Source organism: Ignavibacteriales bacterium, assembly GCA_026390815.1.
In the GTDB taxonomy this organism is placed as follows: domain Bacteria; phylum Bacteroidota; class Ignavibacteria; order Ignavibacteriales; family SURF-24; genus JAPLFH01.
In genome coordinates, this window is sequence record JAPLFH010000005.1 from 57,672 (window position 1) to 115,342 (window position 57,671).

At 34.1% G+C, this 57,671-nt stretch carries 51 protein-coding genes and 3 tRNA genes (2 of these 54 cut by a window edge); 14 read left to right on the plus strand and 40 right to left on the minus strand.

Translation table 11 applies throughout. The features are described from left to right. From rny to NTX22_00845, 12 genes are all read right to left on the minus strand, one after another. Positions 1-112: the 5' portion of a ribonuclease Y gene (gene rny / locus NTX22_00790; GenBank protein MCX6149041.1), read on the minus strand. 1,466 nt of this gene lie to the left of the window's left edge; 112 of the gene's 1,578 nt are visible here — the first part of the coding sequence; the start codon lies at positions 110-112; its stop codon lies off the left edge, out of view. Between the two features lie 243 nt (positions 113-355). Continuing rightward, positions 356-652, minus strand: coding sequence for a cell division protein ZapA (locus NTX22_00795; GenBank protein MCX6149042.1), 297 nt, complete (start codon positions 650-652; stop codon positions 356-358). Between the two features lie 30 nt (positions 653-682). Then, positions 683-955: a hypothetical protein gene (locus NTX22_00800; protein MCX6149043.1), complete on the minus strand. Its 273-nt coding sequence runs from the start codon at positions 953-955 to the stop codon at positions 683-685. Next, complete coding sequence (pheT, locus tag NTX22_00805; GenBank protein ID MCX6149044.1) at positions 956-3,361, minus strand: phenylalanine--tRNA ligase subunit beta; 2,406 nt, start codon at positions 3,359-3,361, stop codon at positions 956-958. Positions 3,362-3,377: 16 nt separating this feature from the next. Then, entirely contained in the window at positions 3,378-4,388 is a 1,011-nt protein-coding gene (pheS, locus tag NTX22_00810) for a phenylalanine--tRNA ligase subunit alpha (GenBank protein MCX6149045.1), read from the minus strand. Between the two features lie 78 nt (positions 4,389-4,466). Next, positions 4,467-4,814, minus strand: a complete 348-nt coding sequence (gene rplT / locus NTX22_00815; protein ID MCX6149046.1) for a 50S ribosomal protein L20 — start codon at positions 4,812-4,814, stop codon at positions 4,467-4,469. 17 nt (positions 4,815-4,831) lie between these two features. Further along, positions 4,832-5,023, minus strand: coding sequence for a 50S ribosomal protein L35 (rpmI, locus tag NTX22_00820; GenBank protein ID MCX6149047.1), 192 nt, complete (start codon positions 5,021-5,023; stop codon positions 4,832-4,834). A 15-nt stretch (positions 5,024-5,038) separates the two neighbouring features. Continuing rightward, the gene (infC, locus tag NTX22_00825) at positions 5,039-5,575 is read right to left on the minus strand and encodes a translation initiation factor IF-3 (protein ID MCX6149048.1); all 537 of its coding nucleotides are present in this window, start codon (positions 5,573-5,575) and stop codon (positions 5,039-5,041) included. 18 nt (positions 5,576-5,593) lie between these two features. Continuing rightward, positions 5,594-7,516 (minus strand): threonine--tRNA ligase, encoded by a 1,923-nt coding sequence (gene thrS, locus NTX22_00830; GenBank protein MCX6149049.1) that lies wholly within the window; start codon positions 7,514-7,516, stop codon positions 5,594-5,596. A 122-nt stretch (positions 7,517-7,638) separates the two neighbouring features. After that, positions 7,639-7,712 (minus strand) — tRNA-Val (locus tag NTX22_00835). Positions 7,713-7,812: 100 nt separating this feature from the next. Beyond that, positions 7,813-7,898: transfer RNA gene (locus tag NTX22_00840), tRNA-Leu, on the minus strand. A gap of 20 nt (positions 7,899-7,918) precedes the next feature. Further along, positions 7,919-7,992: transfer RNA gene (locus NTX22_00845), tRNA-Ile, on the minus strand. A gap of 185 nt (positions 7,993-8,177) precedes the next feature. On the opposite strand from NTX22_00845, the gene NTX22_00850 reads away from it, so the two are divergent. Genes NTX22_00850 through ispE form a run of 5 tightly spaced genes read left to right on the plus strand, consistent with a single transcriptional unit; the run spans position 8,178 to position 13,224 of the window. Beyond that, complete coding sequence (locus NTX22_00850) at positions 8,178-9,293, plus strand: glycosyltransferase family 9 protein (protein MCX6149050.1); 1,116 nt, start codon at positions 8,178-8,180, stop codon at positions 9,291-9,293. Further along, positions 9,280-10,335, plus strand: a complete 1,056-nt coding sequence (locus NTX22_00855; protein ID MCX6149051.1) for a glycosyltransferase family 9 protein — start codon at positions 9,280-9,282, stop codon at positions 10,333-10,335. The genes NTX22_00850 and NTX22_00855 overlap by 14 nt, the downstream gene beginning before the upstream one ends. Beyond that, complete coding sequence (locus NTX22_00860) at positions 10,332-11,471, plus strand: lipopolysaccharide heptosyltransferase family protein (protein ID MCX6149052.1); 1,140 nt, start codon at positions 10,332-10,334, stop codon at positions 11,469-11,471. The genes NTX22_00855 and NTX22_00860 overlap by 4 nt, the downstream gene beginning before the upstream one ends. Before the next feature lie 39 nt (positions 11,472-11,510). Next, a complete protein-coding gene (locus NTX22_00865) occupies positions 11,511-12,404 on the plus strand; it encodes a homocysteine S-methyltransferase family protein (GenBank protein ID MCX6149053.1) in 894 nt (297 codons plus the stop codon). Beyond that, positions 12,385-13,224 carry a 4-(cytidine 5'-diphospho)-2-C-methyl-D-erythritol kinase gene (ispE, locus tag NTX22_00870; GenBank protein MCX6149054.1) on the plus strand — a complete coding sequence of 280 codons (840 nt, stop codon included), beginning with the start codon at positions 12,385-12,387 and terminating at the stop codon, positions 13,222-13,224. Before NTX22_00865 ends, ispE begins: the two co-directional genes overlap by 20 nt. 15 nt (positions 13,225-13,239) lie before the next feature. On the opposite strand, the gene NTX22_00875 is transcribed toward ispE, so the two are convergent. The 20 genes from NTX22_00875 to NTX22_00970 form a co-directional block, all read right to left on the minus strand. Then, positions 13,240-14,235 carry a N(4)-(beta-N-acetylglucosaminyl)-L-asparaginase gene (locus NTX22_00875; protein ID MCX6149055.1) on the minus strand — a complete coding sequence of 332 codons (996 nt, stop codon included), beginning with the start codon at positions 14,233-14,235 and terminating at the stop codon, positions 13,240-13,242. 13 nt (positions 14,236-14,248) lie between these two features. Next, the gene (locus NTX22_00880) at positions 14,249-16,828 is read right to left on the minus strand and encodes a DNA methyltransferase (protein MCX6149056.1); all 2,580 of its coding nucleotides are present in this window, start codon (positions 16,826-16,828) and stop codon (positions 14,249-14,251) included. Then, on the minus strand, positions 16,825-17,112 hold the full coding sequence (locus NTX22_00885; protein ID MCX6149057.1) for a hypothetical protein: 288 nt from the start codon (positions 17,110-17,112) through the stop codon (positions 16,825-16,827). Before NTX22_00885 ends, NTX22_00880 begins: the two co-directional genes overlap by 4 nt. A gap of 12 nt (positions 17,113-17,124) precedes the next feature. Beyond that, positions 17,125-18,624 carry an MBOAT family protein gene (locus tag NTX22_00890; protein ID MCX6149058.1) on the minus strand — a complete coding sequence of 500 codons (1,500 nt, stop codon included), beginning with the start codon at positions 18,622-18,624 and terminating at the stop codon, positions 17,125-17,127. A gap of 27 nt (positions 18,625-18,651) precedes the next feature. Further along, complete coding sequence (locus NTX22_00895; protein MCX6149059.1) at positions 18,652-18,885, minus strand: acyl carrier protein; 234 nt, start codon at positions 18,883-18,885, stop codon at positions 18,652-18,654. Position 18,886: 1 nt separating this feature from the next. After that, a complete protein-coding gene (locus tag NTX22_00900) occupies positions 18,887-20,611 on the minus strand; it encodes an AMP-binding protein (GenBank protein MCX6149060.1) in 1,725 nt (574 codons plus the stop codon). Between the two features lie 21 nt (positions 20,612-20,632). Beyond that, positions 20,633-20,788: a hypothetical protein gene (locus tag NTX22_00905; GenBank protein ID MCX6149061.1), complete on the minus strand. Its 156-nt coding sequence runs from the start codon at positions 20,786-20,788 to the stop codon at positions 20,633-20,635. Positions 20,789-20,813: 25 nt separating this feature from the next. After that, entirely contained in the window at positions 20,814-21,500 is a 687-nt protein-coding gene (locus NTX22_00910; protein MCX6149062.1) for a GDSL-type esterase/lipase family protein, read from the minus strand. A 202-nt stretch (positions 21,501-21,702) separates the two neighbouring features. After that, positions 21,703-22,749, minus strand: a complete 1,047-nt coding sequence (locus NTX22_00915) for an ATP-dependent 6-phosphofructokinase (GenBank protein ID MCX6149063.1) — start codon at positions 22,747-22,749, stop codon at positions 21,703-21,705. A 42-nt stretch (positions 22,750-22,791) separates the two neighbouring features. Next, complete coding sequence (locus tag NTX22_00920; GenBank protein ID MCX6149064.1) at positions 22,792-24,654, minus strand: family 10 glycosylhydrolase; 1,863 nt, start codon at positions 24,652-24,654, stop codon at positions 22,792-22,794. A gap of 7 nt (positions 24,655-24,661) precedes the next feature. Then, positions 24,662-26,842 (minus strand): UvrD-helicase domain-containing protein, encoded by a 2,181-nt coding sequence (locus tag NTX22_00925; GenBank protein ID MCX6149065.1) that lies wholly within the window; start codon positions 26,840-26,842, stop codon positions 24,662-24,664. Positions 26,843-27,113: 271 nt separating this feature from the next. Next, on the minus strand, positions 27,114-27,896 hold the full coding sequence (locus NTX22_00930; protein ID MCX6149066.1) for a hypothetical protein: 783 nt from the start codon (positions 27,894-27,896) through the stop codon (positions 27,114-27,116). A 114-nt stretch (positions 27,897-28,010) separates the two neighbouring features. After that, the gene (locus NTX22_00935) at positions 28,011-29,363 is read right to left on the minus strand and encodes an MFS transporter (GenBank protein ID MCX6149067.1); all 1,353 of its coding nucleotides are present in this window, start codon (positions 29,361-29,363) and stop codon (positions 28,011-28,013) included. Between the two features lie 104 nt (positions 29,364-29,467). Beyond that, positions 29,468-30,928 carry an aminoacyl-histidine dipeptidase gene (locus tag NTX22_00940; GenBank protein ID MCX6149068.1) on the minus strand — a complete coding sequence of 487 codons (1,461 nt, stop codon included), beginning with the start codon at positions 30,926-30,928 and terminating at the stop codon, positions 29,468-29,470. A gap of 1 nt (position 30,929) precedes the next feature. Then, on the minus strand, positions 30,930-31,310 hold the full coding sequence (locus tag NTX22_00945; protein ID MCX6149069.1) for a PqqD family protein: 381 nt from the start codon (positions 31,308-31,310) through the stop codon (positions 30,930-30,932). A gap of 118 nt (positions 31,311-31,428) precedes the next feature. Continuing rightward, positions 31,429-33,507, minus strand: coding sequence for an oligopeptide transporter, OPT family (locus NTX22_00950; GenBank protein MCX6149070.1), 2,079 nt, complete (start codon positions 33,505-33,507; stop codon positions 31,429-31,431). 105 nt (positions 33,508-33,612) lie between these two features. Next, positions 33,613-33,777 (minus strand): hypothetical protein, encoded by a 165-nt coding sequence (locus tag NTX22_00955; protein MCX6149071.1) that lies wholly within the window; start codon positions 33,775-33,777, stop codon positions 33,613-33,615. A gap of 55 nt (positions 33,778-33,832) precedes the next feature. Further along, positions 33,833-34,621, minus strand: coding sequence for a TIGR02757 family protein (locus tag NTX22_00960; protein MCX6149072.1), 789 nt, complete (start codon positions 34,619-34,621; stop codon positions 33,833-33,835). Then, a complete protein-coding gene (locus NTX22_00965; protein MCX6149073.1) occupies positions 34,618-35,334 on the minus strand; it encodes a pyridoxine 5'-phosphate synthase in 717 nt (238 codons plus the stop codon). The genes NTX22_00960 and NTX22_00965 overlap by 4 nt, the downstream gene beginning before the upstream one ends. A 15-nt stretch (positions 35,335-35,349) precedes the next feature. Next, positions 35,350-36,120, minus strand: coding sequence for a CPBP family intramembrane metalloprotease (locus NTX22_00970; protein MCX6149074.1), 771 nt, complete (start codon positions 36,118-36,120; stop codon positions 35,350-35,352). A gap of 220 nt (positions 36,121-36,340) precedes the next feature. Here NTX22_00970 and groES point away from each other — a divergent pair, with 220 nt between their 5' ends. From groES to NTX22_01005, 7 genes are all read left to right on the plus strand, one after another. Continuing rightward, complete coding sequence (gene groES, locus NTX22_00975; GenBank protein MCX6149075.1) at positions 36,341-36,640, plus strand: co-chaperone GroES; 300 nt, start codon at positions 36,341-36,343, stop codon at positions 36,638-36,640. 16 nt (positions 36,641-36,656) lie between these two features. Then, complete coding sequence (groL, locus tag NTX22_00980) at positions 36,657-38,297, plus strand: chaperonin GroEL (protein MCX6149076.1); 1,641 nt, start codon at positions 36,657-36,659, stop codon at positions 38,295-38,297. Between the two features lie 258 nt (positions 38,298-38,555). After that, complete coding sequence (locus tag NTX22_00985; GenBank protein MCX6149077.1) at positions 38,556-38,903, plus strand: hypothetical protein; 348 nt, start codon at positions 38,556-38,558, stop codon at positions 38,901-38,903. 48 nt (positions 38,904-38,951) lie between these two features. Further along, positions 38,952-40,241: an efflux RND transporter periplasmic adaptor subunit gene (locus NTX22_00990; GenBank protein ID MCX6149078.1), complete on the plus strand. Its 1,290-nt coding sequence runs from the start codon at positions 38,952-38,954 to the stop codon at positions 40,239-40,241. A gap of 20 nt (positions 40,242-40,261) precedes the next feature. Next, entirely contained in the window at positions 40,262-41,008 is a 747-nt protein-coding gene (locus tag NTX22_00995) for an ABC transporter ATP-binding protein (GenBank protein ID MCX6149079.1), read from the plus strand. A gap of 17 nt (positions 41,009-41,025) precedes the next feature. After that, positions 41,026-42,243: an ABC transporter permease gene (locus NTX22_01000; GenBank protein ID MCX6149080.1), complete on the plus strand. Its 1,218-nt coding sequence runs from the start codon at positions 41,026-41,028 to the stop codon at positions 42,241-42,243. A 63-nt stretch (positions 42,244-42,306) separates the two neighbouring features. Then, complete coding sequence (locus NTX22_01005; protein ID MCX6149081.1) at positions 42,307-43,641, plus strand: TolC family protein; 1,335 nt, start codon at positions 42,307-42,309, stop codon at positions 43,639-43,641. Between the two features lie 88 nt (positions 43,642-43,729). Here NTX22_01005 and NTX22_01010 read toward each other — a convergent pair whose 3' ends face one another. Both NTX22_01010 and NTX22_01015 read right to left on the minus strand, forming a co-directional pair. Further along, entirely contained in the window at positions 43,730-44,104 is a 375-nt protein-coding gene (locus NTX22_01010) for a hypothetical protein (protein ID MCX6149082.1), read from the minus strand. A gap of 403 nt (positions 44,105-44,507) precedes the next feature. After that, positions 44,508-45,551, minus strand: a complete 1,044-nt coding sequence (locus NTX22_01015; GenBank protein MCX6149083.1) for a T9SS type A sorting domain-containing protein — start codon at positions 45,549-45,551, stop codon at positions 44,508-44,510. Between the two features lie 334 nt (positions 45,552-45,885). Here NTX22_01015 and NTX22_01020 point away from each other — a divergent pair, with 334 nt between their 5' ends. Both NTX22_01020 and NTX22_01025 read left to right on the plus strand, forming a co-directional pair. Next, entirely contained in the window at positions 45,886-46,956 is a 1,071-nt protein-coding gene (locus NTX22_01020) for a histidine kinase (GenBank protein MCX6149084.1), read from the plus strand. Position 46,957: 1 nt separating this feature from the next. Next, on the plus strand, positions 46,958-47,680 hold the full coding sequence (locus NTX22_01025) for a response regulator transcription factor (protein ID MCX6149085.1): 723 nt from the start codon (positions 46,958-46,960) through the stop codon (positions 47,678-47,680). A 93-nt stretch (positions 47,681-47,773) separates the two neighbouring features. Here the strand turns inward: NTX22_01025 and NTX22_01030 are convergent, their stop codons facing one another. From NTX22_01030 to NTX22_01055, 6 genes are all read right to left on the minus strand, one after another. Next, positions 47,774-49,924: a right-handed parallel beta-helix repeat-containing protein gene (locus NTX22_01030; GenBank protein MCX6149086.1), complete on the minus strand. Its 2,151-nt coding sequence runs from the start codon at positions 49,922-49,924 to the stop codon at positions 47,774-47,776. A 337-nt stretch (positions 49,925-50,261) separates the two neighbouring features. Continuing rightward, complete coding sequence (locus NTX22_01035; protein ID MCX6149087.1) at positions 50,262-52,937, minus strand: T9SS type A sorting domain-containing protein; 2,676 nt, start codon at positions 52,935-52,937, stop codon at positions 50,262-50,264. Positions 52,938-53,001: 64 nt separating this feature from the next. Next, positions 53,002-53,235: a hypothetical protein gene (locus NTX22_01040; GenBank protein ID MCX6149088.1), complete on the minus strand. Its 234-nt coding sequence runs from the start codon at positions 53,233-53,235 to the stop codon at positions 53,002-53,004. 92 nt (positions 53,236-53,327) lie between these two features. After that, positions 53,328-54,680 (minus strand): helix-turn-helix domain-containing protein, encoded by a 1,353-nt coding sequence (locus NTX22_01045; GenBank protein ID MCX6149089.1) that lies wholly within the window; start codon positions 54,678-54,680, stop codon positions 53,328-53,330. Positions 54,681-54,998: 318 nt separating this feature from the next. After that, on the minus strand, positions 54,999-57,359 hold the full coding sequence (locus NTX22_01050) for a T9SS type A sorting domain-containing protein (GenBank protein MCX6149090.1): 2,361 nt from the start codon (positions 57,357-57,359) through the stop codon (positions 54,999-55,001). A 104-nt stretch (positions 57,360-57,463) separates the two neighbouring features. Next, positions 57,464-57,671 carry the 3' portion of an SBBP repeat-containing protein gene (locus tag NTX22_01055; GenBank protein ID MCX6149091.1) on the minus strand. It continues 4,019 nt past the right edge of the window, so 208 of the gene's 4,227 nt are visible here — the last part of the coding sequence; its start codon lies off the right edge, out of view; its stop codon occupies positions 57,464-57,466.

Genomic DNA, 57,671 nt, shown 5'->3' on the forward strand with positions numbered 1-57,671 from the left:
GGCTTTTTTTACCTACTTTAGAATTTAAAACCCATCCCAAGTAGAAAACAACAACAACGATTATGGCAATCATCGGTATTAAAAGCAACAAGTCCATCTTTAACAGATCCATAATACCTCCATAAATCAGAATTTATCAAAATAAGCCGCTCTGCCAGCCCAAATTAACAGGAAGAACCCTGATAATTTAATGCGGGAAATCGCCCGAACGTTTTTCGCTTCCACTGTTTCGATAATCGAAAGTCCCGACAAAGCCGGGATTGAGGCCTGCAATACACGCCGTGAGTCAATAACCCTATAATGAAAGAGTTAGTTCTTCATATAATTAAACTGACAGGCGGCAATTAAATAATTATTATGATGGGACTGATATATTAGATTCGTTTAGAAGAAGCTTGATCTTTTTTATCTTATCTAAAGCTAAATTACTGAATTCCTTATTTTTACTTTTTTCAACAAATAAATCGTATGCAATATTTAATGATGCAATGATAGCTATGGTTTGAATTGACTGATCTGGTAATTCTTCCTTAGTTTCATTCATAACTCTATTTACGTAACCTGCTAATTCAGTAGCAATATCTTCGTTATCTACTAATAGTGAATACTCTCTATCAAATATCGTTAATTTAAGCTTCTTCTTGTTGTTCATTATATCTTTTCCATCATACAAACAAAATGTTTAAGAGCGTAAATGATAATCAATTTTACTTACAAGCTCATTAATTTTCTGCTTTAACTCTTCTCTCTCCTTTAAGTTAAGTGAATTACTATTTACTAAAATATCATTTTCTTTATATAAGGATCGAATCTGTTCTTCCAGTTCATTTATTTTAACTGACAACCTTGAATTATCATAACTCAACTCTTTATTCTTTTGAGTAAGGCTAATAACCTGTCTCTCAAGTGAAGTGAGCTCATCTAATATAATATCAAATTTTAATAATTCGGTCAATCAGATTCCTCTAAATTCTGCATTAAATTCTTTTTGTACAAATTCTGTCATCTTAGAAAACTGGTTCTCAACTTCCTCATCCTTTAATGTTCTTAACTCATCAAAGTATTCCAGAGAAAAAGCCATGCTCTTTTTGTCGATACCAAAACTTTCGCTTTCAAAGATATCAAATAATTTAACGTTTTTAAGAAGTTTAGAACTTCCTTTATAAATTGCATCGATTACTTCTTTACAGGAAATTTGTTTACCTAAAATAAATGCACAATCACGGAATACTTTAGGATATTTAAGTAACTCAACAAAACTTTTCTGCTTAGCCGGAATATTTTTAAGCAGATTAATATCAAACTCAAACCAATATACTTCCTGTTCGATGTCAAATTTTTTAAGAAGTTCTTTTTTAATAGAACCGCCAGATCCAATAACCTTATTTTTATAGCTTTTGGTAAAATTGTACTCAAAAACTAAATTTTCATCAAGATAATAGGAATCCTCCAAAACATTGTCAAGACAAATTTTATTAAGGAAGCTATTAACAATCCCTTTCAAATCGAATAAATCAACATCCCGTTCTTTCTGAAACCACGTAGTCTCAGTTTCTTTCCCGGTAATAATAAAGGAAATTTTTTCCAATTCTGCAAAATCATTAAAACTTTTTATCTCTGCACTGGATATTTTAATAAAAATATTTCCAATTTCAAAAACTTTAAGATTACTTTCCCCAACATTAATATTCTTAGCAATGGATATTAACCCACCCTGTAGTAATGAAGTTCTTAAATTTGCCATATCCATACTATCAGGATTGAGTACTTCAACAGGATTGCCAACTATGGACGCAACTTCTATTGGCTGAAGTGAATTAGTAATTATTTCATTAAAGCCGAGAGAAATAGCGCTGTTTCTAAGAATGTCCTTGTAATCAGAAACATCTTCTTTTTGATCGAGTGTAACAGCAATTCTTTCAACTACAGGAATTTTATCGTATCCATAAATGCGGGCAACTTCTTCTATCAAATCTATTTCGCGTTCAATATCTGGTCGAAAAGTTGGGACCACTACTTTAATAGCATCTTCAGTTTCTTGAACAATGGTCAATCCTAAATTATTCAAATTCTGTTTTACATCTTCCTTAGAAATTGAAAAGCCAAGTACTTTTGTTATCCGGGAAAACCTTAATTCAATCTCTTTTTTACTAATTTCTTCAGAGTAAACATCTAATGCGCCGGATAAAATTTCTCCTCCACCAAGTTCAGAAATTAATTGAGCTGCACGGTTTGCGGCATACAAAGTAATATTGGGATCAGTCCCTCTTTCAAACCGGTATGATGCATCAGTTGAAAGTTGAAGTGATTTGGAAGTTTTTCTGATTGATGATGGATTGAAATAAGCGCTTTCAATTAAAACATTTTTTGTCTCAATTGTAACTTCAGAATTTTCACCACCCATAACACCGGCTATTGCTATTGAGCGCACTGCGTCACAAATCATGAGGTTGTTTGATTTAAGTTTGCGCTCTTTCGAATCAAGAGAAATGAATACTTCACCTTCTAAAGCATTTTTAACAACAATTTTTTTACCTGATAATTTATCCAGATCGAAAGCGTGAAGCGGTTGACCGATTTCGTGAAGAACAAAATTTGTTACATCAACAACGTTGTTTATCGGGCGGAGTCCGATGTTAGTTAATTTTTTCTTCAACCAGGTTGGAGATTCTTTTATTGTAATATTTTTAACAACTTTAGCAGTGTACCGAGGGCAATCTATTGTATTTAATATTTCGATTGAAGCAGCATCTTCAGTTTTCTCTAATGATTCTTTTATTTCAATAGTTGGAATTTTTAATTGACGGTTGAATATAGCAGCTAAATCTCTTGCAACTCCAATATGGTTTAACGCATCGGGGCGATTTGGTGTAACCCCAATTTCAAAAATCACATCATTCAATCCTAATGCTTCAGCTAAGGGCGAACCAATTTTTAAATCAGAATCAAGAACCAAAATTCCAGAATGATCATCATTTAAACCTAATTCTTTTGCAGAACAAATCATCCCAAAAGATACTTCACCACGGATTTTAGTCTTTTCTATTTTGAATTGTCCATCCGGAACAACGGCGCCAATTTTAGCGAAAACAATTTTTTGTCCAGCTTCAATATTTGGAGCACCACACACAACATTATATTCTTCATCACCAGTGGAAACTAAACAAACCGAAAGTTTATCTGCATTTGGATGTTTCTTTTTTTCTTTAACCAATCCGACTACAAAATTTTCAAATTGCTTTCCTTGACATTCAACGTCTTCTACTTCCAAACCCGAATTAGTTAATCGTTCAGCAATTTCATTTGCATGAATGTCATCCAAATCAATGTAATCTTTTAACCAGTTAAGTGAAATCTTCAATCTTAATTCTCCGGATTTAAAATTGTTTTAAGAACCTAAGATCGTTTTCAAAATAAACACGAATGTCGTTCAATCCATATTTAAGCATTCCTGTTCTTTCTATTCCCATTCCAAATGCATAGCCGGTATATTTTTCAGAATCGTAACCAACTGCTTTAAAAACATTTGGATCAACCATACCGCAACCAAGAATTTCCAGCCAGCCAGAATTTTTACAAACTCTGCATCCTTTCCCTTTACACAAAAAACAGGTAATATCCATTTCAGCGCTTGGCTCTGTAAATGGAAAGAAACTTGGACGGAAGCGATACTTCAGTCCTGCTCCATAGAATTGATGTGCGAAAGCTACAAGTGTTCCTTTTAATTCAGCAAAAGTAACGTCCTTATCAACATAAAGTCCTTCTACCTGATGAAACAGGCAATAACTACGCGTGCTAATAGCCTCATTCCGATAACATTTTCCTGGCATTATAGTACGTACTGGTGGCTGTTGATTATTCATCACTCTTATTTGAACGGGCGATGTATGAGTTCTTAATAAGAAATCCTTAGAAACAAAAAACGTGTCCTGCATATCTCTTGCCGGATGATCTGCAGGAAAATTTAATGCTCCAAAATTATTGTAATCAGATTCCAGTTCGGGACCTTCTGAAACGGAAAATCCTAATCCCTTAAAGATTGATTTAATTTCTTCAAGTGTTTGAGATAGTATATGCTTTGAACCAATTTTAATTTCACGACCAGGAAGAGTTAAATCAATAGCTTGTTTTTTTTGATTAGAAAGAGATTCGACTCTGTTCTTTATTTCTTCAAATTTAGATTGGACAGAATTGCGTAGAAGATTCAGTTCTTTTCCTACCAATGGTTTTTCTTCTTTAGAAACTTTTTTAAGGTTTTCAAAAAGTGTAGAAAGGATTCCTTTGCGGCTAAGGTATTTTAGCCGGATTTCCTCCAGCTTCTTAACATCATTTATTAAGGAAATATCAGCCAAGAAGTTTTTTTCAGTTTCACGAATTGTTTGTAGCATATCCATTGCTTTTACAAAAAATAAATTACCCTCTTAAATCCAGCAAAATGTCAAAATTCTTTAAGAGGGTAATAAAAATTAGTTGAGACTAAATTTTACAATTTCAGTGAATGCTGCTGGATTATCAACAGCAAGACTTGCTAAAACTTTTCTGTTAATTGCTACACCTTTATCTGCAAGTGCATGAATTAGTTTTGAATAATTAGTACCATTCAATCTTGCGGCAGCATTAATTCTAACAATCCAAAGCTGTCTGAATGTTCTCTTTTTAGTTTTTCTATCTCTGTAAGCATGCAAAAGGGCTTTTTCTACATGATGCTTTGCAACAGTATATACTTTACTGCGAGCACCCCAATAGCCTTTTGCCATGCCAAGAAGTTTTTTTCGTCTTGTACGCGAGGCTACTTTATTCTTAGCGCGTGGCATAATTTATCCTCTTATCATTATTGAATCATTATTAAAACATTTTTAGTTTCTACTTTAGAAACTAACGTGGATTTTCTTAATCCTCTTTTTCTCTTGCGAGATTTTGAAGTAAGTATGTGACTTTTATAAGCCTTACTTCTCTTTACTTTACCAGATGCGGTTTTGCGGAATGTTTTTGCTGCACCGCGATTGCTTTTCATCTTTGGCATTTTATTCTACCTGCTTTAGTTTTTCTTTTTCGTTTTAAATTTAGACGGAACTAATATTGTGTTCATCGCTTTTCCTTCGAACTTAATTTCAAATTCCATCTTTGCAACATCTTCGAGCTTGGCTACAAATTCTTTTAATAAATTTGCGCCCTGATCTGTATAGGCTAATTCTCTTCCTTTGAAAATTACCGATACTTTTACCTTATTTCCCTCTTCAATAAAATTTCTTGCGTGCCTGGCTTTAAATTCAAAATCGTGTGTATCGGTATTTGGATGCAATCTTATTTCCTTTAGTATTGATACTACCTGATTTTTTTTCTGAATTTTTTCTTTCTTCTGTAATTCGTAAACAAACTTTCCGTAATTGATTATTTTACACACAGGTGGGTCTGCTTGTGGTGCAATTTCTACTAAATCTGCACCGCGTTCTTCTGCAAGTCTAAGCGCATCTTTGATTAAAAATATTCCTCGCTGTGTTCCATCCGTATCAATTACTCTGGCTCTCGATACTTTTATTTCTTCATTAATTCGATGTTTAGGTTTTTGGGTAATGTTATCCTCTTTGTTGTTTTACAATTTATTCTTTATTTCTTCTTGCAGTTTACTTGTAAAATCTGCAAGCACTAAACTGCCAATATCACCTTTAGTATGCTGACGAACTGATACAGTATTGGAACTTAATTCCTTTTCTCCAACAATAAGCATATATGGAATTTTCTTTGTTTCCCAATCTCTAATTTTATATCCAATCTTTTCATTTCTTTCATCAACAACAGCTTTAATATGTAATTTTTTTAGGTCATCTGCAATTTTCTTTGCACCATCAAAGAAGTTTTGAGATATTGGTAAAACAGCCACCTGAACAGGAGCTAACCAAAGCGGGAATGCTCCACCATAATGTTCTATCAATACTCCCATAAATCTTTCCAAAGAACCAAGCAAAGCACGATGAACCATAAATGGGCGATGTTCTTTTCCATCTTCCCCAATATATTTCATATCGAATCTTTCCGGCATATTAAAATCGAATTGAATAGTACTCATTTGCCATTCACGATTCAATGCGTCTTTTATTTTAATATCTATTTTAGGACCGTAGAATGCTCCACCGCCTTCATCAATTTTATACTTTAAGCCTTCTTTTTCTAATGCAGTTTTTAAAGAATCCGTTGCTTTTTCCCACAATTCATCATTACCGCTAACTTTTTCTGGTCTTGTAGATACATAAAAATTCATTTCATTAAAACCAAAAGATCGCCATATCGACATACAAAATCGCAATACTTCAATTATTTCATCTTCTATCTGTTCCTGAGCGCAAAAAATATGAGCATCATCTTGTGTAAATCCTCTAACACGAAGTAAACCATGAAGCACACCACTCTTTTCATATCGGTAAACTGTTCCTAATTCAGCCCATCTTAAAGGTAAATCACGGTATGATCGAAGATGAGTTTTATATATCATTATATGAAAAGGACAATTCATTGGTTTGATATAATAATCCTGATCATCAATAGACATTGGAGAATACATATTCTCTTTGAAGAAGCCCAGATGTCCACTTGTTTCCCACAACCAACTTTTGCCAATATGAGGCGTATATAAAATTTCATAACCATTATCTAAGTGAGCTTCTCTCCAGAAATTTTCAATATCCAACCTTATCCTTGCACCTTTGGGATGCCAGTAAATTAAACCTGCACCGGCTTCTTCATGGGTACTAAATAAATCTAACTCCTTACCAACCTTACGATGATCTCGTTTCTTTGCTTCTTCTAGAAAAACAAGATAATCATCAAGCATTTTCTTTTTGGGGAAAGAGATTCCATAAATTCTTTGAAGCTGCTTATTATGTTCATCACCGCGCCAATAGGAACCAGAAACTGTTAGTAATCTAACATATTTTATCTTTCCCGTTGAAGGAAGATGCGGACCGGTGCAAAGATCTGTAAATTCTCCTTCCTGGTAAATACTTATTACATCAGCTTTATCATCAAGACCGTCAAGAATTTCTAATTTGTAATTATCCCCTTTCGTTTTGAAGAATTCAACAGCTTCATTCTTTCTAAGCTCTTTTCGTGTGAAAGAATTATTTTGCTGCGTCAGTTCCATCATTCTTTTTTCAATTTTTCTAAGATCATCGTCAACCAATTGAGAGTTGATATCAATATCATAATAGAATCCTGCATCAATAGCAGGACCAACACCAAATTTAGCTTCAGGATAAATCGATTGAACTGCGTGAGCCATCAGATGTGAAGTAGAATGCCAGTAAGCTTCTTTACCTTTTTCATCATTAAAGGTTAGCAATTTAATCTTACAATCTTGTTCCAAAGGAAAGTTTAAATCTTTGATATTCCCATCAACTTCTGCAACAAGTGTTTCTTCTGCTAATCTATTAGAAATTGATGTAGCAATTTGGAATGGAGTAACTCCATTATCAAATTCTTTAATGCTTCCATCAGGAAAACTTATTTTTAATTTATCCATAATCTTTATAAAAAAAAACGGAGAATACTCCGAACAGCTATTTAACTCAAAAAGATATTTAATCCGGGCTTTTCTAAAAAAGAAAGATGACTCTATTTTGTGTCATCAACCAAATCCGTGTGTGGGTTCTATAGGATTCGAACCTATGACCTTCTGCACGTCAAGCAGACGCTCTAACCAACTGAGCTAAGAACCCCTTACAAGTGATTCTCTCTCTTGTCTCAGAGTTGAAGTAAAGAGTAAGTTAACCCACTTAGCAAAAAGATAAATGAGTTAAGAATCCTAATCCATAATTGTACCGAGGGCCGGACTCGAACCGGCACGGGAATAAATTCCCACAGGATTTTAAGTCCTGTGCGTCTACCAATTCCGCCACCCCGGCGACAAAGAACACTTCAAAAGTGGGCTCGGAAGGACTTGAACCTCCGACCCGCTGATTATGAGTCAGCTGCTCTAACCAACTGAGCTACGAGCCCAAAATTGGATAGTAAAAATAACATAAAAACTTAATTTTTGCAATAAATCTTACAGTTTATTAATTAGAAAACTTAAATTGTTTTTGCTATGCCATAATTATGGATAAAACACATCAAAAACTAAATTAAAAATAGCTATCATTATTCACTTAATTCCTTTTCCGGGAAAATGTCTAATTCCAATCATGAACGCTTTCTTAAATACTCTCCAGTCACCTTGCCTCACTATTCATTTTTATCTATTTTTCGATATGGTAATTGATAAAGACGAAGTTAAAAAAATACTGTGTATAAAACCCCGTGGAATTGGTGACGTTATTCTATCATCAATTGTTTTTAATAATCTTCTTGAAAATTTTCCAGGTAGTAAAATTGATTATTTAACAGAATTTCCAAGTAAACCATTATTGGAACCGCTTCCATTTATTAATGAAGTTCTTCTATTTGGAAATAACTCAGTTCTGGATTCAATTTCCACCATCAAATTAGTTAGGAAAAGAAAATACGATTTGGTATTTGATTTCTATTCTAATCCAAGAACAGCTTTAGTTACCTTTTTCAGTGGTGCCAGGTACCGAGTCGGATTCCCATACCGTGGCAGAGCCTATGCTTATAATCTTTTTGGACCAAGCGAAAGGAACAAATTTCACTCTGCTGCACTTCATTTGGAAATGTTGAATAAGATTGGATTAACTTGCAACCATTCTGAAATGTTTTTTGGCTTAACAAAAGATGATATTGAATTTTCAAGAAACTTTTTTGAAGAAAAATTCCAACCAAATGACCTTGTAATTGGAATAAGTCCGAGTGGAGGTTGGCAATCCAAAAAATCCGATCCAATAAAATTTGCTGAAATTGGTGATGCTTTGGTTAATAAATATTCTGCTAAGATTCTACTTCTCTGGGGACCAGGCGATAAAAACGAAGCGATTGAAATTGAAAGATTAATGACAAATGAAATTATTGTTGCACCACTTACTGATATCAGAAAAATGGGAGCACTTATTTCCAATTGCAAAATACTAATTGCAAATGACAGTGGTCCAATGCATATTGGTGTGGCACTTAAAACTCCGGTTCTTAGTGTGCACGGACCTACTAATCCAAAGCTTCAGGGACCATATGGAGAAATGCACGAATGGGTTAGACTTGATGAATTGGATTGCATTGGTTGCGATTTGCGTGTTTGTCCGCGGAAACATGAATGCTTTTTAGAGTTGCCAATCGAAAGAATTATGATAAAGATTGATTCTTTGATCAAAAAGAATGAAATAAAGTTGGTGATAAATGAAAAAAATTGAAATACTTCTGAAAAATTTTTTGCTGCGAGTATTACTTTTATTCAAAACGAGGAATAAGAAAGATTCATACAGTTTTAATTCTAATTCTAAAATATTATTCATTAGATTGAACCGAATTGGTGATGCTTTAGTTGTAACACCACTTTTAAAAGTAGTTAAGGACCATTTAAAATGTAAAATCTATTTGCTTGCTGATAATAAAAATCATTTTGTATTTACAAATAATCCATCAATCGATAAAGTAATAATTTTTGAAAAAGGATTACAAGGTTTTCTGGAAACGATTAGAATGATAAAGGCTGAGCAATTTGATGCAATTGTGGATCTGCATGATGATGTTTCAACTACAGTTTCCTTTCTTTTAGCTTTCAGTAGTTGTAAAAATATTTTTGGATTGCAAAAAGAAAATGAAGCTGTTTATACAAAAACAACTGACAGATTGGAACCTACAAAAACTCACATAATTGACAGAACTCTGGAATTGACGAAACTTTTTAATATAAATTATAACCGGGCAAATGTTAATGTTCATTATTTCCCCAAAGCCGAATCACAAGGTAAAGTTAAAAACATCCTCAAAAGAAAAGGTCTAACAAATAAATTCCTGGTAGGAATAAATATTTCTGCAGGAAGCGATGCAAGATTTTGGGGAGTTGAGCGGTTCCAAAATTTAATTAAATTCCTGTCAGGTTATGATTTACATTATGTAATTTTATCCACAACCCGCGACATTAAATTAGCATTAAAAATTTTGAATGAGAAGCAAAAAAATTTATACACGCCATCATTCGATGGGTTTGCAGCAATGATTTCTGAATTAGATCTGTTGTTCACACCTGATACTTCAGCTATTCATATCGCTTCTGCGTTTAGTGTTCCTGTTTTTGGCTTATATGTTAACTATAAAACCGATGATATGATATGGTCACCATATAAATCAGATTTTGATTGCAACATTACAACTCAACCAACACTTGCCAAAGTAGAATATGATGAAGTAATTAAAAAATTCCAGCCATTTTTAGAAAAGCATTTAATATGAAAAAAGAAATTCCAAAATGTAAAAAGTTCTCTGGTTATAAACCTTGCTATCCAGACCACAATTGCTGGGAGAATGGTTGTAAAGATATGATATCGGTCGGTACCAAAATTTTAATTATTAACCTTGATGCAATGGGCGACATTTTGATGACAACCGCTCAACTTAAAGCAATAAAAAGAAAGTTTCCTGAATCAACAATTTGGTGGATTACGCTTCCAATCACTGCTCCCCTGCTTTTTAATATTCCATTTGTTGATAAAGTTTTTCCATATAATTTCGAATCCATATCTATTCTTTCTCAAATGGAATTTGATATTGTAATGAATGTTGATAAATCTCAGCGTTCTGGTGCACTTGCTAATTCTGTAAAAGCTAAAGCTAAGCTTGGATTTGGAATAAATGAAGACGGAAAAATTATTCCTTTTAATGAAGGTGCTGAATATAATTATCAGTTAGGAATGGATGATAATCTAAAATTTAAATTGAATAAAAGAACAGGGCAGGAATATTTGGCGGAAACTTTTGAACTTGACTACAAGCGCGATGATTATGTTTTTTATTTTGATGAGGAAGAAGTAAAATTCATAGAGGAATACAAGACGTCGGTTGGAATTGATAAAAATGATTTTGTGGTTGGATTTAACACCGGTTGTTCCCTCCTTTACCCAAATAAAAAGATGACAATTCAACAACATATTTCACTAATTGAAAACTTACTTTCTTACAATAAAATTAAAATCGTTTTACTTGGCGGACCCGAAGATGAAAAACGAAATGCTGAGATATATTCGCGGTTTGAAGGAAGAATTATTAATACACCAACAAATTTGGGAATTAGAAAAGGTGCTTGTTTCGAAAATTTAGCTGATGTTGTTATCACAGGAGATTCATTTGGAATGCATCTGGCAATTGCATTAAAAAAATATGTGATTGTTTGGTTTGGAGTTAGCTGCTGGGCTGAAATTGATTTATATAATCGTGGTATAAAACTTTATAATGAGGATTTGTTTTGCTCACCTTGCTGGAAAAAGAAATGTCCTTATAATCTTGAATGTATCCAAATGATTGATTTGAAAAAAATTGAAGAAGAAGTTCTAAATTATTCCAATAAGAAATTGCTAAACAAAATCCAGTAAACTTTATTTGATTTAGAAATTTGAACTTTCCATTGAAGAATGAGATTAAACAACTTCAACATATTAAGCTGGGCAAAAAAAATTGGCAGACCGCTGATTTTAGATGGCGCGATGGGAAGTTTATTACAGCAAAAAGGATTTTTATCAAATGATCCACTCTGGGCTAGTCTTGCTAATGTTGAACATCCTGAAGCAGTTCGTCGGATTCATAAAGAATATATTGATTCAGGGGCTGACATAATTACTACCAACACGTTTAGAACAAATCCTGCTGCAGTGTCAAAATCTAAAAAAAGTTTTACTCCCCAAAATTTAGTGGAAGCCAGTGTTCAAATTGCTAAAGAAGTAAAAGGTAACTTGCCAATTTTAATGGCAGGTTCCAATGCACCAGCGGAAGATTGTTACCAAATTGAAAGAACAATTCCTATTCTTGAACTTCAGGAAAATCATCAACAACATATTTCATTGTTGAAAGAGTTTGGTGGCGATTTTATTCTAAACGAAACACAAAGTCATTTTGATGAAATAAAAATCATCTGTGAAATTTGCAGTAAGAATCAAATTGATTTTATCTTGAGCCTTTTCTTTACAAATGATTTCAAATTACTTTCTGGTGAAGATATATTTTCTACAATTGAATTTATAACTACTTATAAACCGCTAGCGATTGGTTTTAATTGCATTACACCAAAAATCTTTCTGCAAATTGTTGATAAAATTCCTGATAATATTAATTGGGGCTTTTACTTAAATTGCGGCAGCGGAAATTATGAAGACGAACAAATTGTTTGTGGAGTTAATGAATTGGAATATCTGGAAGTTGTAAAAAAACTTCTCCCATTCAAACCAAGTTTTGTTGGCTCCTGTTGTGGCTCTAATCCAAATCATACTAAACTTATAAAGAATTACTTTGATGAATTACGTGGAAATTAAAGCTCCTGCCAAAATTAATTTTGGTTTGTTTGTAACCTCAAAACGATCAGATGGCTTTCATAACATTGAAACTATTTTTTATCCCATAAATGATCTGTATGACGAATTGTTTTTTACGAAAGCTGATAGATTTGAATTCATATCAAATGATAAAGAATTGGAGAACAAGCATAATCTTATCATTAAAGCTAAAGAAATATTAGAAACAGAAGCTAAAAAGATTTTTAATGTTAAAATTGAATTGAATAAAAAAATTCCGATTGGAGCAGGTTTAGGAGGTGGCAGTTCTGATGCAGCGGCAACTTTACTTTCCTTAAATGAAATGTTCAAACTAAATTTTGAATTAGAAACACTGAGGAAATTTGCACTTGAATTGGGTTCCGATGTTCCATTTTTTATCAAACCTAAACCGTCATTTGCAGAAGGGCGTGGTGAAAAATTGTCTGTTATCGATTTTGAAATTTCTTCAGCAATTCTTTTAGTAAATCCTGGAATACACATTTCAACCAAAGAAGCTTATGGGAATATCCATTCTAAGCTTGCAGGATTCAATTTAGGCAAGATCAATAAGTCTCAGATTTCTGATCCAGGATTCTTAATTAAAAACGTTAAAAATGATTTTGAAGATTACGTTTTTAATTTCTATCCGGAAGTTGAAAATATAAAAGAAATTCTATATCAATCGCGTGCTAATTTTTCAATTATGACTGGAAGTGGTTCAACAGTATTCGGATTGTTCAACAATTTACAAGATGCAATGCTGGCTAAAGAAAAATTCCCATCACATTATTTTACATTTATTAGTTATTCTGAAGATTAAATTAGGTAAGCGCTGTTATCGAAGTGATTCCGAATTGATTAATTTATTCATATCATTTTTATAAACAGCATATTGAAATCCACCGCTAACCGAGTAACCGCCGATTTCACCATTCTTATTTAATGCAATAAATCCAACTTGACTATCAAAATTCTTTACTTTCTTGATAATTCTTTCACAAGCAATTTTGCAAGCTTCCATCGGAGATTTTCCATTCCTCATACTTTCAACAACCAAAAAACTTCCAACCGTTTTAATAACTGCTTCACCTAAACCGGTTGCTGCTGCTCCACCAATATCGTTATCAATATAAAGTCCTGCACCAATAATTGGTGAGTCCCCCACTCTTCCATGATATTTAAATGCTAATCCACTTGTTGTACAAGCACCGGATAAATTCCCGTTTTTATCTAAGGCTATCATTCCAATGGTATCGTGATTATCCTTATTTGTTTTAAATGGTTTGTATTTATTTTCTTGTAACCATTTTAGCCACTCAGCTTTGGATTCCTTGGTGAGAAGATTTTGTTTCTTAAATCCATTAGCCAAAGCGAATTGTAAAGCTCCATCACCAACCAGCATAACGTGTGGAGTTTTTTCCATCACCAACCTGGCTACGGAAATTGGATGCATAATATTTTCAAGACAAGCAACCGAACCTGCATTCCCTTCTTCATCCATTATACAAGCATCAAGAGTAACATGACCATCCCGATCTGGAAAACCACCATATCCAACACTGGTTATTTTCGGATCAGCTTCTGTTACCATCACTCCTTTTTCAACAGCGTCCAGAGCTCTTCCTCTTTTACTTATAACTTTCCAGGCTTCTTGGTTAGCGGCAAGCCCATGTTGCCACGTGGATATTATTACTGGTTTTTCAAATTCTAAATTCTTTGAAAAGGAGCCAGCAATTATTTCTTTACTTCTTGATTTCCCTAAATTAATTCCAGTAGCAATTCCTGCTGTGGCAATCAATGAATTAAATATAAATTTTCGTCGCGTATTCAAGTTAAATTTTTTATTATTCAAAAAAATCGGGTTCGGGTTCTTTAACAATATTTTTTATGATTTTGTCTGTTAAAGTTGTTGTGGATACTTTATTAAACAAATCGTCAATAATCACTTTACTTCTAAATTTAAACCAATTATTATATAAAACATCAAACAAAACTGTATTCCAATTTTCATTTGTAAAACTATTATAAAACATTGGTGATTTCATTTTTTGATTAAACTGTTTTTCTCTATCTATAGGAATGAGCATTACTTTTTTTATTTCGTTGGAAACGTTAGATCCACGTTGTAATGCGCTCGTCATTGAGGTAGTGCATTCTACTTCAAATAGGTACTCAATCTTATTGTCTCGAATCCACAATAAATCCACATCGTCAACAATATCTGGATTCTGGATATTTTCCAGCTTGAAAATAGTTTGATAATTAACATATTGATTCAACTTGCCGGTTTTTTTTAAGTGAACAGAATCTATTTGATGATTTTGCTCATTCTTGCCAATATAAATTGAATAACCAGCTTCCTGTCCAATTTCGGCTAAGATGGCTAACACGGAAGTATGTTCTTTCTCAACCACTCCAGGTTTGAATCCAGGTTTTATTAACCAATATCCTTGTTGCATTGGCTTAGCGTATACTTCTAATGCTTCCTTTATACTTGTTTGATCTGAAGTTAAGGAATTCGGGAATGAAATACTTACAGCTTCCCAAATATCTGTGAAAGTTACTTTCCCTTTCTGCTGTAATTTTGCCAAAACAGTTTTTTCAACTCTATCAGTTAACGGTATTTTTTCAAGGTGAGGAACAAGCTTAGGATTTTTAAACCACCAGAGCTTACCAGTAGCTTGCCCCATTTTAGCATTTACTAAAATAAAAGTATCATCTATTTTTTTTTCAAGAACAGTTTTAATATCCGAACCGGTATTAAGTTCAGAGAAAAAACCTCTCTTTGCAAGTTCAGGATCAATTGCATTAATAATAATAGTATACGGAGTTGGTTCGCCACGTTCTGCAAGAATTTTTATTGTAGTATCTATGACTATTTTTTCAAATCTTAACTCATCAATAGATTCAGATTCACTCTCTCTTTCACGTAAAACAGGTTTATAAAATCTTAAATAGAAATCGCCCTGAGCAGATCCAAATGGTTGCAGCAACGATTTTGCCGATGGTCTTGCTAATTCTTGATGATGTATTTTTTGCAGCTCAAACCCAGCTAAAACAGATGCCCGAATGGTTGCGTTCCTTACTTTAAAAGTTGGGTTATGAAAAGTAACCGTAACATAGTTTTCTGGTTTTAATACATCATACATTCTTTCAAAACTATTTCTAAGTAACGAATGATATACTTCAAAATTTTTATCTTGCCTTTCACTGTGAATTATTTCGTCTAAGGCAATTTTTTCTAAATAACCTTTATCCATTTTTAACCAGGTAATCCATAAGTAGGAAAGTTCTCCGTATTGGATTGATGAATCATAAGGTGGGTCAGTAAATATGTAATCGACACAACCACTTTCAAAATATTGTTCGGACATTTCCTTCATTAAATCAATGCAGGAACCACAATAAATAAAAATATCTGAGTCACCATCAATTACTTCCTGGAAGCGATTAGCGAATTTGATATTCTTAAAATACTTGTTTGATTCTTCTTTAGCTTTTACTAAACCCTGGTGCCCCCATATTGCACTTTCAAATTTATACCAAACATTTTGTTCCATATAAGGTCCTGAAGGGTACCAATAACTATGCTGTGTCCATGCAGAACTAAATGGTGTAAAATGTCCGGCTTCTGATATTGGATTCATACGTGAACAAAGGTGGACCATCGAGGAAAAAGCAATCTTTAAAAAATCTCTCAATACTTTGTCACTTTCGTTTTCAATAGCAACCATTAAAATTGCAAGAGCATAAAGATTTCTTTTAGTGAAAAGTTGGTCGATAGATTCATATTGTTGTTTTTCTTTAAATGGTTTACCGTTTGTATGGTATAATCGATTATCAGGATACCACTCTTTTATCTTATGTCGGTCAATCTTTCTAATTATCTCTAAATCAAAATCAATTAGCTTTGTATTTTCCCTTCTTTCATCATTGCAATCAGGACAATTCTTATATCGTATTTCTTTATACTTGTCCTTTTCCAAAATTGCGCAATCAAAAAATATTTCGGATCCACAGTTCCTGCATTCTGTTTTATATAATTTTAGAATTTTATCTTTAACTTGTTTTTCAATTCGTTCATACGCAGCTTTTAGTTTTGGTGCATCTAATTGTTTGATAGTAAGACGTATTAACTCAGTTGCAATTGGTGAAATATCTGCGGTTATAACCTTCCGTCCTCTTTTTAATGCTTCAATAGCAGTAACGCCGCTGCCTCCAAAAGGATCTAAAACAATTCCATTCGGTGGACAATAAGTTTCAATAAATTCACCTACAACATTCCAGGTTTTTCTTGACCAATATTTGTGGAAATTATACATCGGTGTGTGTGCTTGCGGAGGTATTTGTCTATTAAGGTGTTTGATGCCACTTATTTTTAATTGTGGTACTAATTGTTCAAATTCTTTCTTCTTAATATTCATTCTGATTCAATATGCCTTAATATTCTTTTAGTCAGTTCAAACATGGCAGCCAACTGCGTAGCTTTAATTGGTCCAATTCCTTCTATTTCCATAAGCTCTTTCAAAGTCTTACCAGAAATATTATAAATATTTCCATATTTATCCAAAATTCTTTCTGCAATTTTTTCTGCAGTAAGGTTTTTAGTTCCAGCATTTATTATTATTGTTAAAAGTTCCTTCTCTGAACATGCTGATGGACCAAGTCTTCTAAACTTGCCACCCGGATGAAAATATTTTTTTTCCATATAAATATTAATCTAAAACTGAAAATAGATAAATGGCTGTAAGTCTGCTGACCTAACCTGAATAGCCAACCATATAAAGAAAGCTAATATAATTGCTTTTCCAATCAACGGGGTTTTTGAAATAAGTTCAACCGTTTTCAGCTCAACTTTTGCAGGAAGAAAATGTAGAATGAATCCACCTAAAATTAGCGCGCTGATTACAGGATAACCTTGAATAAATTGAACGAAAACCTCTTCGTGAAAGAAATTTATTATCTGGCTAAAAACATCTAATGCGCTCTGGATTGACACTGCTCTGAAAAATACCCAGGCGAATGCAATCAAGTTGAAAGTTATAAATACTTGAATGACATGAAGAATTTTTGTATTAGAGAGCCCAAGCTTTTTCCAGATGAAAGTTCTGGGATTCCTTGTGAAGAATGAAACCGCCATTAATAATCCGTGAATCGTTCCCCAAACAATAAACGTCCAGTTGGCACCATGCCAAAGCCCGCAGGCTACAAATGTAATCAGGATAGCTAAAGCGTTTCCCAAAAGACGAAGATTTCTTAAGCTAAATTGCAATGGTTTGAAAATATAATCAAGCAGCCAGGATGAAAGTGAAATATGCCATCTCCTCCAGAACTCAGCCACACTCGAAGCTTTGTATGGTGAATTAAAATTGTCCATCAATTTGAATCCAAGTAAAAGAGCAAGTCCAATTGCGATATCAGAATAGCCGGAAAAATCGCAGTAGATTTGCAACGCATAACCATAAGTTGCCATTAAATTTTCTACACCAGTAAAACGAAGCGGTTCATCCATTACGCGATCAACAAAATTCAGGCTGATGTAATCGGCAATAACTGCTTTCTTAAATAATCCAGAGCAGATTAAAAAAATTGCTTTTCCAATATCCTCCCGGCTTATAAAAACTTCTTTATTAATCTGTGGAAGAAATTTCTCAGCACGGTCAATTGGTCCTGCAAGAAGGTTTGGAAAGAATGAAACAAAAAGCGCAAAATTAAGGAAGTTAGTTTCTGGCTCAATCTTTTCAAGATAAAGATCAAAAATGTAATTAAGTGATTTGAATGTATAGAAAGAAATTCCAATTGGAACTAAAATATCCAGTGCATCAATATTTTTAGAGGATAGATCGTTAATGACCTGGATAAAGAAATTTGTATACTTGAAATAGCCAAGTAAAAAAAGATTTACAATAACAGCCAGGATTAATATCAATCTACGCTTTAAAGTATCGCTGAATAGAAAAAGCCATTTACCAAGCAGGAAGTTTACTACGGCTGTACCGATAAGCAACAGGAAAAACAATCCGCTGATTTTATAATAAAAAAAGAGTGAAAAGAGAAGTAGAAAAACTACTCGTAAATTTTTGTTCTTCCGTATCAAAACGAAAATTAGAAGAACAAATGAAAAAAGGAACAAGAACAATCCGGTAGTAAATAGAAGCGGATCCTTTGGATTGTATACAAAAAGATTTAGGAATTTGCTGATATCGAAATTGAATAACATTTTATCAACCCAACATGATTAAAAAATTTATTTTTGTAGTTTAGCATCAAGCAATTTTTGCAGATCGCCAACATTTTTCAGTTTCAGCACTTCAAGATTTTTGAAGCGAACATTAAAATGCTTTTCCACCGCAACAATAACATTTATGTGGTTCAAGGAATCCCATCCAGGAACTTGTGGTGCCATAGTTTCATCTGTAAAATCCCATTCATCCAGCTTAAGCGCCGTAAGAATTACTTTCTTTAGTTCTTCAGATATCATCTTAACTCCATTTTATTTCTTCTGCGTTTTCTAAAATTCTTTCTTTGTTTGCTTTTCTACTTGGTTTACCCGCCGAGCTTTTTATCAACCAGCGAGGTGGAACAAAGTAAACATTTCTTATTGAAACATCGATTGCCATTCCAGCTTTAATAACTTCCAGTTTTAATTTTTTCTGTTCAGCAGCATTACTTTTATTTGTTTCAGCTATAACAGAAATCTGTTCGCTTCCCATCTCGGTATCTTCTTCACCAAATGCTATTACTCTGCCAGGAATAATTCCTTCAACTTTACTAACTACATCTTCAATATCTTCCGGATAGATATTATTTCCTGCAACGATAATGATATCCTTCTTCCTTCCAATGATGTAAAATTCATCTCCATTTTGGAAACCGTAATCTCCGCTGTAATACCAGCCATTCTGTAAAACTTCAGCGGTTTTATCCGGATAATTACGGTAGCCATCAAACATAGAAACTGATTTAATGGCAATCTCGCCAATGATTCCTTCATCAACTTCATTCCGAGTTTCATCTACAATTCTAACTTCGCAACCTTTAATTGTTTTGCCGGAAGAAACACATATCCTTGCGTTTTCACCATTTTTTGAAATTTTTATTTTACCTTTTGCTAATTCAATTCTGTCAACAGGAAGCAGTGCGGGTTCAACATCCGGGGGAGTTTGTGTAACAGCATAAGTAGTTTCAGCCATTGCATAGCAAGATGAAAGTGCTTGTGGTTTCAATCCATATTGTTGAAATCTTTTTATAAATTTTTGATGACTTTCATAACGAACAGGTTCACTACAATTTATTATCAACCGCCAGCTCTCCAACGATATTCCTTCCAGATCTTCATCAAGAATTTTATCTGCCATTAGGTTGTAAGCAAAATTTGGAAGCCAGGAAACTGTTCCCTTTTCTTTCGAAATTGCCTCAAGTAAAAGCGAGGGAATAAGAACCCACTCAAAAGTATCAATCTGGATTGTTGGAATTCCAAATGCAAGCGGAAGATGGAATGCTGCAATCAAACCCATATCGTGGTAAAGCGGAAGCCAGCTAACAATTTTATCTTCATCATTTAATTTAATTGATTCGCAATAATACTCAACATGCTGAAGAACTGCCTGGTGAGAAAGCAAAACTGGTTTTTGTAATCCAGTTGTTCCGGAAGAATGCTGAAGCAGAAATGGATCAGTGCTTTTAATTGATTGATGAACTTCTAATATTTTTTTATGATTTTCACCTTCCAGTTTTCTTTCTCTATTCCATTCAAGCGGAAAAAATAAACCTTTTATTGTGCTGTTTTCTTTTTCAACTAAAGGGCGAATCATCGGTTCCAGTTCAATCTCAGTTAAAATGAAATCAAGACCAGACCGTTGAGACATTCCTTCAATTCCCTGCCTGAATTTATCCGGATGTAAACGGGGATTTGGATAAGCAAGTATAGCCGGGATGGCTCCAACATTATCTATGGCAAGGTACAAAGGATACAAGTATTTATTGTGCCGGATAATTATAGCGCAAACATCACCACGTTTAATTCCATTTTCCAACAGACTTATTGAAAGACTTTCGGCTGTTTTAATTAAATTTGAAAAAGTCCAGCGGAATGGTTCTTCACCGGCAACCCAATGGATAATTGCATCCCGATCTGGGTTTTTATCTGCATTCCTGCACCACCTATCCCAAACGATTTCATTCCGGTTATTAATTTCATTATACATTTTGTAAATCCCTAAAAATTATTAATTATCTGCCCTGATATCTGAAAGCAAATCTAATTTTCTTATTACCAGGTTACCAATTTTAATATCAGATGATTGGAAGGAAATAAGGAATAAGATTAGAATAGCAATGGCAATAATAATTACCGGCTGATGAACTTTGTTGTTTTCAATCATTATATATTTATCAGATTGTTAATAATTAAATGCCGAGCATCTTTAAAACTTTTTCTAATTCCTGCCCCCAAATTTTATAACCGCGCCAGGTTAAATGAACTCCGTCATAAGTAAATTCGTCTTTAAGGAATTTTCCATCGATCAATTTTGAATTAAGATCCAGGTACAAAATTTTATTTTTAATTGCATATTCCTGCAATAACTTATTCAGCTTTTCTACGTCTAGATTTTTTGTAGACGCATCATGCCATTTTGTTGAAACGTAAAGTGTAGATTGAATTACCGGAACAATTTTTTTTGATCTTAAAGTATCAATCAGCTTAATATAATTTTTATAAATATCATCAAGAGAGAAACCGCCATAGATATCATTGATTCCACCCATAATAAAACAAACACGGGGATGCAGGCGAAAGATATAATCAATACGCGCTAAATATCCCACCAGGTTATCACTTGGAATTCCTCGGTCAACTACATCACTTCTGCCAAGCAATTCATTCCAACTGCATCCATGTGTAATTGAATTACCGAACATAACTATTGAGGCATGTTTGGTTTTATAAGTCTCCCACATTCCTAATTGCAGGTCGTAGAGTTTATTTATTTTGTACAGAAGCGTGTCTTCTGAAATATCACTATTGTTTTTAGAAATTAATTTTGATTGGAGGGAACAAAAAATAATGATAAAGATTAAGATGATTTTTTTCATGCGTATATAAAAGTTAGAAAATTATTGTGGGAATATTACCATAATATTGGTTAACAATCAAAGGATTTTCTTAAGGAATTTTTATGGAATGTACAAGTTGAATTCTAAAAACTGTGTCTTCATAGCAGTGCGGTTTAATTTATCGCAAAGTCATAAAGACACAGTATAATTTTTTATTTGCAGTGTTTTTTACAAATTATATTTATCCAAAAAATGTTGCTGCAACCTGGAACAACTTATCATCAACTGTTTTTAATTCACTTGTAGCATCAGCAAGAGGAACAGCAACAATATCATTTCCTCTTAATGAAGCCATCATACCAAATTGTTTTGAATCAATCAACTCGGCAGCAAACACACCAAATCTTGTTGCAAGAACTCTGTCCGACGCAGTTGGAGAGCCGCCTCTCTGGATATGACCTAAGATTGTAGCTCTTGTTTCAAAGCCTGTTCTCTTTTCAATTTCCGCAGCTAATAGGTTACCTATTCCACCTAATCGTACGTGACCGAATGAGTCTCTTTCCATACTGCTTAAAACAAACGAACCATCTTTATCACTATCATCTGTAGTATCCCATTTAGCTCCTTCAGACACAACTACAATACTGAACAATTTCCCTCTTGAGTGTCTCTTCTGAATAAGATCGCAAACATCGTGGATTTTAAAAGGCTTTTCTGGAATAAGAATTACATCAGCCCCACCAGCTAAACCAGAGTAAAGAGCAATCCATCCAGCATGCCTTCCCATAACTTCAACTATCATAACACGATTATGTGATTCTGCGGTTGTATGTAATCGGTCAATAGCTTCCATAGCTATATTAATTGCGGTATCAAATCCAAATGTAAAATCTGTTGCATTTAAATCGTTATCGATTGTTTTGGGAACGCCAACAACGTTTACACCTGCTTTGTATAATTTTGTTGCTACACCGAGTGTATCTTCTCCACCAATTGCAACCAGAGCATCAACACCATTGTCTTTAAGATTTTTAATAACTCTTGCTTCACCTTCTGGAATTTTGTACAAGTTTGTGCGGGAAGAACGAAGAATTGTTCCACCACGATGTAAAATTCCAGAGACTGCTTCTAAATCCAGATTGACAATTTTATTTTCGAGCAACCCCCTCCAACCTTCCGTATAACCAATTACTTCATGTCCATTAAGAATTGATTTTCGAACAACTGCACGAATGACAGGATTCAAACCAGGGCAATCTCCGCCACCAGTTAACATGCCTATTTTCATTTTGTTCTCCTATAATAATTTGAAATTATAAACTAATAAACTTTATTTTGTTAAAACAATTTTCATTGTTTCAGTATAATTGTTTTGACTAATGCTGCACAAGTAAATTCCGCTTGCAAGTCCATCCGAATTAAAATCTAAATAATTCAATCCAGTTTTACCAATTTTATTAATAGTAAATATTTTTTCTCCAACTATATTAAAAATTTGCAGAGTATAAAGATTGCTGGAATTTAAATTAAACGAAATCCTTGTTTGGTTATTAAAAGGATTTGGAAAATTTTTAAGATTAAAATTATGGTTTATTTTTTCGGCTGGACTTTTTTTTTCCTCAATGCCGGTTGAAGCGTCAGGTGATAGTTTTCTGTTAAGTGATATTAAAATTCCATCAGCACTTAAACTTTTACCATACTCCAAGCCATTGTTTGTTAAGCGAACAGTAAGATTTTTACCTTTTGCCAAATAAAAATCACCAAGTTTATACCAACGCCGGTTATTAACATTTGTCTGATCAACATAAATAATTTTTTCGTTTCTATTCGAATCAAAAACTGTATACTCAGCATTAGATGAACGGTTGACCGCCTGAACAACGAAAACATAGATTTCATAATTTCCTTCCACAGGTACATCACAATAGTAATTAATTGAGGAAGGATCAGATGAAAATGAATAAATAGAAGGACCATTTAATCCGGATAAAGAGCTTTGTGTCCAGCTTCCAGTTCTTTTAGCATTAATTGTATCACTAACAGGAATTATCTGATAATATTCACGCCAGTCCTTAGCTTTAAATGGTAGATACACTTTGGAAGAATAAGCACCATTCTTTAACCAGGTAAAAAGATTATTGTTTTTTAAATCAGAATAATACCAAATTGAATTCCCAAGGAAACCTTTCGATTTTGTAAGATCAAAAAATTGTTGGATAGTTTCCTTAGAAAGAACATTTCCATTTGGAGCAACTGCAATTGCCGGAAAGATTCTTGATTTATCATTTATTTTAGTCGAAACATAATCCAGAATATTTCCTAACGATTGAGGAGAAGTTACATATGATTGAACCTGAACATTATCTACAGCTAAGTTATTAACCCACCAAAACCAATCCTGGCAAAAAGAATAATAAGAAGTGTATTCAGTCCCATATAAACTTGGGGCATTAGAAACATTAACATGGCGGTTAACCGCTTTGATGCTGTCATAACATGCTTTCATAAATAAATTCAATTTATCAGCCCGCCATTTTAACCAGGTTGGATCCGAAGAGTTGTTAGGAGGTGACGAACTGTTATGTTCAATTTTATAAAGACTATCAGTGTAGGAATCGTATCCATAATCTACCGAAGCATATCGAATTCTGTCCAACTCAATTCCATCTATATCATACTTATCTCCAACTTCTTTAGCAAGTGAAATTAGAAATTGTTGCACTTGCGGATGAGTGTGAATCATCCAGTAAAAATTGCTATTATCTTTTTCACTGCCATCTAATTTTTTTGCAACCCAATCCGGATGGATTTTAAAGATTGGTCCTTTTTCACCATTAGGTATATTGCCGGTCCACCCACCAACAAAACCATATTCAAACCAAGCCTCTACGTGCATACCACGTTTATGTCCCTCAGCAATAGCCTCAGCTAAAATATCTCTGCCATTATAGGTTGGGTCAATTTTGGAACCAGTTTCAGAATAGAAAATATCACTTTGCCATAATGGATAACCGCGGCTCCACGCATTAACGTAAATGACATTAAAATTTGCGGCTGCTAAGCTATCAATTGCCTGGGCAAGATTTTCTTTGGAAAAAAATACATCCCTTGCAATCCAGGTAGCTCGTAATTCCTGTGGAAGTGTTTTAGTATAACTAATAAGAATTATTAAAATGACAAACAGTTTCTTCATTCTTTACTTATAAAATCTTAAGCTTTGCAAATTTTACCAATAATTGTTTATTCCCAACATCTTCAAAATTAACATTAACACGCTGCATATCTCCAACACCAGTTACTGCAACTACTTTTCCATATCCGAAAGTATCGTGCTGAACTTTACTACCAACTCTAATAGATTTGTGTTCCTGGTTGAAGTCATAATCTTCATCCTGGTACATTTCATCTACTGCCATACCTTTTTTAGTTTTTCTTCCGGATTTCCTATTGCCTGCACCATTCAGTTCTATGCAAGTGGCAGGATCTATTTCATCAATAAACCGGGATTTACTTTGATATGCTACTTCACCAAATCTGTATCTTGAACGGGCAAAAGTTATAAAAACTTTCTTTTGTGCACGTGTTAATGCAACATAGAATAAACGTCTTTCTTCTTCAATTCTTGAATCGGCATTAAATTTTGGTGCCAGCGGAAAAATATCTTCTTCCATTCCGGATATATATATTATAGGAAACTCTAATCCTTTGGAAGCATGAACCGTCATTAATGTTACACAATTTTTTTCATCTTCCATTTGATCAACGCTGGAAATTAAAGATACATCGGCAAGATATTCTTCAATACCAGAGCCAGGATAACTTTTTGAAAATTCGTTGACTGCATTTAAAAGTTCCTGAACATTTTCATAACGCTGCATTGATTCTTGAGAATTTTCTTCTTTGTAAATTCTTAATATTCCAAGTTCATCAATCAATGCACTGGTTAATTCAGCCAAAGACAATTTACTTTTCAGGTCGATGTATTTATCCAATAACATTTTAAATGATTTAACATTTTTCTGAATTCTTTCTTTCACTTCAATAACTTCAAAAATTCTGGTCATAGTATCAAATAGAGTTAAATTCAGTTTTCTTGCGAATGCTATCATACGGGTAATTGAAGTATTACCAATTCCGCGTTGAGGAAAATTCATTATTCTTAATAAGCTTTCTTCATCATTTTGATTGCAGAGAATTCGCAGATAAGCAACAATATCTTTAACTTCTTTTCGCTTATAAAATTCAACTCCGCCAATAATTTGATAAGGAATTCTTTCTCTTCGGAAGGATTCTTCTAGCGCACGGGATTGTGCATTTATACGGTAGAGGATAGCAAAATCCTTATACTGTAATTTCTTTTTAAATATTTCCTCTTTAATCAACTTAGTAATCTGATGACCTTCATCTTTTTCATCAGAACACCGGGCTAAAGTTACCTGCTCTCCATCATTGTTATTGGTCCAGAGCGTTTTAACTATTTGATCTTTATTATTTTTAATAATGGAATCAGCAGCAGCCAAAATAAATTTAGTTGATCTATAATTTTGTTCTAACCGGAATATTTTTGCTTTAAGAAAATCCTTTTCAAAATCTAGCATATTACGAATATCTGCACCGCGCCAGCCATAAATACTTTGTGCATCATCCCCAACCACGCAAATATTTCTTTTTGAATTAACAAGTAATTTCAGCAATTCGTATTGCGCACGGTTTGTATCCTGGTATTCATCAACTAAAATGTATGCAAACTTCTTTTTATATTTTTGAAGAATCTTATCATTAGAGTTAAACAACTCAATTGGTTTAAGGAGAAGATCATCAAAATCCATTGAGTTATTTTCAAAAAGTCGTTTATTATATTCAATAAAAATATCAGCAATTATTTTTTCATTTGGAGTTGAAGCAATATTATCTTTAAACTCTGCAGGAAAAATCATGTGATTTTTAAGATTGCTTATCTTATGCTGGATGAAGTTAGCAGATAAATTTTCAGCATTAATATTCAATTCCTGAATAATTGAACTAACAAGAGAAGAGGAATCTTCAGTATCGTAAATGGAAAAATTACTTTTATAATTAATTTTATCGGCTTCAATTCTTAAAATTTTAGCAAAGATGGAATGGAATGTTCCCATCCAAAGTCGGTTTGCGCTTGATCCAATTAACTCTTTAATCCGCTGCTTCATCTCGTTTGCAGCTTTATTAGTAAAAGTTAATGCAAGAATTGAGTCAGCCTCAAAACCTTTTTCAATTAGATAGGCAATCTTAAAAGTAAGGACTCTTGTTTTGCCGGATCCTGCACCAGCAACAATCATAGAAGGTCCTTCAAGATGCTCAACTGCCAGCTTTTGTTCAGGATTAAGTGATTTTAGAATATTCATAGATGTGGAACTACATTTTTTAGTGTGCAAATATACAAAAATGAGCCTGTAAATTCAATTAAGCGAAGTACTAAAGATTTTGTCTTGAAAATAAATGTGGGAAAAACACCTTTTTAGTAATATTTCAACAATAACTTTTATTTTTCAGTATCATTTTTTAAATGAAGATGACAATAGATTTTAAAAATTTCTGATTTGAGGTAATCAATTTTGAATTTAACAACGCCAGTTTAGAGTTTATTATTTTAATTATATGGCAAATTGTTGAAAATTAATAGAGTGGAATTCCAAGATTTATTTGGGCAGAAAGAAAAAGCCCACCTCCACTAATAAAATTTTCCCCGGATACATAAGAATTATTCGGTCCTAAAAAACTATTTTCTTTATTGTCATACATCTCTTTGATTATAAAGTTTGTATAACCAGCGGTGGTTTCCAGGCTAAGGTAATCACCTGAAATTTTATAAATAAATCCACAACCAATTGAAAAGCCGGTAGCTGACTTTCCATTTTTGTATTGCGTTTCAATATTTTTAGAAGACGAGGATGGTTGGCTTACATCCAAATCTGCACTGTGAAAAGTTACTTGAGCATCAACAATTTTAAGATCAAAAGAATTGGATAAGGAAACTCCTAAATCAACTCCAACACCCCAATAATTTAAATTCATAGAAAACTTATTCGATGTAATTAAAGCATCAACTTTATTAGAACTCTCATGTTCCTCTTTTAAGTATTGATAATAACCTTTTACCGAAACTAAAAGGTTTTTATAATTGAACCGGAAAATATTTGCACCTATTCTAAATCCAGAAGCGGCTTTGAATTTTTCTAACTGAGTTCCAGTGGAAGGATAATTTCCATTATTATTCATAAAATCGATAAAAGAATTTAATCCACCCGCATCGTACTTTTGGTAAGAATATCCGCCATAAAAGCCGCTAAGACCAAAACATCCAAATCCGCAGGTTTGTGCTTCTGTGTTTTTGGGAATGGAAATAATTAAAGAGATTGCCAGCATCAGCAAGGAACAATATATTTTATTTAGTTTCATACAATCTCATTTAATTTTATTTCTGAACGATTGAACCTTCGAGGTTCTAAAAACCTCGAAGGTTATCCAAACTTTTGAACTTTCGAGGATCCGATAACCTCGAAGGTTTTCATTTTACTTTGTCCCTTTCTCCAAATCGTGTCCGCCAATACCAAGCTCACTTTTCCTTAGCAAATATGCAAACAATAATCCGAAAAAACCAAGTGAAGAAAAAATCCACATTCCTAAGGTATAACCACCTGGATTTGCTGCACTTGCTTTACCAAAATCGTTGGCAAATCCAATTATCAAATTAAAAGCGAATAGCCCAATATTTTGAATCATAGTCATTAAACCGTAGGCAGTTCCAAGTTTTTCTTGCCTTACAATCAATGCAACTGAGGGCCACATAACCGCAGGAATTAAAGAGAAAGCTATTCCCATGATTGACATAGGAATAATTAAATACATTGGAATGCTTGAATGAATATCAAAGAAATCAAGATTGATATTTAACGAACCGCTGAACCCAAGCGGAGTTGCAATATCAATTTTGTAAGCCATCATTAAATAAACCGGAATAATTAACAATGATCCAATCATCATTAAGAGAGATCGTTTTCCAATTCTATCTGATAGCAGCCCAAAAAGAGGTGTAAAAAACATCGCTGCAAGTGTTAGCATACTGGAAAGATTTCCGCCAACCTCTCTTGTTGTTCCGTGTGCTTCCTGGAAAAATTTAACAGCAAAAGTCTGGAATGGAAACATAGCAGAGTAAAAAGTAACACATAGTGCAGTGATGAACCAAAAAGATTTTCCGAAATTGAACAGCTCTTTTAAAACAACCTTATCCTGTGCGCCTTCTTTAGGCAGATCATATTTTTTGCTTGCATAGGCATCAAAGAAATAATAAACACCGATGCAAACCAAAGCAAAAACACCAGACGCTACAGTAATTAATAATGGTGTTTGCCAGTAATTATAGTAATCTTTTCCCCACGATGGAGCGTTTAATGCTATGAAGGAACCAAGGCGTGCGACAGTTAAATTAAGTCCGAATGCAAATGATAATTCTTTTCCTTTAAACCACCTCGCAATAATTGTTGTTATAGCAACTATCATCGATTCAGCACCCAAACCAAAAATCAATCTGCCAGCGGACATGGTATAAATGTTTCCCCAAATAGCAGTTAGTGCCGAACCGAGCATAACCAGGAAAGTGAAAATGAATACTGATTTTCTTGTTCCAATTTTATCAATGATTATTCCACCCACTAAAACCATTATTATATTTGGAAAACTATAAATGGCATTCAATAATCCAATGTTTGAATCTGAATAACCAAGCTGCTGTTTAAGCACATCTGCCAGCGGACTTATGCTATCATAGATATAATAATTACCAAACATTGCCAGACTGATGAATAGCAGTATTGTCCATCGCATTAAAGTAGATGGCGGGGATTTTAGAGTATGAGTATTTTCCATTCTAAGTTTATTACTTAATTGTTATTTGGAATGAATTATAATTGTCTTAGTGCTTCTCTCAAAATATTTTTCAATTTAAAGGAAACACTAAGACATGAATAAAATTAATTTGCAGGAATGTTTTTAAGAACATTAACAAGCAATTCATAAAATGGTTGTACAGTATCAATCTTCAATTTTTCATCTGGTGAATGTACGCCAAACATTGTGGGTCCAAAAGAGATCATATCCATATCGGGATATTTTTCACTTATGATTCCACATTCCAATCCAGCATGAATTGCCTTTACTTCAGGTTCCTTTTTATACATATCTTCATAAACAGTTTTAAATACTTTTAGAATTGCGGAATGAACATTAGGTTTCCAGCCAGGATAACCATCACCCTCAACAACATCTGCTTCTGCCAGATGGAATACAGTGGAAACCATATTAACAATGTCCTGATTTTCTGATGCGACAGAACTTCTTTGGCTTGTTACAATATTAACATTTTTTCCATCTGTAGAAATTGTAGCAAGGTTAGTAGATGTTTCAACAAGTTCTGGAATATCTGGTGACATAGTAATTACACCATGCGGTAATGCATACAACGTATTTAACAATTTAATCTGCGTTTTTCCATTGATTACAGTTTTTGGTTTTTTAACTTTTTCCGCAATTACATTTAAGTTCGGTTCGTTTGTAAGCAGTTCTTCTTTTATTATTTTATTAAAGTTTTCAACATATTTCAGAAAATCTTTTCCAGCTTTTTTAGGAACCAATACAATTGCAAATGCTTCACGCGGAATTGCATTATGTTTATTTCCGCCTTCAATTTTGGATAGTTTAATTTTGAATTCTCGGGTTGCGTTCCATAAAAGTCTTGTTAATATTTTTATTGCATTTCCCCTGCCAGTATGAATTTCTAAACCAGAATGCCCGCCTTGTAATCCAGCAACTTTAATTTCATACGCGAGATAATTTTCCTGAACTGCCTGCGGTTTGAATGTAAATTTTGCCATCGTAGTTTTTCCACCGGAACAACCGATGAAAAAAGTACCTAATTCTTCTGAATCAAGATTTAAAAGAATAGTAGCCTTTAATGCATCAGTATCAAGATTAGTTGCACCAGTTAATCCAGTTTCTTCATCTAAAGTGAAAAGACATTCAATTGGACCATGCTCAAATGAATTATCTTCCAGCACGGCTAATGCAGAAGCTACACCAATGCCATTATCTGCACCAAGTGTTGTACCTTTCGCTTTAACCCACTCGCCGTCTATGTAAGGAATAATCGGATCGTTATCAAAATCGTGTTCAACATCTCTGTTCTTTTCACATACCATATCAATATGTCCCTGAAGAACAACTGTTTTCAAATTTTCTTTACCTGGTGTTGCTGGTTTACGTATGATAATATTCCCGAAACTGTCTTTGAAAGTTTCGAGGTTTAACTTTTTACCGACTGAAAAAATATACGCAGCAATTTTCTCTTCCTTTTTGGATGGACGAGGATAACTGCAAATCTCTTCAAAGTATTTCCAAACCAATTCTGGTTTAAGATTTCCTAAAACCTTTTCCATTTTAATCTCCTTTTTTTTTAAGTTCGTTAAACGAAATAAATCTAGATGTATACAATTGTGTTAAAAATTTTGTAAGTCTTTCATTTACTGGATTGATTTTTTCTCCAAATTTTTTTTTAAGTTCTTCGCCAATGGAAGCAACATTTTTCTCACCATCAATTTGCAGCCAAGTTTCGGATCCAAACTCATCCAGATTAATTTTAATAAACGAAGATTTCATTTTAGGAACAAGATATTTAACTACAAACTTATTAGTAAACTTTGGAAGTAATACTTTAACCGTACCATTTTCAGCAATTTCTTCTTTATATCGTTTGAAAGGTGTAAGATCTAAATAGTTAGCCTTTTCTAATTTTTTATTTCGCAATTTATTAAGAGCCATTTCTACCTATAAATTATTCTAACAAGTTTAATAGAAAAACATTTATTAAAAGCAAATCGGAGAAAAAGTAATTTACTCCTTCTCCGATCTAAACAATTTCTACCACTACAATCCAGAATTACATAACTGCTGTTGGTGGAGCAGGTTCATCTGGTTTGCCAGCATTTCTTAAAGGAATATAAATCAATACAGCGGTAATAATCAGCAATATCACAATGCTAATTTCAATTGGTGGAACTGTAAATATTCTATAAATATCAATTTCTGCAATCTTAAATGGTGCAAATGCCAAACCCGTTAATGCTTCGCCGGCAATAAAGCCTGCAGCTAACAGCACACCAACATTTTCAACTCTGGCTCTCTGAGCATCATTGTGATTTCTTTTCTTATTTAAAAGATCAACAGCACCTTTAAGTAAACCACCGATAAAAATTGCAAATGTAGTTTCCAATGGTAGATACATGCCAACACTTACAAGCATCGGACTTTTAACCTGCATTAGAATAAATGCAAGTCCCATTAACATTCCAACAATAATGAGTGGCCAGGACATTGCGCCACCAACAATTCCTTTTGAAAGCATTGCCATCAAACCGGCTTGCGGAGCAGATAATTTTGGACCGCCAAAACCACCTTCATAACCTTCTTTTAAACCTTGTGCAATATCTGCTTGGTTTAAAAAGACTAAAATATAAAACATAACCAATCCAGAAATTACCACTCCAATAATATCACCAATCTGCATTTTCCATGGTGTACCACCAAGAATGTGTCCGGCTTTCAAATCTTGTAACATTTCTCCGGCAACTGCCGCGGCTACACAAACGATTGCTGCAACACCAAGTACTGCCGCTACTCCGCCATGCGAAGCATCAACACCCATACTAACCATAATCAAGGCAGTAACTACCAGAGTAGTTAAAGTAAGTCCGCTAATTGGATTGTTGCTTGAACCCATAATTCCAACCAAATAGCCAGAGATTGCTGCAAAGAAAAATGCTAAAATAATCAATACCGTTGCCGCCACTATTGCCGGCAAAAAAGCAGTTTGAAAAATGAAATAGGTAATTAAAAATGTGGCAACTGCAACTGCTGCAATTCCCATTACCACGTATGAAAATTTAATATCCTTTTCTGTTCTGATGGTGTTAACTTCACTTCCACTTGCAGCTTTTTTTACATCACTTATTGATCTGCCGATACCGGTAATTAAACTTTTCCTCATCTTGAATAATGTATAACTGGCACCCATTAACATACCACCAATGGCGATTGGCTTAACAATATATTTCCAAATGGCATACATCTGAAAAACCGGATCGCTTACTTTTGTAGTAGCAGCTTGCAAGGAAAGTGATTTATCCGTTCCCATGATATATGAAGCCCATCCATTTATAAAATCCGGAGTAATGTATGGTCCGATGAAGTACATAATTAATGGAGTTAATAATCCCCACGCAAGTAAACCACCACTAAAATTTAAAGCGCCTAATTTTGGACCGATTATATATCCAACACCCATATATGCAGGACTAATTCCCGGTGAACTTAACAACACGCCACCTTGCACTGGAATTGTTGTACCTGTAATTGTTTGTTTAGTGAAGGTAATAAATTTTTCCCAAGTCTCTGCAAAGAATTTAAACTCGGCAAGAGCTTTAATAACAGCACCTCCAATCATTGCTCCAAAAAGGAATTGTGAACCAGTACCAGATGAACGACCAGCTTTGTGGATTTCTGCTGCAGCAACCGATTCTGGAAATGGAAGTTCTACATCTTCAACCATAACCCTGCGTAGTAATGCAACAAACATAATTCCAAGTATACCACCCGAAATTAAAATTAATGTTGCAGTAACATAATGCCAGGGTGTAAAGAATTCTTTCCAAATCCCGGAGATATAAAATGCAGGCAATGTAAAGATTGCACCCGCAGCAACAGATTCTCCGATGGATCCAACAGTTCTTGCAAAATTCTCTTCCAGAATAGAACCTTTAACTGATTTAAGAATTGCCATTCCGATTACGGCAGCAGGATAAGTAGCCGCTATCGTCATTCCAGCTTTTAACCCCAGGTATGCATTTGCAGCGCCTAAAACTACAGCCATTACCAAACCGATAATCAAAGCTCGGATAGTAAATTCTGCCATGTTATTTTCTGGTGAAACAAATGGTACAAACTTTTTCTGCTCAGCCATTTTTACTCCTACAGTAAGTGAGTTTGATTTTTATAAAAAAATTTGTCTGCAATATAAGTATGTTTTCTAAGGTGTTCAACCACTATTTTTAATAGTCTTTGGTTCTCAATCGTCGCCATCATCTTTCTTTGGTTTAAATATATTCTCCCTTCCCAGCCGTTCTTTTTTATCTATCCATTTGTCAATCTTCATAATTAACAAGCCAAACAGACCAAGTCCTATTAGAAGCAGGATGGTTACAGCAATAAATACAATCGAATAAAGACTCATAAAAATTCCCAATTAATATTTTTATTCTTTTTTAATACAAACTCATATATTCTTTTCAGAATTTCAGTTTTCTCATTCCAATATGGCAGATTGCAAAATCATATTTTACTGGGTCTATCGGATCATACTTTTTCAAATTTTGTGTAATTTCTTCTGCCATAATCCAGGAAACATTTTTACTTTTTGTAAGTTTTAATTCACGGCAAATCCTTGCTACGTGAGTATCCACCGGGATAATTAGTTTGTGTGTTGGAATTTCGCTCCACAAACCCAAATCTAATTCATCTTTTCTCACCATCCACCTGAGAAATAAATTCATTCTTTTACATGCGCTTCCTTTTAAAGGATCAGGGAACATAAATTTTATTCCAGATCGATAAGTGGAACCACCATTACATTTATCGCAAAGGTGCAATAGATTTTGTGAAAAGCAAGAAATAGTACTTTTAAGGTTTGATTCATCATCAAAATAATATAAAAGAAATAGATCTCTTAAAGTTGAATAGTTTGAATAGACTAAATTAAGAATTCCAAATAATGAAATAATATCTTCGCCAGAATAAAAGCGATGTTTTAGATTACTGAAATATTTTCCATCCTTTTTATTATTGAAATTCAATACAAAATTATATGGTTCGCCAGATAATATTTTTTCAATTTCACTTAAAATATTAATAATTTGTTTTACATTTCCATAGGCAAAAACGGAAGCAAGGAATCCGATTATTTCTATATCCTCAAACTTTGAATATTTGTGAAGGAACTCAAGCGGATCAGGAGATATTTTTTCTTTGCTAAAATATCTGTAATGATAATCCAGTTTTCGTTTTAGGGATAAACTCATTTTGTACGCATAATTTTTTGCAATTCCTGAATGGCTTCTTTAATGCCAACCACAACTGCTCTCGCAAGAATTGCGTGCCCGATGCTAACCTCATCAATTTCTTCAACTTGAATAAGTTGTTTTATATTAATGTAATTAAGTCCATGACCTGCATTTACACCAAGACCAAGTTTCTTAGCTTGTTTTGCTGCCATTCGAATTCGATCTAATTCATCAAACTGCTCTTCTTCAGTCGGAGCATTCGCAAAAACTCCAGTATGAATTTCAATCAGATCAGCTTTTATTTCTGCTGCTGCATTTATCTGATCGATATCTGGCTCAATAAAAAGTGATACCGGAATTTGTGCTTTGTGAAGGTCTTTGATTGCTGACGAAAGTTGATCAATATTGTCAATTACATTTATTCCACCTTCCGTGGTTAATTCCTGCCTTCGTTCCGGAACAATTGTAACAAGTTCTGGTTGTACATCGCAGGCAATTTTAATAATCTCCGGAACAGCAGCCATTTCCATATCAAGTTTGGTTGTGATTAATTCTCTTAACAGCCGAAGATCTCTTTCATTAATATGACGTCTATCTTCCCGAAGGTGAACAACAATACCATCAACACCTGCCTGCTCCGCAATTAAGGCAACGGTAACCGGATCAGGTTGAGTCTCTCCCCTTGCATTTCTAAGTGTTGCAACATGATCAACGTTCAGACATAATCTCATTTGAATCTCCTTCCTTCAATTAAAAAAGATTTTGATAAAAGAATTTATTCCTACTCCAAATTCGTTTGATTTATAACGAAGTGTAGATAGTAAATCCATATTAAAGATCAAACAAAAGTGAATCAGCACTCCATAAAGAAATGATCTGGTTCTGAGCGCTAAAATTCCAAGTAAAACTCCACCGATTATTGCACTAAAAGTTTCTAACGCTGGTTTTCCATTATGTAAAATAACAAAAGGAATCATCTGAATAAAGATGGCGTAGTATCCAAACTTTGATTCAAGACCAAAAAGCATATAACCGCGCCAGATAAACTCCCAGGAAAAAATATAGATGAATAGGAGAAATTCGAATATTAAAAAAACAGTCCAACTTTCCCTGGCTTCTGAAAGATAAGGATAAGTTATATAAAAAGATTTTGTGGATGAGACAAACCAAACAACTATAAACATTATTAAAATAATTATTGCTGATAACTTAAAACCGAATCCAATTTCTCCAAACTTCAAACCATAATCAGCAATCTTTTCTTTGAAAATAAACAAGATGATTAATATTGGAAGTATAAAAAAGGAAATGGTATCACCTAAAAACCAATATGCATACTCAATTAAGTCAACTTTTGGGTTATCAGAAAAGTATTGGTATAAGTTAAATCTAAAATATTTTCTGGAAGTATAATACCAGGATATTGTTTGTAAAATTGCTATTGAGATAAATAGAATTACTATTTTCTTATCAAGTTCTTTTACTTTTCGAATTTCAGCTAAAAGTTTGTCCTTCATAATGTTTCTTTCTACAAATAATAATCTTGGTAATTAAGATACATTTTTTCCAATTCCGCTCAAAATCGCAAGATTTTAACAAGAATTATTTTTATTATTTTCAAATCTCATTAAAAATGTTGAAAAATAGTTGCAACTTTTCTATATTAGCACTTGTTAAAACAGAGTGCTAACAAAATTTTCTAAAATGAATTTCTAAACTAAATAAGGAGGATTAAATATGGCAAAGCTCAAGATTCAACCTCTCGGTGATCGTGTAATTGTAAAAGCTGCTGAGGCTGAAGAAAAAACAAAAGGCGGAATTATACTGCCAGATACTGCAAAAGAAAAACCAATTGAAGGAACCGTAATTGCTGTTGGCGATGGAAAAATTGCTGACGATGGAAAGAAGGTTGCAATGACAGTAAAAGTTGGTGATAAAGTTCTTTATGGTAAATATTCTGGTACAGAAGTACGTGTTGATGAAGAAGAATATTTAATTATGCGCGAAAGCGATATTTTTGGAATAATAACTAAATAAATAAGGAGGAATAAATATGGCTTCAAAATTAATTATTTATGATGCGGAAGCTAGAGATGGCTTAAAGCGAGGTGTTGATAAATTAGCAAATGCTGTTAAAGCTACTCTTGGTCCTAAAGGAAGAAATGTAATTTTAGATAAAAAATTCGGTGCACCAACCGTTACTAAAGATGGTGTTTCTGTTGCCAAAGAAATAGAATTGGAAGATCCGGTTGAAAATATGGGAGCACAAATGGTTCGAGAAGTTGCTTCTAAAACCAGCGATGTTGCCGGCGATGGAACAACAACAGCTACTGTATTAGCACAGGCAATTTATCGTGAAGGTTTGAAGAATGTTACCGCTGGCGCAAATCCAATGGATCTTAAAAGAGGAATTGATTTAGCTGTTACAAAAGTTGTTGAATATTTGAAATCTATTAGTAAAAATGTTGAAGACAGAAATGAAATAGCTCAGGTTGGAACAATTTCTGCAAACAATGATAAATCAATTGGCGATTTAATTGCACAAGCTATGGATAAAGTTGGTAAAGATGGTGTTATAACAGTTGAAGAAGCAAAAGGAACTGAAACTACTTTAGATATAGTTGAAGGAATGCAGTTCGATCGAGGATATATTTCACCATACTTTGTTACAGATGCTGAAACAATGGAAGCAGTTCTTGAAGATCCTTATATCCTAATACACGATAAGAAAATCTCAGCAATGAAAGACTTGTTACCTGTACTTGAAAAAGTTGCACAACAAGGAAAACCACTTTTGATAATTGCTGAAGATTTAGAAGGTGAAGCTTTAGCTACTTTGGTTGTAAACAAATTAAGAGGCACTTTAAAAGTAGCCGCTGTAAAAGCACCAGGATTTGGTGATAGAAGAAAATCAATGTTAGAAGACATTGCAGTTTTAACCGATGGAACAGTAATATCTGAAGAACGTGGATTCAAATTAGAGAACACAACTATTTCTTATCTTGGTAGAGCCAAGAAAGTTAAAATTGATAAAGACAACACTACAATAGTTGAAGGTGCTGGAAAACCAGATGAATTAAAGAAAAGAATTAATGAAATAAAAGTGCAGATTGAAAAAACAACTTCTGATTACGACAAAGAAAAATTACAGGAAAGATTAGCAAAACTTTCTGGTGGTGTTGCTGTTTTGAAGATTGGCGCAGCTACAGAAATTTCGATGAAGGAAAAGAAAGCACGCGTTGAAGATGCATTACACGCAACCAGGGCAGCTGTTGAAGAAGGTATTGTTCCTGGCGGTGGTGTAGCATTTGTTAGAGCAATCAGTTACCTGGATAAGTTAGAAGGTGAGAATCTTGATCAGACTACTGGTGTGAAGATAGTTCAGAAAGCGTTGGAAGAGCCACTAAAGCAAATTGTTAACAATGCTGGACTGGAAGGCGCTGTTGTTCTGAATAAAGTTAAGGAAGGAAAAGATGATTATGGATTTAATGCTCAGACCGAAGTTTATGAAAATTTAATTAAAGCTGGCGTTATTGATCCAACTAAAGTTTCACGCACTGCATTAGAAAATGCCGCATCCGTTGCTTCATTATTGATAACAACTGAAGCAGTTGTATTCGAGAAGAAAGAACAGGATAAGATGCCATCAATGCCTCAAGGAGGTATGGGTGGTATGGGTGGAATGGATTATTAGTATAAAAGAGTCTGAGGAAGTCCTCATGTTAAAAAAGGCGAAGTTATTAACTTCGCCTTTTCTATTTATTAGTCTGCCTGCATTAATTATTTTCATGAAAGTTTTCCAAATACCTAAATTTTACCAACAATTTCTTTAAATACATTATCAATATGTTAAACCTTTTGCTCGATCTTTCTGTCTCAAAGTAGTGGAATTATTCACATTGAAAGAGTAATTAATTCTATTTAAAAAATTTATAAATTTGTGGAGAAAATTATGCAGCGCAATATAATCATCATAACAATTCTTCTGCTAACTTCTTTAAGTGTCTCGAATGCCCAATTCCGTTTTAAGCCTGAAGACAGGTTAAAAGATTTAGTTGAAAAATTAAAATTGGACAAAGATCAAACAACCAAAGTTGAAATCGTTCTGAAAAAAGCTGGCGATCAACTGAATAATCTTTCTGATGATAGGACTGAAAGACGAGAAAAAGTAAGATCAATAATGGATGAATCTAATAAAGAAATTGAAAAAATCTTAAATAAAAATCAAAAGAAAGAATTTCAAAAAATGTTGGAAGAAAGAAAGAAACGTATGTCTGAAAACAGACGCAGACAGAATTAATAAATTCTTTTATCACCAATTTTTAGTTTTATATTAATGGTAGACACAATGAGAAAAAAAATATTTATTCTTGCTCCAGTTGCTATTATGACTGCTTTAGTCATTTACTTTTTCTTTTTTAAAGGAGAAGATAAGAAAGATAAATTCACGTTTGCAGATATTACCCGTGGAGATTTAAACACAACAATTACATCTTCCGGAACTTTAGATGCAATAAAAAAAGTAGATGTCGGAACTCAAGTTTCTGGAATACTTGCTAAAATTTATGTCGATTTTAATTATGAAGTGAAAAAAGGTCAGATGCTGGCGCTTATTGATACAACTTTTTTAGCAGCGCAAGTTAGAGATTCCAAGGCAGGTTTAGAAAGAGCTCAAGCCCAATACGAATCATCATTTGCAAAACATAAAAGAAATAAACAATTATTTGAAAAAGGATATCTTTCCGAACTTGATTTTATCAATTCAAAAACTGCATTAAAAAGTGATTCTGCTTCCCTAAACTCCGCTGCATCCGCATTAGAAAGAGCAAAGACAAACTTAAGCTACGCTTTTATTGTTGCACCAATGAGCGGTAAAATAATTAATCGGAATGTTGAACAGGGGCAAACAGTTGCGGCAAGTTTTTCAACCCCAACTCTTTTTACTATTACGGATGATTTAGCACAGATGAAAATTTTAGCAACTGTTGATGAAAGTGATATTGGGCAGATAAAGCTTAGGCAGGATGTTCAGTTCACGGTTCAATCTTACCCTGATAAAAAATTCACTGGTAAAGTAGTTCAGGTTCGTTTGAATCCTCAGGTTATTCAGAACGTTGTTAATTATACCATAGTTGTTAATGCTGATAATAGTGAAAAATTACTTTTACCTGGGATGACAGCAACTGTTGAGTTTTTTATTGAACAAAAAAAAGATGTATTGCTTATTCCCAACTCTGCGCTCAGATTCCAACCCAATGAAGATTTGCTGGCTGAATTTAAGAAAAACCTGGAAAAGGAAATGGCAAACGCACCGGATAGTATTAAGAATAGATTTAAAAATAGAGAAGGTGGAGGAAGTGGTAATTCTTCTGGAAGAGGTTTTGGAAATTCTTCCAACAGAACAAGAAATTTTGGCAGCGTATGGTACTTGGATGAAACTGGTAAGTTAAAAACAAGCCGTGTTGTTCTTGGGGTAACTGATGGAAAAAATACAGAGATAGTTAGAGGAAGAAATTTAAAGGAAGGAATGAAAGTAATATCTGGCATCGTAGAAAATAATACTCAAGTGCAAAATAACAAAACAAATATTTTGAATCCTCAAAGTAATATGCCGCGTAGTCCAAGACGTGGATTCTAAATAAATAGATAGGATAAAAATTGAACCAGTTTGTAATAGAATTAAATAATCTTTCTAAAACATATAAAGTTGGTGAAATTGAAGTTCATGCTTTGAAATCAGTTAATTTAAAAATTGAAAAAGGAGAGTTTGTTGCAATAATGGGTGCGTCTGGATCAGGTAAATCTACTATGTTAAATCTTTTAGGTTGTCTTGATCAACCAACTTCCGGTGATTATTTATTGGATGGTATAAACACAAGCAAACTTTCTAAGAACGAATATGCAAAAATTAGAAATGAAAAGATTGGATTTGTATTTCAAGGTTATAACCTACTTGCCAGAACATCAGCATTGGAAAATGTAGAATTGCCATTGATGTACGATAGAGGACGTCGAATATTGGATCCAAAAAAGAAAGCGATTGAAGTGTTGGAACGGGTTGGATTGGCAGATAGAATTCTTCACGAACCAAATCAACTTTCTGGCGGACAGCAGCAGAGAGTTGCAATTGCAAGATCACTTGTAAATGAACCATCACTAATTTTAGCTGATGAACCAACAGGTAACCTGGATAGTGTTATGTCGGTGGATGTCTTTGATCTTTTTCAAAAATTGAATGATGAAGGAATTACTGTTGTACTTGTTACGCACGAAAGAGATTTTGCAAATTTTGCTAAAAGAATTATTGAACTAAAAGACGGTAAAATTATAAAAGACTTTTTAATTAAAGATAGACTTATTGCCTCCGAAGAATTACTAAAACTTAAACAAGAAGCTGTTGAATAAATCTGAATGGAATTAAAATGCAAACAAAAAATATTTTCAAAGTTGCAATAAAAAGTATTCTTAAAGCGCGAATGAGAAGTTTATTAACAGCTTTAGGTATAATTATAGGTGTTGCAGCAGTAATAGTTATGGTTGCAATTGGAGATGGCGCACAAATGCAGGTTGAGCAGCAAATAGCAGCGCTTGGTTCAAATTTATTAGTGATTTTCCCTGGTTCAAGCAGCTCTGGTGGAATTAGTAGAGGTGCGGGAAGTATTAACAGGTTTACGATGGAAGATGTAAATAAAATAAATGCAAATGCTTCTCTTATTAAGGCAGTATCCCCCGTTGTAAGAGCTGGTGGACAGGTGATTGGTGGAACTGGTAATTGGAGCACGCAAACACAAGGTGTTGCACCCAATTATTTAGAAATAAGAGATTGGCAGTTGGCGTCCGGAGAATTCTTTACCGACAAAGACGTGATGGCGCGGGCTAAAGTAGCTGTTCTTGGACAAACAGTTGTTCAGAATTTATTTCCAAATACTGATCCTATTGGTCAGCAAATAAGAATTCGAAATGTTCCATTCAAAGTAATTGGCGTATTATCAGCTAAAGGACAAGGTGCGATGGGCAATGATAATGATGATGTTATTTTAGCGCCTTCTTCAACTGTATTGGATAGATTAACTGGTGGAAGATATATTACCTACATACAAGCCAGTGCTGCATCAACTCAACAAATCCAGGAAGCTCAGGATGAAATTACAAATATTATGCGGGAAGCTCATCGCCTAAATCCTGGCGATGAAAATGATTTTACAGTTAGAAACCAGGCAGACATAACTGAAGCAGCAACTGCAACTTCCAAAGTTTTAACAATTCTTCTGGCATCGGTAGCTGGCGTTTCACTTATTGTTGGTGGAATAGGAATTATGAATATTATGCTGGTTTCTGTAACTGAGCGAACCAGGGAAATTGGAATAAGATTATCTGTGGGAGCAAGAACGACTGATATTATGGTTCAATTTTTAACCGAAGCAGTTGTATTGAGTTTGTCTGGTGGAATAATTGGGGTAATTATAGCATTCGGAGTGACGTATATATTAAATAATTATTCCAGCCAGGCTGCATACATTCGACCTGAAATTATCTTACTGGCGTTTGGGTTTGCCGGAGCAATAGGAATTTTCTTTGGGTTCTATCCAGCAAAGAAAGCTGCAAACTTAAATCCAATTGATGCATTAAGATATGAATAGTCCATCCTTGGAACGGAATGAAAATTTTCCACAATAATAAATAACTCTTAGGTGAGATTGAAAATGAGATATTATAAGTTTTATTTTATAGCAGCTTCCTTGATAATTTCATTTAACAATATTGTTGCACAAAAAAAACTAAGTTTAGATGAAGCAATAACCATCGCACTAAATAGAAATACAAATGCGGTTAAAAGTGAAAATAATTTAAAAAGCACTGAAGCCAGTTTAAAGACAGCTTATGGTGATTTTCTTCCAACCTTAAACGTAAATACTGGCTGGGGCTGGCAAAGAGTTAGTGATGATGGTGGTAAAACTCAAATAGATTATTTTGGAAATGCACAAGTAATTGGTCCATCGCAAACAGATTCAAGAAGTTTTTCTTTTGGGATGAATGGTAATGTTACATTATTCGATGGATTAGCAAACATCTTAACTGTTAACCAAAGAAAAAATAATTTAGCAGCAGCCAGGTTCGACTTAGATAAACTGAAACAGGATATAATTCTTCAAACAATAAATTATTATGTTGCTATTGTTAACGGTGAGAAACTTCTAAAATTTCAGGAAGAAGACTTGAAATACAATAATTCAATGTTGGATAAAATAAAGGAAATGTTCGACTTGAAAATGATAACAATTTCTGATGTGTATTCACAAGAAGTGCAGGCTGCCAATTCGGAATTAGTTTACTTACAAACAAAAAATAATTATGAAAAATCAAAGATTAGTCTTCTTAATTATTTATCGATGGATGTTGCTGAAAATTATTCCTTCGAACTAAACGGCACAAAACTTTTGGATACGTTAGATATCGATCGTGATTTGGACAATTTATATAAAGAAGCAATCGCAAGTAGAAATGATTATCAAAGCCAAATACTTAAACTTAAAAGTTCGCAATACCAGCTCTCTATTTCCAAAGGAGATTTATTACCACAACTGAATGGAAATTATGGATTCTCAACTAATGCAATTCAACCTGGTGATTTATTTAGTAGAAGAGTTTATAGCGTTGGTCTCTCTTTAAGTCTTCCAATTTTTTCTCACTGGAGCACGGATTATTCTATACAACTTGCAAAGGTACAAATTGAAAATAGCCAGGAAGATTTGTCTGCCCTGGAAAGACAGATTAAAAGTGAAGTTAAAAATTCTATCCTCGATTTGCAGACTGCCAAAAAGCAATTGGACGTTTCTGATAAAGCTGTTAAATCGGCAGAAGCAAATTGGATAATAAAAAAAGAAGCTTATACTTTGGGCTCAGCAACTTATATTGATTTGCAACAGATCTATAGAGATTATTTGCAGGCACAGAACAATAAAATCAACCAGGAACAAAATTATTTAATTAAACAGTTTACACTAAAAAATGCGTTGGGAAAATTAACTACAAACTAAAATTAAAGTTAGCCCAGCACTGTCGTTAGGAATATTCATTTAATGGAATGAACTGCCGCCAGCTAAACAGATTTGTATTGGACCACAGTCATTCAAACCAGTTTTGTCGCTTGATAGCTATAGATAGTTTCAGTATACGTTCATTCCCATTTTTCGTGTTGAACATCCCGTCAAATACCCGTTGATTATCTCCTTGTCCGAATTTCTTAAAATATCTTTGGAAGGATTTATTCCCTGCCATTTGTTTCCATCCAAATATTTTCTGCATCACTTTATCCATTCTTGTTACTACTAAATGTTCAAATCGGCTCGGTCTGTTCCATATGCTTACCCAAAAATTGTTTATCAAATGTACCGGATTATATCCTCGGTTTGATTTCTGTTGTGGTAATGAGAGCCGTTCTAATAATTCATTTATTTTGTCTTCTCTATCATCTGTTTCATTAATACCATTCCACCCCACGGCGTTATCTCTTTTTCGGTAAACTCGATTTCAAGAAATCATTCTGTTACTGGAATAAATTTATTCCCTGGGATGGAAATGAACCAACTATTAAAAGAAATTAAATTTCAAACTGAAAAAACGTACAGAAGTTGAAGGAAGAGGAAATGAAATTACTCCATTTCAGATTTACTATTTTGCAATAACTCTGGCAAGGTGTGTACGTTACGTGTTAAGAATTAATTTAGGAGAAAAGAGTCCGCCGGATATTTCCCCCGACAAGCTGCTGTTTATTAAACACGAAATTTTTCCAGTAACCTGCTACGATACTCTGGTTTTTCGCAATGACTTTTAAATGAATTTTGTGGCAGCCTCTGTTTTGTTTTTAGGTTGCAGCAATACCTTCATATTTATCGCTTTAAAGTTATTTCAGCAACATCAATTTCCTGATAGAAGAAAATTTATTGCCTCCTTCCACAGCTTCAGCCTTCATCTGTGCAATGTAAATGCCACTGGAAAGATCATTCGCATTCCACAAAACTTGTTTGTAACCGGCAGATTCTTCTTTGTCTATAAGTGTGGTTATTAACTGTCCAAGCATATTAAAAATTTCTATTTTTACTCTACTATTATAAGGCAAAACGTATTCAATTGTTGTTGTTGGATTAAACGGGTTGGGATAATTTTGAAATAGATAAAAAGTTTCCGGTGTTGTTGTTTTACTGTCTGTACCTGTAGCAGTATTTTTAACGCATCGGATAGAGTATTTCATAATCTTATACCAGTTATAAGTATATGATGCAGCATTATTATATGCTAAATATCTCTCCTTGGCTGTTGTCTTATTGATATTTGTTGAAGTCCAGAATACAGCATACTCGTTCAATAATTGGAATTTTTTCAAATCATTACTATCATATTCTCCAGCCGCTAATGCAGAGAATCCACTGCTGTTAGTTGCACCAGCATTCGGAGATTTCCATCCTGTTGTGCTTTTCATTTTTCCACCTGCAACAGAAACCCCACCAAGAAATAGTTCCAATTCCTTCCAATCTTTATCTGATGGAACATGCCATTCGCAGGGACATAATCCCTGTGAATTTTCAACTGTTGCGTTTTTCATTGCTGCATTCCAGGTATAAAGAAGACCATAAACTCCGGCAAGGCTATCGCTATTATTATATGCTGTAACATCCAGAATTAGAGTTCCATCAGAATAGTGAAGTGACTTAAGATTTTCTTTCATCCAAAGCTGGTTTCCAATTTGAACAATGCCATAGACATTTCCATCATAATCTCTAACAGTATCATTTTTAGTTAATTTGTTTTCGAATAGTTCTGCACGTACAGACATTGTTTCATCAAATTTGTCCGCTATTAAATGCTCAGTAAATTCCATCTGAGCTGATATTTGTGCAAAAGTAAAAAGATATGCTAATAATACTGCAATAAAGAAATTCTTATTCATTACTTCTCCTGCTTAATTAATTATTTTCTGTTGCAAATGTATATGTTACGTGCAAAGAAATCATAGATTTTCGTCAGAAACCCCTTTTACCAAATGATATCAAAGTATAATAGATACAAAATCCTTTCGTCGGTTAAAGATTGTTGTATAGGTGGTTTAATTTGCAGTTGGTCTATATATCAGGAATAATTTATTCTGAAAGTGTTTATTTTTACAAAATACATTTTCCGGATAGAATTAAATAACAGGAGTGGATAATTATTAATAATAGCTTGCTCTTATAGAATTTTATTATAATGTTTTGCAAGTAAATTCCTCAGAAAGATATATTAACATGATGTTTACTTTTGAAAAATTAAATAAGAACCGTATACTGTTGCACATACTTTTCTGGATTGGTTATGTAGCCCTCTTCACTTTCCAGTATGGTTATTCAACAAAAGATTATCTTGTTACGTTATATGGATATTGTATTTACCTGCCGGTGCTGATTCTTGCTGTTTATTCAAATCTCTATTTTATAATTCCAAAATATCTCCTTGAAAAAAGATACTTGTTATTTTATATTTTTCTTTTTATTAGTGCTGCAATCTTTACTTTGCTTCAAAGGGCTGCGGCATATTTTATAATTGCCCCACTTCTTTATCCGCCACAGGTAATGGCAAGCTATATAAAATTTGGATTTTTTTACCCTTACTATTTAACAACGCAGTTGATAGCAATCTATTCAGTTGTTATTGTTGCAGCTTTTATTAAGCTGTTTAAAAACTGGCTTGATAAAGAAAGGACTGCTCAACAGCTTTCAAAAGAGAAAGTTGAAACTGAACTTATGTTTCTTAAATCCCAGATTCATCCGCATTTTCTATTTAATGTTCTTAATGCTATCTATGCTTTAACTCTTAAGAAATCAGACCTTGCCCCGGAGATGGTGCTTAAATTATCCTCTCTTCTTGATTACATGATTTACGAGTGTAACACGGAATGTGTTCCGCTTTGCAAGGAAATTAAAATTATAAATGATTATATAGAGCTTGAGAAAATCAGGTATGGATATAAAGTCAAAGTCCAGTTTAAAATAACAGGTACTACAAATGGAATATATATTGCGCCATTAATACTTTTTCCCCTTATAGAAAATTGTTTTAAACATGGAATCAATAATGAAATTAATAATTCCTGGATAGATATAAACATGAATGCTTCAGAAGATAAGCTTATCTTTATGGTGGAGAACAGCAGTTCCTGCACGTTGAAAAATGAAACAGGAGACGGTGAAACCGGGATTGGTTTGAATAATGTTAAGCGAAGGCTGGATTTACTTTATTACAATAAACATCAGTTCAGGATAGAAAAAAAGGAAAATAGTTTTGCCATCAATCTGGAAATAATATTTAACCGAAAATAAAATGACAAATTGTATAATTGTAGAAGATGAACCGCTTGCCACGGAAATAATTGAAGGATACCTTAAGAATTTTTTTGATGTTTTTCTTCTTGGCAAATTTGAAAATTCAATTACAGCTTTTGATTTTCTTAAAAAGAAAAACGTTGACCTGATGTTTCTGGATATAAGAATGCCACAGGTTAGCGGAATTGACCTTCTGAAAATATTAAGCCATCCTCCAAAAGTTATTATAACTACAGCTTATCGCGATTTTGCTCTTGAGGGATATGAACTGGATGTTGTTGATTATCTCTTGAAGCCAATATCACTTGAGAGATTTTTGAAAGCGATGGATAAATTTTATAAGTCTACTGAAGCTCATGTGAACGATAGTTTAATTCTGCAGAAACCTGCTGATGAAAATTTTATTTACGTTAAAGCTGAAAGAAAAATAATTAAGATTTATCTGAAGGAAATTTATTTTATTGAAAGCCTGAAAGATTACACAATTTTACATCTTAAGAATAAGAAAGTAATTACACATCAGCAGATAAGCCAACTTGAAGAACAACTTACCTGCAAAGGATTTATCCGCATCCATCGTTCATACATTGTTTCTGTTTCCAAAATTGAAGCGGTAACTTCAGCATCAATTGAAATTCATGGTAAAGAACTACCAATTGGACGGAACTACAAAAACGAAGTGTTAAAGACATTAAATCTTGGTAAGATTATTACCAAATAGGATAATTGGAGACCTGGCAGATACTAAACTAAACAGGTCTGAAAAATTATCTTGCAGGTAAACATAACAATTACCTGCAAGATGGATAAGTTTTTATTTTAGTAAGAGAAGTTTTTTCGTAGAAGATAATTTATTGCCTCCTTCCACAGCTTCAGCATTTATTCGCATAATGTAAATGCCGCTGGAAAGATCATTCGCATTCCACAAAACTTGTTTGTATCCGGCAGATTCTTCTTTGTCTATCAGTGTGGTTATTAACTGTCCAAGCATATTAAAAATTTCTACTTTTACTCTGCTGTTATAAGACAAAGAATATTCAATTGTTGTCGTTGGATTAAACGGATTGGGATAATTCTGCATAAGTTCAAATTTTTCTGGCGTATTTGCTAATGATATTTCTACAACATCAGAATATTTGAATTGTCCGTCATTATCTATTTGTTTTAAGCGATATTTGAGAGTAAGATTATGAGCAAGATTAAGAGTAAGAGCAAGATCATCTGTAAAGGAATATTCCTTCGGTGAGTTGCTGTTGCCGGCACCTGTAACAAATCCAATCTTTTCCCAGCCACCTTCTTTTCCACCTAAGGAGGAATTACAAGTCCCTTCCTTTTGAAGGGATTGGGAAAGACTTCTTTCTATTTCAAATCCATAATTGTTCACTTCGGTAGCTGTCTGCCAATTTAATAATACAGAAGAACCGTTTATGCTAGCGTTAAATTTGGTCAATTCTACCGGCAAAGGATCGACGTTCAGTTTATATTCATACGCCCCCATATCTATTATGCCGGTGGCGCCGGTGAGCTTATTCAGTTTTCTTGGGTAGCTGGAACCACGAATATCATAATCTTGCGAATTATAAGAATCATCTCCTACATCTGTACAAGGTGAAATTCCTATAATAGAAAGCGGGTGCGCTGAATTTGCCGATGAACCCACAAACTGAGGGTCGGAAGTAATGTTGTCGTTTGTAGTGTTAAATGTACCACTAAGTTGAATATCCCCGGACTCAGTTGCATAGCATGAGTGATTCAGTGTGGTTGTGCCACCACCAGAGAGATATATTTCATCACCATCAGTTCCAGCTTCATTACCCCAAATAATACAATTATTGAAGATAGTGTTGTTTGGAGAAGTAGATACATTTACAATTCCGCCGCCATTAGCAGTAGCTGTATTAGATGAGAAAGTGCAATTGGTGAGAGTTGGATAAGAGTAACTATTATACAATCCACCGGCATTAGCAGCGGTATTCGATAAGAATGTGCAATTGGTGAGAGATGGAGAACAATAATCACTATACATTCCACCACCACCCTGACCAGCAGAATTCGATGAGAATCTGCAACTGATGAGGGTTACATAAGAATTATAGTAATTATATATACCACCACCGTAATAAGCCGCATTCGATGTGAATGTACAACTAGTTAGGGTTGGAGAAGAATTAGTATAATTACACATTCCGCCGCCATAATAAGAACTAGCAGTGGCAGTATTCGATGTGAATGTACAACTAGTTAGGGTTGGAGAAGAATATTGGTAATTATACATTCCGCCACCATGCATTGTAGCCGTATTCGATGAGAATATGCAGTTGGTTAGGCTGGGGGCAGAAAAAGAAGAAGAAGAAGAAGAAGAATTATACATTCCGGCTCCGTAGGTAGCCCAATTTGATGTGAATGTACAATTGGTAATGGTTGGAGAACATGCCCCATCATTAAACATTCCGCCGCCCTGGTTATGTGGCGCGGAACCATCATTTGCATTTCCGCCTTGAATAGTAAAGCCATCCAACATGGCAGAACTTGTTAAATCCGAACTGGTTGGATGGTAGAACACATGGTAGCAGTTGTCTGAGATGTTGCCCTCGGTACCAATATCGCCACTCAAAATGGTTTCGTTTGTCCCTCCGACGCCATAGTTGGTTCGCTCGCTTACGTCAGTTTCTGTTCCGGCAAAGCCGCCGTAAATGGCAACGTTGGGCTGCATACGGAAATGGTAGTAGCGTGCAGTAAAGTATAAATCATAATAGGAGCTTGGCTTATAAGTTCCCTTTGCCACCCAAATTTTGTCGCCAGAGCTTGCGGCAGTAAGAGCCGCTTGTAATCCTTCGTGAGCATTATCCCAACTTGAACCATTTTTTGAACCTGCACCGGTGGTAGTTACATGATGGACATCTGCCAGTACATTTACACCGGTTACTATAACCAGTACGAAAAGTGTTGTGATTAGCCTTTTCATAATGTTGCTCCTTGGTTTGTTTTTTATGGATTGTTGATTACATTTTTTGTTTACTCGTTCTCCGTCCGTTCCCTTCGTAGACTGAATTTGAACGTGGGAATACGTATCTGTCTTTGTCGTTATATCTGCCCAAAATGATGTTTTTCATATTCGTGTTGCCTCATAATACAGGGAACCAAAAATTATGATAGACTCATAAGCTACCATTCATTTCCACAACTTTTATCTGAAGATTTCCAGACCCATACGATATATACCAATCATCTAGGTAAGACTTCCGATTTCTTTCTTATATTATACTTGGGAAGAAATCGGAAGTCTATCTTTGAAGCAGGAATTACTTCATCAAGACTATTTTAATCGTCTTAATGAAGTTATCTGCTTGCAATCGGCAGAGGTATACACCACTTGGCTGATTGCTTGTATTCCACTGTACTTCGTATCTTCCAGCAGGTTTCTCCTCATCCAGCAATGTTGTCACCTCACTTCCAAGTAAATCATAAACCTTCAATGTTAGCTTACTGGCTTCAGCGAGTGTAAATTTAATTGTTGTTGTTGGGTTAAACGGATTTGGATAGTTCTGGAATAGCGCAAACTTCATCGGCTTATTTATTTCCGCTTCTACAATTTCGGAATACTTAAATGAGCCATCGTAGTCTACTTGTTTAAAACGGTATTGGTTAATTCCACATTCAGGTTCTTTGTCTACAAACTCATAATGCGCTGGAATTGTGCTGTTTCCTTTGCCATTTACAAAACCAATCTTTGTCCAATCTTTAGTAATCATAAATGATCTGCGTTCAATCTGAAATCCGAAATTGTTAATTTCAGTCGCCGTATTCCATTTAAGTTTAACATGGTTATCTATCACTTCAGCATTAAAGGAAGTAAGTTCTACAGGAACCGGAATTGAATTTACATGCCAGGCATGAATAAGAAGTCTTCCGTCCGACTCTCTGAAAAACTCAGTCACATACAAAATTTGATTTTGCAAATCATAGCTGGCGGAAAAAATTTCGTGTGCTTCTCCATAAAAAATATTTTTACTAATTCTTAAAGCTGCATAGGGCTGTGGTTCATAAGGCTGCATTGTTCCCGATGCAACTTTAGCAAGGTCTGCCGGATTATAAAAGATTATCATCGGCTGAAGGTTATGCCCTCGCCAGCCTTTACCGTCCGGATCCGTGGTATAATAATCCGGATAAGGAGTATCGGCAATAACCCAATCGTGCAGCATCCTTTCTCCGGTATAACCGTACCAATTATTGCCCAACGCTTTATTTCCAATAATGGCAATGGAGTTTTGACCGGATGATGAAATCCACAATGCCTCTCTCCAAGTATCGCTGTGTTTATATCCATCAATTGAATTTGGGAAATTGTAATTGTCCGTTCCTTCTACGGGACCGTACTGTAAAAGAGTAGTAATATCTAATTGGCTATCAGGCACAGGAGGAGTTCCGCCAACCTTTGCAAATGCATACATTGTTGGTCCTAATCCGCTTAATCCACCATCGCGGCTTCTACCAACTACAAGATTTCGTCCTGAAGTATTAGTTTGCGCCCATGAATCCGGTGTTGAAAACAACCAATCGTTTATGGTAGCATCATTTGGTGGAGATGATGGTGAACCAACATACCAGGGTCCATACTTTGCAGAGCCGGAAAGATTACCGGCATCGCAGCAGCTAATTGATGAATGCTTTTCTCCAGTTACAGTATAATGAATGCTCCAGGAACTGTACAGCCTTGATTCATCCGGAATGTATTCTAAACCGGTTCTCCATATATCAATAAACGTCCAGTTATTTATATTTGGTGGTCTAATGTTTACAGGCGTTTGAATTATTACTGCTAAAGGCAAATCATCAATATTTTTACTTGCGGATATAACCGGGGCTGGTATGCTAAGTTCGCCTACCAAACCATTTTCGGGCTGGTTAAGATTTGTTGCAAAGATGGAACCGGGGTAGCCATCAGCAGCGCCGTTGCCGGATTGCCCGCCATCTCCATTTGGGTTATATTCAATTGCTTCACCACCCCAGGCAAAATCATCCGGCAATCTAAATGTTCCAAGATATTGAAAGCCGGCAGGATTGACTAATGTTCCATCACCTTTATATTCCTGCGTTACAGCAGAAGCAGGCGCTGATTGAATGCTTTCATTTCTTACAGCATCCAGAGCCGTAACAGTAAAGCTATACTCTTTGTTAGGCTCTAAGAAAACGCATGTGTAATTGCTGCTTCGGCTGTAACCTTCTATTTGTCCGTTCATATAAATTAAGTATTCAACAACTCCAATATTATCCGTTGGCGCGTCCCAGTTTAGTTGAATTTTAGAATCTGAAATTGTATTTGCTGTTAGTCCTGTTGGTTGATTTGGAGTTAATATATCGGCATTACTAAGTAACTCAATTTTGTCGCACACCAAATATTGTTTTGGATCCGTAGCTCCCCATTCAATTGCAAGGTTTGTATTAACAAGCGAATAAGAACTATCTGTTTTATGTACACCAGCGTTGGTGATGTTAAAAACCGATTTGGCAGATGTGTGGGGTTGAATTTCAGTATATGTATAACGATAGTCAGTAAAGCTTCTCATCGTATACCAATTACCTATGGATGTTCCACCCTCGGGTCGATCTCCGTCTGTAAAACTTATCCGCGCAGTAAAAAAGAATACGTCATCAGAATTATTATACCAGGTAACAACAATCCTTTCTCCAATTTGAAAATTTCTTGCGGTACCTTGGACACCCTGATAATCGCCAAATTCTTCTTCTGTTGGATGAGAAACTAAACCTCCTGGACCAGCAGATGTATAATTTACATTCGGACTTTTTATTAAAGTATTCCATCCGGTTAATCCATATAAATTCCCTGAGGCGTTAGCTCCAAAATCTACCAGAACGATTCCCTGACACAATGGAGTGTTGCTAAGAAAGACCACAGAAAAAATTACAAATAACAATCGCAAGGAGAAATTTCTTATTGGGTAATAAATTTTCAGCATGACGTTTACTCCATATATTTTAAATTTTTATATTGATCGGCTTTTTTACTAATTCTTTTCCGGTTTAATAACCACATACAACAAGCAGTAAAGTAAAAATCATTATAATGCATAGCAGCAGAAAAATTATATTTTCTGTAATGCGCGTAATTTCACCAACTATCACTCTAATGAAAAGAGTAATTAATATTATAAGTACACCGGCAATCCATAAAAATCCTTTACCAATTAAACCGACTGCTAAAAAAATCAGGGAAAGAAAAACTATTCCGATAATGATTGTTAGTCTCACATTCATAGTGCAAAAATATTCTTTGGATGAAGGAAATGCTTGGGGAATAACGACAAAGGTTTGTAAAAAACAGTAAAATTAGAACTGTCGGACTAAAATCACGTATTTATGTTCTGCTTAATGTAATCGGAAGGCGATAATCCAAAATGATTTTTAAATAGTTTTGAAAAGTGAGAAAGGTCATTAAATCCAAACTCGAAAGCAGCTTCAGTAATATTTCCTAATTTACAGATCAAGAACTCTTCGGCAAGTTTAAGTTTTACAAGATAAATAAAATTTGTGGGGGTAGTATTCAATTCTTCGCGGGTTAATCTTTGAAAATGCCTTAATGAAATTCCTATTTCTTTAGCAACTTCTTCGGAATGGATAGTTCTATGTTTATTATCAATAATATACTTGGAGGCTTTTTGCAGAATAATTTGGTTGGTGGTTAGCTTGTTTTTAATCTGTTCATTAAAAGGAATAAAAATAATTCTTCCTTTATTAACTTCCGATTCACTTGGAATTTTACTAATGCGTTTTATTCTTAAATACAAATAGGTTATTATAGAAAAAGTAAGTGCAAAAGTTATTAAATAAACCCAAAGCCAATATTGTTTGTATTCCTCGGCAAGATTTTCCAGAAAACTTGGTCCGCCTATCAATTTTACTTTCCTCCAATATTTAGGAAAGCCAAAATCGCTGTATCCCATCCAATCAAATGACCACATGATTGTTGATGCATATTCTATAATTGTACCCTGCTCTATGGGATAGTCAATATCGTTGCAGCAAATATCCATACGCAAACTTTTACCGGACTGCGGTTCAAAACCGATTGATGCAAAAGGAATTGAAATTTCTACAATGTAAAAACTATCTATATCTTCAGGTTGATTTACTGTTCCAAAATACTTTAGCTTACTTTTAAAAAGTACATTTTGATCATAATCCTTCGGTACTGCAAGGGTATCCAACTTAATTAATCTTCTGTCTCCTCTAAAAACTTGTGTTCTGTTTTTCAGATCAACTATAAATTGATAGTCATTTGTATTCATCTTTAAACCATCATCACATTTGGAATCAATATATATTTCAATTCCATCGTTTAAGTGAAGTTTTGGTTTATCTGTGCCGGTATCTATTTGTGCAAAAAGTTGCTCATCCTTAACAAGGATTGCAATATTTAAGGATTTCAAATTCCAAAAATATTTCACTTTTGCCGTGTTTTTAGAAAGCGGTTTTTTTAGATATGCAAAATCGAACTGAGACGGATAGACATGATTTAATTTTATTTCAGGGACTGTATAAAAAGATCTTAGTGTATCGGTAAAGACATAATCAAATGCATCTTCCCAATCATCCAAAACTCCATCAACTTTAATTTCTTCATTCTTGTATGGAATATGAATCACATCATCAGGTATCTGATAAAACAAACAGAAAGCAAAAAAAACCCCGGTAACGTACATAATAAGTAGCTCAAAAAATTTTTTTGATAATTTTTTCAGAAGCAATTTAACAATAATAATTAATAGTTGACAAGATATTTTTATCATTCATTGAATATCCATTATCAATATTATAAAAAGAAATAATCATCAATTGAAATTCATTGTAAAGAACTACCAATTGGTCGGAACTACAAAAACGAGGTGTTAAAGACATTAAATCTTGGTAAGATTATAAACAAATAGGATAACTGGAGACCTGGCAGATACTAAACTAAACAGGTCTGAAAAATTATCTTGCAGGTAAACATAACAATTACCTGCAAGATGGATAAGTTTTTATTTTAGTAAGAGAAGTTTTTTCGTAGAAGAAAATTTATTCCCTCCTTCCACAGCTTCAGCATTCATCCGCATAATGTAAATGCCGCTGGAAAGATCATTCGCATTCCACAAAACTTGTTTGTAACCTGCAGATTCTTCTTTGTCTATCAGTGTGGTTATTAACTGTCCAAGCATATTAAAAATTTCTACTTTTACTCTGCTATTATACGGCAAAACGTATTCAATTGTTGTTGTTGGATTAAACGGATTTGGATAGTTCTGAAACAACTTAAATGTTATTGGGAAAACTACTGTATTTACATGAAAACTTTCTATTGCTGGATTTGTGATGACTATACTCTGACCATCCCGCACTACTGCGTTAATCACCACTCCTCCTACCTTATCTTTTATACTTAAATTCCCTCCCTCTACTTTTAAAGTTATCGGATATTCTGCCGAGTGGATTAAAATATCTTTCGTTCCATTGTTTATGTTATCTACCAACTGATTACTATCCCAGCGTACATCAAATACACCGCTTGGTGGTATAGGTGGTAAGGCATAGCTATCAAAATTTATTGACTCGGACGCACCGTAAACAATACTCCGATTTCCATTATTGTCTCGTACTATTATTTTTATCCATTTAGGGTCTATGCTCTCTTTGACTATTGTTTGGTTTATTCTCTTTGCAAGTGCATTCCCTATATTAATTACACCGGCACCACTTGCCCTTACCCAATAGCTCTTACCGACTTCCATAACAGTAGGGATTTCATACTTGTTTGAATATCCGTAGAATGGTGAGTTGACTATTCCCCAAGGTTCAGTAGTTACTTGGTTTATATTCACATTCCTTTCATATACCCCTACTAAATTCCATCCTTCTGTTACAGGGATCGTATTACTATTTACAATATTACCACAAATGTTTATCGTTGTTGCTATTGGATATCTTACCCAGTATCCTTTACCATTTTCTAGAGTTGTTGCAATATTGTATTTATCCGTGTAATTATATGTGGGTGAATTTGCTCCTGCAAACAGTATACTTGTGGACATATTTGTTGCTATTACAGGCACTGATACAATATTCCAACCTTGTAGTAATGTTACATCAGTACATATGATATTACTCTCATTAACTATCCTGAGATCGATATTTGTAAAAACACTTTCATTATTATCAGGAATTGTTTTGGGTGTTTCTGAAGATGTTGTGATATAATGTACTCTTAAATCGGTAATTGAAAAATTATTAACAGTACCTGAAACTGTACTTTGGGTGCTTAAAAAAACATTATTGCTTTGAGTTGTATCCAAATAGCTTAATCCATCCGAAAGATCGAAATCAATATTGTTATTTGGAAAAGATCTAGCCGGAAGACCTGGTAATGTATTCATGTAAAAATCAAAATAATTCTTTGAATAAATTGGTGTGCTGTTTAATCCGATTCCAAAATTTAACTTTAAGAAATTAATATTTGAATGTGTAATTTGTGTTGAAGCTATAATAGTTGGCTCATATTGAATCCTATCCGTAGTATAACAAGCAAATCTTTGCGATAAATTTGTATCAATAACTGCTTGATAAGACATCCAACAAAATCCATTATCGCCCCAAGATGTACCCCATGAATTAACTAATCTAAAAGCGCCAGTACCATCCGCTGTTACTTTATTATCATCATATCCTACGATAGCTAATGCATGTCCCCCTCTGTTATTTCCCATTTTCTCATTAACGCAATATGTATTGTTATAATTTTTAATATTATCAAAATTCCCGTAAATAATTATACCAAGGACCGCAATATCACCGTTTGCCAAATGCTGCTTCACCTGTTCAATTCCCGTAGTATTGTTGATTGGAATATAATAGGCGTCAAGCGATCTATATTTTATTGCATCGAGATATACTGATTCTGAAGGCAAAGCAGTATAATTCTGATATGGGAAATCGGCAATTGTAGCGCATCCATTATCTGTTAATAATTTAAGTGCATCAGAAAAATATGAACCTCCATCCCGACCACCATTAATATGGTTATAAATAAAAGAGGGACTGAAAATATGATTGGGAACGGTGATGCTCCAACCATGTTCTTGCCATTCTTGATAAGTTTTATAATAGTAGCCTATTGCCCATGCAACGCAACTGCCTTGTTGTCCTTGATTTCCTACTGGCGGTAAATGATCTGAGTTATCAACAGAAGAAGACAATTTATATAATACTGTTTTGGGTTCTGCTTTCCTTATCGAAGTGTTCTTAGATATATCTTCAAATAACAAACCTGTTCTATGTAACTGCTGCGCATAAAATCCGACATTGATTAATACTATAAACATCAGAAAACTTATAATAAAATTTTTCATATTTATTTACCTATGATTCTGTCATCCTAAGATTACTGCAATTGTTTTTCTGCCAAAATAAACTTGCAATAAAACAAGCATAGAATAATAACCGTATTTTCAATTCACTTCATTAAAATTAGCTTCTTTGTCGAACGGAAGTTTCCTTTACCGTCCGCCGGAATAGCCTCTAAAGTGTAAAAGTAAATGCCTGATGTTTTGGTTGATGCATTCCATGTTACTTCATGATAACCAGCATTCTGCGTTCCATTTACTAAGGATTCAACCTCTTGACCAACTAAATTGTATATCTTAATCTGTACGTTACTAATT

Coding starts and splice junctions, on each gene's coding strand:
- NTX22_01040 (MCX6149088.1), bottom strand. CDS start 53,235: ATGAATGTGAGACTAACAATCATTATCGGAATAGTTTTTCTTTCCCTG.
- NTX22_00920 (MCX6149064.1), bottom strand. CDS start 24,654: ATGAAGAAACTGTTTGTCATTTTAATAATTCTTATTAGTTATACTAAA.
- NTX22_00990 (MCX6149078.1), top strand. CDS start 38,952: ATGAGAAAAAAAATATTTATTCTTGCTCCAGTTGCTATTATGACTGCT.
- NTX22_00925 (MCX6149065.1), bottom strand. CDS start 26,842: ATGAATATTCTAAAATCACTTAATCCTGAACAAAAGCTGGCAGTTGAG.
- NTX22_00985 (MCX6149077.1), top strand. CDS start 38,556: ATGCAGCGCAATATAATCATCATAACAATTCTTCTGCTAACTTCTTTA.
- groL (MCX6149076.1), top strand. CDS start 36,657: ATGGCTTCAAAATTAATTATTTATGATGCGGAAGCTAGAGATGGCTTA.
- NTX22_00970 (MCX6149074.1), bottom strand. CDS start 36,120: ATGAAGGACAAACTTTTAGCTGAAATTCGAAAAGTAAAAGAACTTGAT.
- NTX22_00935 (MCX6149067.1), bottom strand. CDS start 29,363: ATGGAAAATACTCATACTCTAAAATCCCCGCCATCTACTTTAATGCGA.
- NTX22_01015 (MCX6149083.1), bottom strand. CDS start 45,551: ATGAATAAGAATTTCTTTATTGCAGTATTATTAGCATATCTTTTTACT.
- NTX22_00945 (MCX6149069.1), bottom strand. CDS start 31,310: ATGGCTCTTAATAAATTGCGAAATAAAAAATTAGAAAAGGCTAACTAT.
- NTX22_00965 (MCX6149073.1), bottom strand. CDS start 35,334: ATGAGATTATGTCTGAACGTTGATCATGTTGCAACACTTAGAAATGCA.
- NTX22_00885 (MCX6149057.1), bottom strand. CDS start 17,112: ATGGAAAAAAAATATTTTCATCCGGGTGGCAAGTTTAGAAGACTTGGT.
- NTX22_00915 (MCX6149063.1), bottom strand. CDS start 22,749: ATGAAAATAGGCATGTTAACTGGTGGCGGAGATTGCCCTGGTTTGAAT.
- NTX22_00860 (MCX6149052.1), top strand. CDS start 10,332: ATGAAAAAAGAAATTCCAAAATGTAAAAAGTTCTCTGGTTATAAACCT.
- NTX22_01020 (MCX6149084.1), top strand. CDS start 45,886: ATGATGTTTACTTTTGAAAAATTAAATAAGAACCGTATACTGTTGCAC.
- ispE (MCX6149054.1), top strand. CDS start 12,385: ATGAATTACGTGGAAATTAAAGCTCCTGCCAAAATTAATTTTGGTTTG.
- NTX22_01000 (MCX6149080.1), top strand. CDS start 41,026: ATGCAAACAAAAAATATTTTCAAAGTTGCAATAAAAAGTATTCTTAAA.
- NTX22_00795 (MCX6149042.1), bottom strand. CDS start 652: ATGAACAACAAGAAGAAGCTTAAATTAACGATATTTGATAGAGAGTAT.
- NTX22_00890 (MCX6149058.1), bottom strand. CDS start 18,624: ATGTTATTCAATTTCGATATCAGCAAATTCCTAAATCTTTTTGTATAC.
- thrS (MCX6149049.1), bottom strand. CDS start 7,516: ATGGATAAATTAAAAATAAGTTTTCCTGATGGAAGCATTAAAGAATTT.
- NTX22_01045 (MCX6149089.1), bottom strand. CDS start 54,680: ATGTACGTTACCGGGGTTTTTTTTGCTTTCTGTTTGTTTTATCAGATA.
- rplT (MCX6149046.1), bottom strand. CDS start 4,814: ATGCCACGCGCTAAGAATAAAGTAGCCTCGCGTACAAGACGAAAAAAA.
- NTX22_00940 (MCX6149068.1), bottom strand. CDS start 30,928: ATGGAAAAGGTTTTAGGAAATCTTAAACCAGAATTGGTTTGGAAATAC.
- NTX22_00850 (MCX6149050.1), top strand. CDS start 8,178: ATGAACGCTTTCTTAAATACTCTCCAGTCACCTTGCCTCACTATTCAT.
- rpmI (MCX6149047.1), bottom strand. CDS start 5,023: ATGCCAAAGATGAAAAGCAATCGCGGTGCAGCAAAAACATTCCGCAAA.
- NTX22_00895 (MCX6149059.1), bottom strand. CDS start 18,885: ATGATATCTGAAGAACTAAAGAAAGTAATTCTTACGGCGCTTAAGCTG.
- NTX22_00865 (MCX6149053.1), top strand. CDS start 11,511: ATGAGATTAAACAACTTCAACATATTAAGCTGGGCAAAAAAAATTGGC.
- NTX22_00930 (MCX6149066.1), bottom strand. CDS start 27,896: ATGAAACTAAATAAAATATATTGTTCCTTGCTGATGCTGGCAATCTCT.
- NTX22_01030 (MCX6149086.1), bottom strand. CDS start 49,924: ATGAAAAGGCTAATCACAACACTTTTCGTACTGGTTATAGTAACCGGT.
- NTX22_01050 (MCX6149090.1), bottom strand. CDS start 57,359: ATGAAAAATTTTATTATAAGTTTTCTGATGTTTATAGTATTAATCAAT.
- NTX22_00950 (MCX6149070.1), bottom strand. CDS start 33,507: ATGGCTGAGCAGAAAAAGTTTGTACCATTTGTTTCACCAGAAAATAAC.
- NTX22_01035 (MCX6149087.1), bottom strand. CDS start 52,937: ATGCTGAAAATTTATTACCCAATAAGAAATTTCTCCTTGCGATTGTTA.
- pheS (MCX6149045.1), bottom strand. CDS start 4,388: ATGCTACAAACAATTCGTGAAACTGAAAAAAACTTCTTGGCTGATATT.
- NTX22_00960 (MCX6149072.1), bottom strand. CDS start 34,621: ATGAGTTTATCCCTAAAACGAAAACTGGATTATCATTACAGATATTTT.
- NTX22_00910 (MCX6149062.1), bottom strand. CDS start 21,500: ATGAAAAAAATCATCTTAATCTTTATCATTATTTTTTGTTCCCTCCAA.
- NTX22_00955 (MCX6149071.1), bottom strand. CDS start 33,777: ATGAGTCTTTATTCGATTGTATTTATTGCTGTAACCATCCTGCTTCTA.
- NTX22_01025 (MCX6149085.1), top strand. CDS start 46,958: ATGACAAATTGTATAATTGTAGAAGATGAACCGCTTGCCACGGAAATA.
- NTX22_00905 (MCX6149061.1), bottom strand. CDS start 20,788: ATGATTGAAAACAACAAAGTTCATCAGCCGGTAATTATTATTGCCATT.
- NTX22_00855 (MCX6149051.1), top strand. CDS start 9,280: ATGAAAAAAATTGAAATACTTCTGAAAAATTTTTTGCTGCGAGTATTA.
- NTX22_00900 (MCX6149060.1), bottom strand. CDS start 20,611: ATGTATAATGAAATTAATAACCGGAATGAAATCGTTTGGGATAGGTGG.
- NTX22_01005 (MCX6149081.1), top strand. CDS start 42,307: ATGAGATATTATAAGTTTTATTTTATAGCAGCTTCCTTGATAATTTCA.
- groES (MCX6149075.1), top strand. CDS start 36,341: ATGGCAAAGCTCAAGATTCAACCTCTCGGTGATCGTGTAATTGTAAAA.
- NTX22_00880 (MCX6149056.1), bottom strand. CDS start 16,828: ATGAATATTAAGAAGAAAGAATTTGAACAATTAGTACCACAATTAAAA.